The following is a 53,769-nucleotide window of genomic DNA, read 5'->3' on the forward strand; positions in this document are numbered from 1 at the left end:
CATCGTGGAGATCTACCACGGTGAGGTGGTCTTCCACAAGATCGAACTCCAGACCGACGTGGTCGCCCGTACCGAGACCGCCAAGGAGTACAGCGGGGGTCACCGCCTCTACGGCCTGGTCAACGGCAACCTGATGTGGGCCTACGACATGGCCGCCGTGGGGCAGCCGCTGCAGTCCCACATCTCCGCCGAGCTCAAGAAGGTCGCTGACTTCGTCCCGGGTGCCGACTAGTCGTCCTGGCCACGGACGCCGGTGACGGCGACCGCCGGCCTTCGTCGCGTCCGTGACCGTCCGGGCGCCGTACCGGCCTCCTCCCGGGCCGCCGCGCGCACGGTACGGGCGGCGGGGGGATCTCCCGGGTCATGACAGCCCGGGGTGCCGCGCGGCGACGACCACGACGGCGCCGAGGGCGGCCAGCAGCAGGTTGGCGAAGAGCTCGTAACCGGCCAGGAAGTCCAGGCGGTTGACGACCAGGCGGTTGAAGAGGTTGAGGAAGGCGCCCATGAAGGGCTGGACGGCCAGATGGTCGATGGCTCCGCTCACGCCCTGGAGGACCATGAAGATCCCCAGGAGCCGGATTGATTCACGCATGTCCGAACGGTAGGAATCCCGTGCCCCGCCGTGGATCGGTCGTCGGGATCCTCTGTCCCGACCGACGTCGCCTCCGCAGGGCGGGTGAGGCGACGAAGGTGGTGCCGCCGGGCCCGGGGAACGACGAAGGTATCGTCCGGCGCGACTTCGGTATCGTCCCCGTCCCCGGGGCGGCGCGGTCCCGCTCCCGGACCGTAGGCTCCCGTGGGGATGGACGAACACACGCTCGCGCCCGTGTCCCGGCGCGGCCCGCGCGACTGGGCCGTGGACACCTGCCTGTTCCTGCTCGCGGTGGCCATGGGGATCGTCCTGTCCGGCATGCGCCTGCAGACCTACCCCCGGCCGCCGGTATGGCTGTTCAACGTCGACCAGGCCGTCGCCGCGCTGGGTTGCGCCGCGCTGTGGCTGCGCCGCCGCAGGCCGGTCGGGCTGGCCCTGGCGCTGATCGCGCTGTCGACGTTCTCCGAGCTGGTGGCGGGCGCGCTGCTGGTGTCGCTGTTCACGGTCTCGGTGCACCGTCCCCCGCGGATCGCGGTGGGTGTCTTCGGGGCGAGCCTGCTGGCCTCGCTCGTCTACGTCGCGTTACGCCCCGAACCCGACCTTCCCGCCTCCGTGGCGTTGCTGCTGGGAGTCGCGATCCAGGGCGCGGCGGTCGGCTGGGGACTGTTCGTCCACCACCGGCGCCGGCTCGTCGTGGCGTTGCACGAGCGCACCGCCCGCGTCGAGAGCGAGGCCCGGCTCCGTGCCGAGCAGGCCCACCACGAGGCCCGCGAGGCGATCGCCAGGGAGATCCACGATGTGCTCGGCCACCGGCTGTCGCTGCTGAGCGTGCACGCGGGCGCGCTGGAGTACCACCCGGACGCACCCGCCGAGGACGTCGCCCGCGCCGCCAAGGTGATCCGGGAGAGCGCCCACCAGGCGTTGCAGGACCTGCGCGAGGTCATCGGCGTACTGCGGGCCCCGGTGGGCGAGCTGCCCCAGCCCACCTTCGCCGACATCCGGCAGCTGGTCGCCGAGTCGAGCCGGGCCGGAATGCGGGTGGAGCTGCTGGAGGAGTGCGCCGGGGCCGTTCCCGACGGGCCGGGCCGTACCGTCTACCGGGTCGTACAGGAGGCCCTGACCAACGCCCGCAAGCACGCCCCGGGAGCCGGGGTGCGCATACGCGTCGAGGGGACGCCGGGGGAGGGCCTGACCGTCGAGGTGGGCAACGGAGCCGCCGATACGGCGCGCGACGGCGACGGGAGAGCGGCGCGCGACGGCGACGGGAGAGGGGAGGGGGAAGACGGGAGAGGGGAGAGGGAAACGGCGGACGGCGAGATGTCCGGTCCGCCGGGGGACGCGGTGCGGAGCGTGGCGGGCGGTGCCGCGCCGGTGCCCCGCACCCGGTCCGGGCGGGGACTCGTCGGCCTGACCGAACGCGTCGCCCTGGCCGGAGGCCGCCTGGAGTACGGTCCCACCGCCACGGACGGCTGGCGGCTGGCGGTCTGGTTACCCTGGCCGCCATGACCGCATCGAAGCCCGGAACGATCGGGGTGCTCATCGTCGACGACGATCCGCTGGTGCGCGCGGGCCTGAGGATGATGCTGAGCGGCGCCTCCGACCTCACCGTGGTCGCCGACGCCGGTGACGGTGCCCAGGCGCTGGCCCTGGTCGACCGGCACGCCCCCGAGGTGGTGCTGATGGACATCCGCATGCCCACCATGGACGGCCTGACCGCGACCGAGGCCCTCCGCGCCCGCCCCCGCGCTCCCGAGGTCATCGTGCTGACCACCTTCGACGCCGACGAGCACGTCCTGCGCGCCCTGCGGGCCGGGGCGTCGGGCTTCCTCCTCAAGGACACCCCGCCCGACGAGATCGTGACCGCCGTACGCCAGGTGGTCCAGGGGCACCCGGTCCTGTCCCCCGGGGTGACCCGGCGCCTGATCGCCCGGGTCGCCGACTCCGGCCACGACCGGCGCCGGGGCCGGGCCAGGGAACGCCTGGCGCTGCTGAACGACCGCGAGCACGAGGTCGCCGTCGCGATCGGCCAGGGCAGATCCAACGCGCAGATCGGGGCCGCGCTCCACCTCAGCCTCCCGACCGTCAAGACCCACGTGTCGGGCATCCTGGCCAAGCTCGACTTCAACAACCGGGTGCAGATCGCCCTGCTGGTCCACGACGCCGAACTGCTGGACCCGCCGTGAGCCGTGACGCAGTGACGCCGTGAGTCGTGACGCCGTGATTCATGGTGCCGTGATGTCGTGATGCCGTGAGTCGTGGCGCCGGGCCGTACGGCGGCCTCCTCCTTCGGCGAAGGAAGGAGTGGATACCATCGCGGGCATGAGCACTCCTTTCACTCCCGACGTGGTCGAGGCGATCAAGCGCCACATGAACGACGACCACAGCGACGACGCGCTGCTGATCTGCAAGGCCCTCGGCGGCCGGCCCGAGGCGACCAGCGCGGTCACGTCGGGGGTGGACGCCGAGGCGATCGAGTTCCTCGCGGTGGTGGACGGGGAGAACGTCACGGTCCGTGTGCCGTGGAGCACGACGCTGACCGAGCGTGCCCAGGTTCGCACGGAAGTGGTCCGGCTGTACCAGGAGGCGTGCGCCGCTCTGGGCGTCCCGGCACGCGGCGAGCACTGACCCGCACCTACGGCGAGCCCTGATCCGCATCCGCTGCGACCACTGACCGGCGACCGGCCGGTAAAAGAAGAACCCCGGGCCTGCTCCTCCCCTGGAGGGGGAGGGCCAGGGGGACCAAAGGCGGGATCGTGCCCGCCACCCTGGCGGCCCGGGGTTCCGGTGATTGTCGTGGATTCGCCGAACGTCACCAGACGTCCGGACAGAGTCCGGAAGCTGGGGCGTCCTAGCGGACAGCCACCTCGCTAGCCCAACTATGATCAACCATTGTTCGGACCACCTCCTTTCGGCGTGCTTGTACGTTATGAAATCCACTCCGCCAGGGCAAACGAATATTCGCCTCTTGCCGGTCCCGCCCCGCTGACCTCGGTAAAGGATCGATGAGAAGTGAAGTCCTGCCGGTCTTCCCGGCGCTTTTACGCGGCCCGCTATGCCGAGCCGGCACGCAGCGTCGCGGCGACGGTCGCGGCGTGATCGGGGTCGGCCATGACCTGATCCCCGTAGACCAGAAGGAAGTGGACGGTGTAGGCGGCCCCCCTGGCGTCGGGTGAGAGAGCGGGGCGCTCGGCCTGCCCGCTGCTGGTTATCCTGTGGCACGTCGAGCCGGGCACGGCTCCCCACCACGAGCCCACCGGAAGGCGACGACCGTGACAGTCTCCCCGCGCCGGAGCACATGGCCGGCGACGACGGTGGTGGCGCACATGGTCCTGGCTCTCCTGACGGTGATCATCCTGGCGGGTGTCCGGCAGCTCGGCACGGACCTGTGGCAGATCTTCGCCATGGCGGGTGCCGCCGTCCTGCTCCATGTGGGAGCGGTGGTGGCCCATCGACGGCCGTGGCTGGGGTACGCGATCGGCGCGCTGGCAATGCTCGTCCTGGTGACGATGCCCTCCCTGGGCTGGTCACCGAGCATGCTGCCCTCGGCCGTGTGCTTCCCCCTCATGTTGTGGCGGCTGACCAGCCTGGTCTCGGTCAGGTCCTCGGTGGTCGCGCTGGCCGTCGCCGTGCTCGGAGTCGTTCTCACCGAGCTGGTGGAGTGGGTCCGGCAGCCCCCTGACACCCCCGGATGGACCCGCCTGGTCGAGGGCGGGCTGCTGATGCTCGTGGTCGGCGGTGTGTGGCTCGCGGCCCTGCTGCTACGTCGCAGGCACGAGGCCGGCCGGCGAGCCGAGAGCGAACGACTGGCTGCGGCGGTCGCGGAAGAACGGGCCAGCATCCGCCGCGACCTGCACGACGTGATCGCCCACACGGTCACCGTCATGGTCGCGCGGATCGAGGCCGCGGGGGTGACGACGGCGGATCCGGCGACCCGCCGCGAACTCGGCGACATCGCCGAGGCCGGCCGGGACGCCCACCAAGGTCTGCGAGCGATGCTGGCCACCTTGGGCCCGGCCACCGTGGCGCCGCGCGCCGATTCCCGGCCCGGAAAGGTCCCGATCTCGCTCGATGCCCTCCCTGACCTCGTGGCCTCGGCGGCGAGCCCGCTCCATGCGGTGACGTTCGCGGAGGTGGGTGAGCGACGGCCGCTGAGCCTGAGTGCCGAGGTCGCGGCGGTCCGGACCGTGCAGGAGGGCATCACCAACGCGCTGCGCCACCTCGAACCACCGGTCGAGGTGGCCGTTCGCCTGCGCTGGACCCCGGCCGAGGTGGTGGTGGAGGTACGCGACGACGGCGGCAAGGGCGGCAAGGCGCTTCGCGACGTCGGCAGCCAGGGGACCGGCTTGATGGGGATCGAGGAACGTGTGCGTACCGCAGGCGGCACCCTGTCGATCGACGACGGGGACGACGGGTGGGCGCTGCGGGCGCGGCTCCCCACGAAGGAGGGGGCATGACCGGGATCCGTGTCATGCTCGTCGACGATCAGGAGTTGCTGCGGGCCTCGCTCCGTACGGTGCTTTCGGCCGACGAACGCATCGAGGTCACCCACGACGTCGCGAACGGCGGCGACGCGATCGAGGTCGTCCGGCGGCACCGCCTCGACGTGGTGCTGATGGACATCCGCATGCCGCGCATGGACGGGGTCGCCGCCACGGCGGAGATCGTCAGGATCGCACCGGCGACCCGGGTGCTCATGCTGACGACGTTCGACGACGACGAACTGGTCGTGGCCGCCATCCGGGCCGGCGCGAGCGGCTACCTGACCAAGGACGTCCGGCCCGCCGCCCTGGCCCAGGCCGTGTGCGACGTCGCCTCCGGGACGTCGGCGCTGGCCCCGGGGGTGGCCGCGACGATCCTCGATCTCGTACGGCAGGTGCCGATGCGGAGGACGGCGGCCCTGGACGGCCTCACCCCACGCGAGGTCGAGATCTTCGGCCTGCTCGCCCGCGGCAGGTCCAACAGCGAGATCTGCGCGGAACTGGTGCTGAGCGAGAACACGGTGAAGTCGCACGTCCGGGCCATCCTGCAGAAACTGAACCTGCGCGACCGCGTGCACGTGGTGATCCACGCGTACGAGAACGGGCTTGTGGGTCGCAGCGATCTGCCTGACTGAGATTCCATCCTGCCGGGTGGCGCCGTCTCACCCCTTCGGGTGATGTCGGCCGGTGACGCCCTGCCTAGGTTCGACGTCGTGCATTTCCTACGTCTGCGTTTTCCTCGTGTGACCTCCCTCCTCGTCCTCGGCGGTGTGCTCGTCGCCGTGCTGCTCGGCTGGACGGCACCGGCCCATGCCACCGGCGAACGACTGGTCGACGACTACCGCTCCGTCTACGGCACGCCGGGGGTCGCGGCGGCCGTGATCGACGGGTCGTCGGTCGAGACGATCGTCCGCGGCCGGGACGGGGACGGCAACGCGGTGACGGCGCGGACCCGGTTCCGGATCGCGTCGATGAGCAAGTCGATGACGGCCACGGCGATCATGCTGCTGGTCGACCGCGGCCGCGTCTCCCTGGACGACCCGGTCGTCAAGGTCCTGCCCGACTTCAGGATGGCCGATCCGCGCTTCACCGAGATCACCGTGCGCCAGGTCCTCAGTCACACCTCGGGGCTGTCGATCAGCACGAACAACGAGTACGTGTTCCCGCCTCCGCGCGGCGCGCGGGAAATCGTGGCCGGGCTGGCCGACAAGACCCTGGCCGCCGCTCCGGGCACCCGCTCGGAGTACCACAACACCAACTACTCGATCGCGGCGCGGATCGTCGAGGTGCTGTCGGGGAAGTCCTTCGACACCTTCCTCCGCACCGAGCTGTTCACGCCGCTGGGCATGACCGACACCAGTTCGACGCTGGGATGTTCCGATCGTGCCGAGGGCCTGACGTCCGGGTACCAGGTCGTTCTCGGGGTCGCCGTCGCGGCACCGGAGATGCCGGGGTTCTGCGTCGGCAACGGCGGGGTGATCTCGACCCTGGACGACATGGTGCGGTGGCTGCGGTTCAACCAGGGAACCTTCGGGACGGACCTGCTGAGTGCCGGCTCCCTGGCCGAGTTGCACACCGTCCAGCCGAAGGCCGACGGCTACGCCCTCGGCTGGCGGTCCCGCCCCGTCGCGGCAGGCGCCCCGCCGTCGGTGATCGGCCACGGCGGAACACTGGCGACGTGGACCGGGGACATGGTCTTCTCGCCCAAGACCGGTGTGGCCGCCCTCGTCCTCACCAACAGCGGCGGCGATCCCAGCCTGCTCTCGACCAACCTTCTCGCCGAACGGATCGGGGCACCGGCGACGCCGATGAGCAACCCGCTCACCGTCGTGAACGCGGTCCTGCTCGGGCTCACGGTGGGGATGACCGCACTGCTGGTCACCGCGATCGTCCGAGCGCGCCGCTGGGCTTCGCGACGCCGCGCGGCGCGCCGGCCGATGCTGGTTCTGCGGCTCGTGCCCCTCGCCCTGGTGACGGTGCTGAGCGTGGTGCTGCCGACGCCGATCTGGGGGGGCTTCAACTTCCAGTACTGGATCGTCACCGCCTGGCTGATGCCGCCGCTGGCGCTCTTCTGCCTCACCTGCAGCGTGCTCGGGGCGGTCGCACTCGGCCGTCGCCTCTGGTGCTTCCGCCGCGCCGGTCAGGCGACCTCCGCCCCCGTACGGCCGGCCACGGCGGACAGCTGACCCGCCGGTCCCACCTCCGGCTCCGATCCGGGCTCCTGGGCCGGATGCCGGGCTCACGCGGTCTGATCACCCCCGGCCCCGCGGGGCCGGGGTCATCCGCCCTTCGAGACACCGGACAGTCCGGTGTGCGGGTTGTGTCCTCGCACACTCACGAAGCATGATTTTTCTGAATGTCGCCGCTGAAGAAAGTGCCGATGACATGACCGGGCCTGGCGGCACCGGCAACGGAGAGTTGGACCGGATGGGCGAGATGCGTGCTGAGGGACGGATCGAGCGGGCCAGGCTGCTCTACGAGCGCGCGATCTACGCCGGAGACGACGGCGAGTCGTCGGAGGCGGATCGGGAACTGGACGCGGTCGAGGCCGATCTGGCGCTGGCCAGGGGCCGGATCCTCCACCTGCGGTTTTTCGATGAGCGCCGCGAGGACCCGCGCGAGCTGGAGCTGCTCGAGCGCGCGGCGCGGCTGTACCGCGTGCTCGGCGACGTGGCCGGTGAGGGCGAGGCGTTGTTCTGGGTGGGGTGTTTCCACCAGGTCGTGCGAGGTGACGACGCCACCGCCGTTCCCCTTTTCGAGCGCTCCCACGAGCTGGCGGCACAGGCCGGAGACCGGGCCATCCAGGCCGAGGCGCTCCGGCACCTGGGCACCGCCGCGCACTTCGCGGGCCGCTTGGACGCCGCGCGTGAGCGGCTGGAGGCGTCGACACGGCTGCGCAGGGAGATCGGGCTCCTGGCCGGTGTCGCGTCCAACCAGGTGGGGCTGATCTACATCGCCGCCGCGCAGGGCCGCCGCGAGGACGCACTGGCGCTGGCCGAGGAAGCACACGCGACCGCCGAAGCCTGCGGCGCGAAGCGCATCGTGCGCCAGATCGAGGAAGCGCGAGCGCGGATATAGCGGCCGCAGTCCCCGAGTCCGTTCCACGGGCCCGGAGCCCGCTGTTTTTCGCGGGAACGGGTCATACGGCGGGGATATGGGAATCCAGAGGGTTCTGCTTCTTCGGCGCCGGTGCCACGGTGAGAGCAGCCCTGGCCTGCCACGGCTCCTTACCGACAGGGAGTCATCGCGCATGAATCTCAGAACCTCAGTGACCACCTTCCTCACGGTCGCCGCCCTGGGGACGACGATGCTGACGAGCGCTGCGGAGGCGGCGGCCGCCCGGCCCCGGTCCACGCCGGGCGACTGTCTCGGGCCGGCCTACGCAGGGAGGGGGTTCTCCGACGTCCTCACTGTGGATGTCATCCCGCACACGATCACCCAGATCAGTCCTGGCCAGAGCGCGACCTTCGGGGTGTACGTGTGGTTCCCCTCCCAGGGAGGGACCGCCAACCTGTCCCTCACCGGTCTGCCCTCGGGGGTGACCCGCACCTTCGCGCCGTCCTCGGTGGGACACTGCCGGCTCTCCGTGTTGACGATATCCAGCGCGGCCAGCACCGCCCCGGGGACCTATGCTCTCACCGTCCACGCTGAGACCGCCTTCGGCACCGCGAGCAAGACGTTCTTCGTCCTTGTCAACGGCGACGCGGGAGCGTCCGCCGGCCGGTGATGAGCGCGGAGCCCTCGCCCGGACGGGTGGGGGCTTTCGTGTCAGCGCCCGTTCTTGTGTACCCGGTGACCGTCCCCGCGTGCTCCGGGGCCGTTCCCGTGCGCCCAGGTGAGAACGCGCTCCGCGAGGGCCGAGGGGGGCTCGCCGTCGTGGAACACCGTCGGGATGAGCGCGCGGGCCTGTGCCGCGTCGGCCATCGCGTCCTCCACCCAGTCGGACGGCCAGTTCCTGGCCTCCAGCCGGGCGAGCCGTACCGGATCGGGGCAGTCCAGCAGCGCCCAGTGGACGGTCTCGCCCCATCGCGCGTCCGAGGTCAGATCCTCCGGAGCGGGCACCGGGCTCAGCAGGAGCACCGGGTGCCCGGCCCGCCGGACCATGTCCACGATCCGTCGCCACATCCGGTCGTAGGCGGGCCAGACCGGGGCCGCCTCGGGTTCGGCGATGGGCACCCCGACCAGCGCGCCGTCTTCGAGCAGCTCGTCCATGTCCATCACGACCAGGCCGTTCGCCGCCCCGACGAGGTGCGGCAGCAGAGTCGTCTTCCCCGCCCCCGGCGCCCCCACGACGACGTACAACGGCGCCGACACCCACCCTTCGCCCACCGCCGCAGCCTAACCCCGCGCCTGTCGCATACGCGGCTCCTCCGTTGTACGGATATCCCTCCGGCGTCGGACGGCAGGAGGCGGCTCCAGGTCGGTCAGGGGAATTCGGCGGCGATCATCGAGAGTGCCCGTCTGGGGAAGTGAGGAGGCTTTCCGAGGGAAGCGCGATACCGAGGCGGAACTGCAGGGTCAGTGTGCCGAAGAGCCGTTCCACGTCGGCGACAGTGGCGCAGCTGCCCGCCGCGTTGGTGAGGTGGAGGCCGAGGTGGGGATTGCCGTGGGTGAACCACAGGTGTCCTCGGTTGTCGGAGACGATGTCACCCGGACGGATCCGCTCGTTCACGCGTGCTCCTCTATCTCGGTGGGTACGGCGGTCGGACGGTGGGCCAGTTTCAACGGGCCGTACCGGCGGATGGCGTCACCCACGGGGAGTGAGGTTCCGGCCGCGTTGGTGGCGAACAAGCCGCAGACCGGGTTGCCGTAGACGAACCATGGATGACCGGCCTCACTGGAGACGACGTCACCGGGTCGTAGTTCCACGTTGACCTCCTGTGCGTGGTTGATGGTCTTTGCTTTTCGGGAGTACGGCGCGGCGTTTCGACATGTGAGGGAGGGGAGGTGGTGGCCTCGCGCGCCCCTCCAGAAACGCGAGGCCACCCGTTCCCCGAGGTGGGACCCCTCCTTCTCACCCCGGGGAAGTGGACAGCCCGGCCGCCGCCGCACCTTCCGGGACGGCCGGGTGATGGTTCATCGGCGCGGGTGACCGCAGCCGCTGTGGTGTTGGACGATCAGCAGCTGGTGGTTCGGTGCGGCCGGGAACCCCTGTGCCTGTCCGCCGGTCGGGGTCTCCGGGCCGGGGGTTGCCGGGGCGTTGACAGGGCGGATCACGGGTGCGCTCCCTGTCCGTGCAGTTCGGCCCAGTACATGTGTCCGTCGCGCGTTCTGCGGGAGCCGTACCGGTCGGCTCGGGCCGAGGCGATCCGGTGGGCGTCGGGATCGGGATAAGCGCCGGGAACGGAGGTGTTCGGATCGTGCACCTCGAACCGGATCCGGCCGGGATCCGCCATTGTGATCATGCTGATGTTCTCGTTCGGACCGGTACGGGTGAGGGCATCACCCATCAGGGCTCTGACGATCGCTTCGGCGTCGTCGACGCGGGCGGGCTGATGCACGGCGACGATCTTGCGGACATGCGATACCGCCATCTCGATGCTGCCGAGGAGGGGAGGGTAATCCTGCATGAACGTTGCCATCTCACCACCAAAAGGAAGGCGATCCGGCTATCCGGCTCGCTATTCGTATGTACAGCTTGCGAGTCGGATATCCGGCTGTCAAGCTGGTGGCGTGGATCAGCCCCGATATCTTCAACTCGCTGCACACATTCGGCAACAAATCGTCACAGGAGATCTGTCGGCTGGAACTCGCCTTCCCGCACGTCAGGATCTGGCCGCCGAGCACGGTGTGGCTGAGGGAGTCGTACGGGAGGCCATTCGCCTTCTCTCGGCGGAAGGCCACGTCGTCTCCCGTCCGGGCGCCGGGGTCTACGTCCGTGACCGTCCCGTGGTGCGACGGCTGGTCCGCTCGTGGCACCGGGAGCGGAGATCCGGTTCGCCCTTCAGAGCCGACATGTTGACGCAGCAGGGACGCAGCGGCGAATGGCGGTACGAGTCGGCGACCGAGCAGGCGTCGCCGGAAGTGCGCGGCAGACTGGCCCTCGGTGAGCCGGGCGACGATCTGCCTGATGTGATGCACACCCGCTACGTGTTCACCGCTGATGGCGAGCCCTGGATGCTGTCCGACTCCTACGAGCCGCTCGCTCTTACGAAAGGCACCGTCATCGCGTGGCCGGAGGACGGTCCCCTCGCCGGTCAAGGCGTCACCCATCGCATGGCCGAGATCGGTGTCATCGTGGATGACTGGGTTGAGAACGTCGGTGCCCGTGTCGCGGAGCCGCACGAGGCGAAGGCTCTCGGGATCGCGCCGGGGACGATCGTGCTGACGATCGATCGGACCTACCTCGCGGAGGGGCAGCCCGTGGAGGTGGCGGACATCGTGGTACCCGCGGAGACGACCCGGCTCGGCTACTCGGGACCCGTCGCCGAAAGCTGACAGGCCCCGGGCCAAAGGCGCCGGGGCCGATGTCGCCTGAACTCGACGCGAGGCCGGTGATCCGGTGTGAGGGCGGGAGGGGCTATCCGGCGGTCGGGAGAGTGGTGAGTTCGGGGTAGTCCTTGAGGGTGATGTCGGTGGCGAACCTGTCCGTCATCCACAGCAGGGCGCGCAGCAGGAGCCTGTACTTGAACATCCGGTTGCGCATCCTGATCCTGCCCGGGGTGGGCGGGGCGAGGAAGGCGCCCGCGCCGCCCTGCCTGGCGATCTTGGCGTAGCCGCGGAACGCCTCCTCGTACCCCCGGAACGCCACCCGGTGGTCGCCGTCGGCCGCCGCCAGCTCCCCGGCCAGCACGTACGCCCCCACGATGGCCAGCCCGGTGCCGAAGCCGCCCAGGGTGTTGCCGTAGGCGGAGTCGCCGAGCAGCACCACCCTGCCCCTGGCGTAGTGGTCGATCTCGACGCGGCTGATGGAGTCGAGGTACAGCTCGCGTGCCCGCGGCAGCCTGGCCATGAGCTCGGGGACCTTCCAGCCCATGCCCCGGTAGGCGTCGGCCAGGATCCGCTTGTGCTGGTCGGTGTCGTAGCGGTCGTAGTCGAGCTCTTCGGAGGCGAAGACGAAGAACGCGGGCGCCTTGGGACCGCCCAGCGCCGCCATCCGGCCGGGCTCGTTGTACATCCCGCGGTCGTGGTCCACGCCGAGGTCGGCCAGCGCGTAGTAGTACCCCAGGAAGCGCACGTAGTCGGACTCGGGGCCGAAGGCCAGGCGCCGTACGTTGGAGTGGATGCCGTCGGCGCCGACCACGAGGTCGAAGGTGCGCGGCGCGCCGCGTTCGAAGGTGACGTGCACGCCGCCCGCCGTCTCGGTCAGCGAGGTGATGGAGTCGCCGAAGACGTATTCGCAGGCATCCGCCGTCCGCTCGTACAGCAGCGCGGACAGGTCGCCCCGGAGGATCTCGACGTCGCCGCCGGTGAACTCGCCCGGCATGACCGCCAGCCGCCTGCCGTTCGCGTCGACGATCTCCCCGTCGGCTCCGCCGGTCTGGAGCCGCCGTACGTCCTGGAGGATTCCCATGCGCTCCAGCACGGTGCGGTGGGTGGCGCCCTTGAAGTCGACGGCCTGGCCGCCCGCGCGGAGGGCGGGCGCCTTCTCCACGACGGTGACGGTGCAGCCCGAGCGGCTCAGCCAGTAGGCGAGGGCGGGCCCGGCGATGCTCGCGCCGGAGATGAGGACCGTGGTGTTCTTCATGTCCGGAAGCCTCGCGGGAGCCGCTGACAGCTCACCGACCGTCGGCTGACAGCCGCCGATCCTCGTCGCCGAGCGTTGTCAGCGCCTCGTCACGGCACATCGCGGCCCCGAGGGAGAACGCCGACGCGAACGCCTCGGGGCCGATGAGGTCGCGGGCACCGGCGGCGGTCCGGGCGACGTCGCGGTCACCGGCCACGGCCGTCCCGCGCAGTGCCACCGCCACGCCGAGCAGCAGCGCCGCCCGTCTCCCCGAGCCGTCCAGCAGTACGGCCTCCGCCTGGCCCTCGGCCGCGGCGGCGAGGTCGTAGGCGGCCCGCGACCCGTGAGCCGCGGCCAGCGCCTGGTGATGGCGGAGACGTGCCTCGGCGATGTCGCCCTCGGCCGCAGCCAGCCGCCCCAGCGCGACGAGCACCCGGGTGCGCGCTCCCCCGGCTCCGAAGGGACCGGCCTCGCAGGCCCGCAGCGCCGTTTCGAGCCCGCGGCGGGCCTCGGCGAGGTCGCCCTCGAACCGTGCGATCTCCCCCAGACCCAGGCAGGCCAGGGCGGGCACGTCCGGCTGGCCGGTCCGCTGGGCCAGCTTCGCCGCCCGCCGGTAGTCGGCCGCGGCGGCGACCAGATCGCCCCCGCGCGTCAGTCCCGCGGCCCGGCGCACGAGCACGTCCGCGCTCTCCTCCGGGGCGCCGAACTCCTCGAACAGCTCCAACGCCTCCCCCCACAGGTCGCGGGCGCGTGCCCACTCCCCGCGCCAGCTCGCGATCAGCGCCAGCCAGTCGAGTCCCTGGGCCGTTCCCCAGCGCTCTCCCAGAGAACGGAACCCGGCCAGAGCCTCCCGCAGTCCCCGTTCGGCTTCGGCGGGATCGCCCCGGAACATCGTCAGCAGGGCCCTGCCCAGCCATTCCAGGGATCGGAACCACGGATCGGTGCCGGGCAGGGAGTGGATCTCGGACTCCGGCGGCCCGGCGGCCATACCCCACAGCGCCACGGTGAACGGATACCGCGGCGGCCGGTCCATCGCCCGCACGACGGCCTCGGCCCGTTGCCAGTGTTCCGGCAGCGCCCGGGGCACGGCGTGGACCACGCACATGACGTACTCCTCCTCCAGCCCCTCGGGAGGGTCGCCGATCCCCGCGAGCAACTCGGCCGCCGCCTCCCCGGCCTGGCTGCGCCGCCCGCTCAGCCACCAGTACGTCGCCAGCGCGGCCATCATCCGCAGCGCCGTCTCCCGGTCGTTCCGTACGGCCCAGCGCAGCGCCGCCGCCAGGTTGTCCTGCTCGGCGGAGAGCCGGGCCAGCCACTCCAGCTGCTCGGCCCGGCGCAGGTGGGGGTCGGCGCGTCGAGCCAGGTCGAGAAAGTGGCGGGCGTGGCGGCCCCGTACGCGCTCGGCCTCCCCGGACTCCTCGGCCAGCCGTTCCGCGCAGAACAGCCGGATCGTGTCGAACATCCGGTACCGGTCGCCGTCGGTCTCCACCAGCGACTTGTCCACCAGGTCGGCCAGCAGCCCGGCTGTGTCAGCTGTGTCAGCTGTGTCGGCTGCGTCGGCTGTGTCGGCCGTGTCGTTCGTGTCGCAGACCGCCTCGACCGCCTCCAGCGAGGCACCCGCCGCGAACACGGTGAACCGCCGGGCCAGGGCCTGCTCGTCCGGGGTGAGCAGGTCCCAGCTCCACTCGACCACCGCGCGCAGGGTGCGGTGCCGGGCGGCGGCCGTACGGTCGCCCCGGGACAGCAGCCGGAACCGGCCGTGCTCGGCCAGGCGGGTGGCGATCTCCTCGACGGTGAACGACCGCAGCCGCGCCGCCGCCAGCTCGATGGCCAGCGGCAGGCCGTCCAGCTCCGAGCAGATCCGGACGACCGTCTCCACGTTGTCCGGTCCGACCTCGAACGCCTGCCGTACGGCCGCCGCCCGGTCGGCGAACAGCCGTACCGCCGGATAGCCGAGCGCGGCGGACGGCGAGGAGCCCTGCGGCGGGGTGGCCAGCGGCGCCAGCGGTACCAGTGTCTCGCCGGTGATGCCGAGGGGTTCGCGGCTGGTGGCCAGGACGCTCAGCCCGGGGCACTCGCCCAGCAGCCTGCGGACCAGCGCGGCGACGTCGGTGATCACGTGCTCGCAGTTGTCGAGGACGAGCAGCGGTTCCTGCCCGGCGAGCGCGGTGACCAGGCGCGCGGCCGGATCGTGGGCGTAGGGCGACCGCGGCCCGCCCTCGCGCAGCCCGAGCGCGCCGAGCACCGCCCGGGGCACCTGGCTGCCCCCGCCGAGTGAGCCGCCTCCGCCGAGTGAGGAGTCGCCGTCGAGTGAGGGGTCGAGCGGGGACAGGTCGATGAAGCACACCTCGCGTGGCCCGCGTCCGGCCGCCTCGATCGCCAGCCGGGTCTTGCCGGTGCCGCCGGGCCCGACGATCGTCACCAGCCGGGAGTCGCGCAGCTCCTCCAGCCGGGCCAGCTCCGCCTCGCGCCCGACGAAGCTGCTGAGCTGGGCCGTGAGCCCCTGCCGGGGAGGCGGGGCGGGCTCCTCGGCGCGCAGGATCGCCAGGTGGGTCGCGGCCAGCTCGGGGGAGGGGTCGGCGCCGAGCTCCTCGGCGAGCCGGCCTCTGACCTCGTCGAACACCGCCAGCGCCTCGGCCTGCCGCCCGGCGGCGTGCAGGGCGCGCATCAGCTGCCCGCTGAGCCGTTCCCTGAGGGGGTGGGCGGCGACCAGCCGCCGCAGCTCGGCGACCGGACTGCCCTCGGAGAGGACCAGCTCCGCCTCGACGAGATCCTCGGTCGCCGCCAGTCTCAGCTCGTCGAGCCGCGCCACCTGCGCCCGCCCGAAGGGCAGGTCGGCCAGTGCCGGACCCCGCCACAGGCCGAGCGCCTCGCGCAGCGGGACCGCGGCGGCGGCGTGCCGTTCCGCGGCCAGCAGCCGCCGCCCCTCGCGGGCGAGCCGTTCGAACCGGTGGGCGTCGACGTCGTCGGGGTCGGCCGCGAGCCGGTAGCCGGTCCCGTGGAACTCGACCAGCCCCGCGGGCAGCGTACGGCGCAGCCGCGACACCTGGGCCTGGATCGCGTTGACGGCACCGGCCGGGGGGCTGTCGCCGTACTGGCCGTCGACGAGCCGTTCGACGGCGACCACCCGGCCCGTCTCCAGCAGCAGCATCACGAGCAGGGCGCGCGGCCTGGGGCCGCCGACGGGGATCGTCTCACCGGAGGGGGAGTGCACCTCCAGGGGGCCGAGAACGCCGAACCGCATGTGTTGATTGTTCCGCATGAGCGTCGGATGCCGGGTATCCGCTAGTCAGACGGAGGGGGCGACATGTGGTATTTGCCGTTCCATACCTATATGCCGGTTTCGATGCTCCGACGATCTCCATCGCCCTCCTGATGCTCGTAGACTCTGGTCATGACCGAGACGTCGTGGCACGAACAACTGCGGGCACGCGGTTACCGGGTCACCCCCCAACGCCAGCTGGTGCTTGAGGCGGTCAAGGCCCTTGAGCACGCCACCCCGGAGGAGATCTGCGTCCGGGTGCGCGAGACCGCTCGCGGGGTCAACATCTCGACCGTCTACCGGACCCTGGAGCTCCTCGAGGAGCTCGGCATGGTCACCCACAACCATCTCGGGCACGGCGCGCCCACCTACCACCTGGCCGCCGACGCCGACCACGTGCACCTGGTCTGCCACGAGTGCGGGGAGATCGGCGAGGCCCGCCCCGAGCTGGTCGCCGACTTCGCCGCCAAGCTCGACGAGGAGCTCGGGTTCGCCGTCAACGTGCACCATCTCACTGTGTTCGGCCGCTGCCGCAAGTGCCGCTGAGGCCTCGTAGGCTTGAGCCATGCGAAGCCCTCTGCTGGACACTCCCGGCGCGGTCGCGGCCGAGACTCCCGACGCCGACGTCGCCGGACACTACGGCGACCCCTTCGCCGAGCAGCGCGCCTTTCTGACCGGTGAGGCGATGGTCGACCGGAGCAACCGCGAGGTCGTACGGATCTCCGGGCCCGACAGGCTGAGCTGGCTCAACAGCCTGAGCTCGCAGAAACTCGACGATCTCAAACCGGGTCAGGCCACCCAGACGCTGCTGCTGGACGCCCAAGGCAGGGTCGAGCACCACCTCACGCTCGTCGACGACGGCGAGGCCGTGTGGGCGCACGTGGAGCCGGGCACGGCGGCCGAGCTGGTGGCGTTCCTGGACAAGATGCGGTTCATGCTCCGGGTCGAGGTCGCCGACGTGACCTCCGGCTACGCGGTGGTCTCGGTGGTCTCGGTGGTTTCGGGGGACGACGGCGCACGGTTCACCCTCCCCGAGGGGGCGATCCTCGTCGGCGACGACGTGCTGCTCCCGCGTGACCTGCTGGCCGGGCGCCTCGGTGGTCTGCGGCTCGCCGGGCTCTGGGCCTACGAGGCGCTGCGGATCGAGGACCACCGCCCGCGCCTGGGCTTCGAGACCGACCACAAGACCATCCCGCACGAGGTCGGCTGGATCGGCACGGCCCTGCACCTGAGCAAGGGCTGCTACAAGGGCCAGGAGACCGTGGCCCGGGTCCACAACCTCGGCCACCCTCCGCGCCGCCTGGTCTTCCTGCACCTGGACGGCAGCGCCGACACCCTGCCGGGGCACGGCGCCCCGGTCCTGCACGACGGCGTCGAGGTCGGTTTCGTCGGCAGCTCCGCCCGGCACCACGAGCTCGGCCCGATCGCGCTGGCCGTGGTCAAGCGGACGGTTCCGGTGGACGCCACGCTGAGCGCCGGGGAGGTCGCCGCCTCCCAGGAGGTCGTCGTGCCGCCGGACGCGGGGCGCAACGTCCAGATCGATCCCTCGCTGCGCCGCCGCATCCGCTGAGGCGCGGGTCAGCCCTTCGCCCAGATGGCGGTGTAGGAGCCCTCCTCCACGTCCAGCCGGGCGGGGAAGAAGCCCTTGGCCTTCAGCTCGTCGAAGCGCTTCTGGTACCCGCTCGCGCTCATGCCGGTGTACTCGTACCAGGTGGGGCCGCTGTCCTTGACCCAGACGGCCGTGTAGGTGCCGCCGGGGCCGACCGAGACCAGGGCGGTCTTCTCGCCCCGCTTGGTGCGGGCGTCGAACTCCGCCTGGTGCTCGGCGGAGGTCTTGCCGGCGGTGACGGACCAGGGCTGTGAGCTCTGCGACCAGACGGCGACGTAGCGCGGGTCGCTCGCGGTGCCGTAGACGTTGACGGACGTCAGGATGTAGCCCCGCCTGGCCGCGTCGGCGCTGGCGGCGGTGAACTGGGCGGTGCCGATGTTGTGCTTGGCGAAGAACTTGCCGGGCACCTTCTCGAAGATCGCGGCGAAGACGGCGTCGCCTCCGGAACCGCTGGCGCTCACCGTCGTCGGGCGGTAACCCTTGGCGAGATATTCGTCGAAGCGCTTCTGGTAGCCGCTGGACGACATGCCCTGGATCATCGCCCAGGCCGGGCCGGAGTCCTTGACCCAGACCGCGCCGTAGCGAGGCGAGGACGCGTTGTCCACCGCGAAGGTGATCGGCCGGTAGCCCTGGTCCCGCAGCGCGGTGAAGCGTTCGGTCTGCTGCTCCGAGGTGACGCCGTGGTAGGCGCTGACCGCGGGCCAGGCGGCTCGCACGCCGCTCTCGGCCGCGGTCGCGGCCTGTGCGCCGGTCACCGGTCCCGCCGCGGCGACCAGCGCTGTGGCGGCGACGGACGTGGTGACGAACGTGAAGATGCGGGTGCGCATGACCCTCCCCATGGGTAGCGGCTTTCCTGACGACCCGTCGACGGATGACTCATCACGGGCAAGCGGACCCTAGCGGATCACCGTGGGAGAAGCCCGTTTTTCACCGTTTCCAGAACTTTGACGGGTATGGCTCGGCGCCGACCGGGCCTCCGGCCGGTCCGGTGCCGGTCAGGCCTTCGATCGGTCCGGTGTCGGCCGGGCCTTCGGGGGACGGTCCGGGGCCGGTCAGATCTCCAGGATCAACGTGATCGGGCCGTCGTTGGTCAGTCCCACCTTCATGTCCGCGCCGAAGACCCCGGTCTCCACGTGCGCGCCCAGCCGGCGCAACTCGGCGCAGACGGCCTCGACCAGCGGTTCGGCGACCGGGCCCGGCGCCGCGGCCTGCCAGGTGGGGCGGCGGCCCTTGCGGGCGTCGCCGTACAGGGTGAACTGGCTGACCACGAGCAGCGGGGCGCCGACGTCCGAGCAGGACTTCTCGCCGGACAGGATCCGCAGGCCCCAGAGCTTGGCGGCGAGCTTGGCCGCCTCCGCGGGGGTGTCGGTGTGGGTCACCCCGACCAGCACCAGCAGTCCGGGCTCGTCGATCGCCCCGACCGTCTTTCCGTCGACCTTCACCGAGGCGGAGCTCACCCGCTGTACGACCGCACGCATGCACCCCATCATCCCGGCTCTCCCCACCGTCGTGAAAACCTGGATCCCGCCCTTCATGAAAAACCCGCAAAAGGAGACAAAGGTGTCTGCTGAGTCGTTGGTCGTCGAGGTCGTCCGCTCGGGGTTCGTGGAGTCCACGCACCGGGCGCGCATGCTGGCCGTCGACGCGGCCGGTTCCCCGGTGCGGGTGCACGGCGCGGTGGACGCCCTGGCCTCCCCCCGTTCGTCCATGAAGCCGCTGCAGGCGCTCGGCATGATGCGCGCCGGGCTGTCCCTCGACGGGGAACTGCTCGCGCTGGCGTGCGCCAGCCACGCGGGCGAGCCGTTCCACGTGGACGGCGCCAGGAGGATCCTCGCCCAGGCGGGAGTGGACGAGAGCGCGCTGCGCTGCCCGGAGGACCTGCCGGAGAACACCGCCTCCCGCGACGAGGTGCTGCGCTCGGGGGGCGGGCCCGCCCGGATCTACATGAACTGCTCGGGCAAGCACTCGGCGATGCTGGCCACCTGTGTGATCAACGACTGGCCGCTGGAGACCTACCTGGAGCCCTCGCACCCGCTGCAGAGGATCATCCGCGACACGGTCGAGGAGCTGACCCGTGAACGCGTCGCCGCCACGGGCGTCGACGGCTGTGGCGCCCCGCTGTTCTTCGTGTCGATGGTGGGCGTGACCCGGGCGTTCCGCGCCTTCGTCCAGGCGGAGCCCGGCACCTTCGAACGCCGCATCGCCGACGCCTTCCGCGGCAATCCCGAGTGGACGTCCGGTACGGCCCGGCCCGAGGCCCGGCTGATGCGGGCGATCCCCGGCCTGATGCTCAAGGCCGGAGCCGAGGCGTTCGACGCCTTCGCCCACGCCGACGGCCGCGCCGGAACCGTCAAGATCGAGGACGGCGGTTACCGGGCCCGGACCCCGGTCACCGTCGCCGCCCTTCGCAGCCTCGGCTTCGAGGCGGTGGAACTGGAGGAACTCGCGGCCGGCGTCCTGCTCGGCGGAGGCCGTCCGGTCGGCGAGATCCGTCTGCGCTGAGCGGATTCGTTCGCACTGAGCGGGTCCGCCCACACTGAGCGGGTCCGCCTGTTCTGAGCGGATTCGTTCGCTCTGCGTGGGTTCGTCTGTGCTGAGCGGGTCCGCCCGTGCTGGATGGGGTTCGTCCGCGCCGAACGCGGGCGAGGAGCCGAGTCCCAACGCGGGTGGAGGCCTTTTCCCAACGCGGGCCCCGTCTGGTGCGGATCAGGATCGGGAGCAGGAACAGGAGATCTCTTCGAGCACGAGGCCCGTGCCGATGCCCAGCAGCCAGACGTCCTTGGCGAGGCTGAGTCCCTCCTGGGTCGGGCGCAGGCTCCCCTCTCGCCGCATGCCGGGCGTCCTCAGGTAGAGGCCGACCAGGCCCCCGGCGAGGGCGGTGAGGGCGGCGCCCGCCAGCAGCGACGGCACCACCGGGATCAGCAGGGACGCGCCGACGGCGATCTGTGCCCTCGCCAGCCACCGCGCGAAGTCCTCAGAGTCGAGGTCCTTCAGGAACGGGTACGCCTTGGCGGCCATTCCATGGATGCCGGCGGCGTTTTCCGCGCCCGCGGAGGCCATGGTGAGCCCGGCGTTCAGGATGAACGCACCTGCGGCGAGCCGGGCCGGAAACTGGTGCGGACGAACCATGATCCTCATGAGCGCTCACAATGGTCGATGGAGCCGGAATCATGCTTCTTCCCGCCGTTTGCGCAGTTCATCCGCATAGCGGCTGTTTCTTGAACGTCGGGGAGTCTGCTGGCGGGCTGTCCTTATCTCCCTGTTTGCCCGGGTGGTCTTCCCCGCCCGCCGGGGCGCCCCCGTGCACTGGGGCACCCGTTCGCCGGGGCGGCCTTGTCCGCCGGGCGGCCCCGTTCGCCGGGCGGCTCCGTCCGTCGGGCGGCCGGTCCGGCGTGTCAGACGGTCTCTCCGGACACCTGCTGACCGTCGAGCCAGATCGGACGCCAGTCGTCCAGCTCGTGGAAGCGGCGCAGCTCGGCCAGGCCGCTGAGCCACCCCAGCCAGGCACTGTACGGCGGACGCCCCGTGTCGAATCCGCTCTGCACGAAGGTGAGCCGCGTCCTGCCGTTCGACTCCTCCAGCTCCCAGGTGGAGATGCCGCCTTCCGCCCAGTCGACGGACATCCTGCGCCCGGGCTCCAGGTCGATGATCTTCGCGGCATGGCCGCTGTCAAAGCCGCCCATCGCGAAACGGCCGCCGACGTGCGGCTCGATCCCGACGGGGTAGCCGAACCACCTGCTGACCTTCTCCGAGTCGATGAGGGAGTCGTAAACCTCCTCGGGGGAGGCGCCGATGAACGTCTCCGCCTCCAGGCGCGGGGAGGTGAAGTCGCACGTGCCGGTGAGCTCGCGCCCTTCCAGGTGGTCGACCAGGTTCGCCATCGCGAGCGCCCAGAACGTCTGCAGCACACCGCGGATGCTGGCGCCCGTCACCACGTCCTGGAAGTCGAAGTGGCTCTGCGACAGCGTCATGAGGGTCGCGTCGGGCCCCTCCTCCTCCAGGGTGAACTCGGTCGTGGTCTCCACACCGTCGAGCAGCCAGGAGAAGCGCAGCGTACGGTCGTCGACGTGCAGCGGGCGCTGCTGGGGCGACTCGCCCTCGGGGGTGTTGCGGCCCCAGAAACCGTATCGGTGCGGCAGGTCGACCTCGGCGTGCTCGGCCAGCCAGACGCGCAGCTCCCCGGCGTCGGTCAGGGCGTGGTGGACCCTCTTGAGGGGTGCCTGGACGCGGGCGTGCAGCTTCAACGGTTCAGTCACGGTCTTCTCCCTGGGGGTAACAGGCGACGGCGAGCTTGAAGGCGTCGCCCTCCGCGCCGCCGTAGCGGGTGAACAGGTCCTGCAGCGTGCTCTGAAGGTCGTCCATGAACTGCGCGCGACGCTCCGGGGGCACCCGGATCACTCCGGAGACACCGACCGACGGCAGTTCCGGCGCGGTCCGGTCGAGGGCGGCTATGTCCGCCTGGACCTCTTCCATGAGGTCCAGCAGGTAGCCCAGGCTCAGCTCGTCCTGCGCCTTGCGCAGGCCGATCCGGCCGACCAGGCGGGGCGAGAGCCAGTAGGAGTGGGCTCTGGCCTGGTAGATCCCCTCGTGGATGCCGCGCACCTTGCGCTCGGAGACCTGGTCGACCAGTCCGGCGTCGACCAGGCGTTTGACGTGGTAGTAGACCCGCTGTGGGGTCTGGTCGAGCCGTGCCGCGATCTCGGTGCAGGTGCGTGGCTCGGCGAGTTGCCGCAGCACTTCGATGCGCTGCGGCTTGAGCAGTGCCTCGGCCTGCTCGATCTGCTCCAGATACAGGACGTCTCTCATTGCAAAAACGAGTTTGTATGTAAAAATAGTCTTTGTCAATGGCGTCCCCGGCATGATCCACGACGGGGACGGGCGTCCCGGGGAGGGTGGATCCGCCGCCGAACGGCGCGACCCGCTCACGCATGCCCACCAGCCCGAGCCCCGAGCCGGTGACGGGCAGGTGGGTCCGGGCCCGCGGGCCGTTGCCGACCACCACCCGGGGCGAGGGAGCCGGGTGACACGCCCCCTCGCCGACGGGTCGTACGGAACCTCGCGGAAAGGTCACACGGGACCTTCCGGAGGGTCACGCGAGGTGTTCGAACAGGATCGGCCACCGGTCCGGGTGGACGTACGCGACGACCGTGTCCGGGGCGACGCCGGCGGCGGTGAAGGCCGCGTCGACCCGGGTGGCGGGGTAACGCGACCGCATGGTCGCGTGCAGGGAACCGCCCAGGCCGGTGAAGCCGTAATCGACGAAATCCCGGTATCCGGGCAGGTCGGGCGTCTGGGCCCGGCGTTCGATCCGCAGGATGGCCGAGTCGACCGCGGGAATCGGCCGGAAGACCGCACGGTCGAGCCGGTCGAGCAGTTCCCAGCTGTACCACGGCCAGGTCCCCACGGTCAGCATGCTCCACCTGCCGAAGTCGCCGGTCCGTTTGCGGGCGTACTCCAGCTGGACGGTCAGGGTGGCCGAGGTGAGCGTGGGCGCCCGCAGGCACCAGTCGACGATCTTCGAGGTGACCGAGTAGGGGATGTTCCCGACGACCGCGAACGGCTCGCGCGGCGCGTGGGCGGCGAGGAAGTCCCCCCGGACGATCCGGATCCGGGAGTCGTCCCGGGTACGGGCGGCCAGCTTCCCGGCCAGCAGCGGATCGACCTCGTAGCCGACCACCCGGCCGCAGGTCTCGGCCAGTGCCCTGGTCAGGACTCCCTCTCCCGCGCCGGGCTCCAGGACCAGGTCGTGCGGGCCCGCGGCCTCGACGACCCGGGCGACGGCGTCCGGATCGACCATGAAGTTCTGCGACAGAGTACGCCTGGCCTGGTCACGGCCGGTTCTGCCACCACTGTTCTTGATCTTGTTCTGGGTGTGTGAATGATTTCCGTGAGCGAACGAGCGCGCCACAGTGTTGCCCCTTCGGGTCCGAGATGAAGTGGTCTCGGAAGGCCCGGGGCACGCGCAGAGAAAAGCGGGTTTCCCTCTCCGTCTCTACCGGCCCTGGACCGGGCCACGGCGGGGACGGAAGACGAGCTGCGGTGTGTGACAGACGAGCGACATGCTGCTCATGCTAGGAAAAGGGATGCGGGGGGAACAAACGATTTTCCGCCGACCTGCGGGACGGTGTGGCCGGGCCGGTTGCTTCGGGTACGGACGTCCACGGGCGTCCACCGACCTCCACGGGCGTCCACTGACCTCCACGGGGTGCGCACAGCTCACCGGCGCCGGTCGGGGCCGCGCCACCGCTCGCCGTACCGGCGCCATGGGATGCCTCGCATACGCCCCGGGGATGGCGGTGCGGCGCCGGGAGTGGTGCGGCCCCGGGGTGGTGAGGTGCTGGGGACGGTGGTGCGGCTCGGGGGTGGTGCGGCGTCGGGGTGGTGAGGTGCTGGGGGTGTTGCGGGGGCCGGGGCGAGTGGGTGAGCTGTGGGGGTGCCGGACGGCTGGTGGGGGAGGCGCCCCGGCGGGTGAGCTCCGGGGAGAGTCTCAGAGCGAGCGGAACTGGCGGGTCGAGGAGATCGCGCCCGAGGTCGTCATGGTGAACGTCCGCATCGAGTCGCCGAACTTCGACAGGTCCCACTCCGCCGGGCCGTGGTACCAGTACAGGTTGTCGGCCTGCGTGCCGTTGCCGGTGACCGAGGAGACCACGCGGGCCCAGCGGTCCACGCTGTCGAAGATCACGGCATAGGGCAGGTACCGGGAGAACAGCTCGACCCGCTGGGCGGGCGGGATGTCGCCGCCGATGTCGCCGGAGGCGAGATACTCCCGGAAGCCCAGCGTGTGGGCGAGGGCGCCGGCGCCCTTCGCGGTTTTGGCCGGCATGTACTGCCCGCCGACGGCCAGGGCGGCTCCGGCGATGATCACGGCCAGGCCGAGCAGGCCGTACGTGGTGAACCAGGCCAGGGCGACGGTGCCGAGGACCCCGGCCACGGTGAGCAGCACGCCGAGGGTCGTCCAGCGGGTGCGGACGGTGTCGGGGCGGCGGGCGAACCAGCCCTGCGTGACCACGTCACGGTAGAGCGCGTCGCGGACCTTGCCGAGCTTGGCGCCGAACGCCCCCTGCAGCTGGGACAGCAGGACCGAGTCGCGGCCGTCGAAGATGGCGTCGTAGAGGGCGCGCTCGTAGGGGAGCAGCGCGTCGGCCGGGAGGCCGGCCAGCCGCACCAGCGTCCAGTCGGGGGCGTCGTAGGCCTGCCGGGGCTGCTCGTCGATCCTGATGTAGCCCCGCACCGCCAGGTCCACGATCGTGGCGGTCACGTCGATCACGTCGGCCTGCTCGTCCATGAGCGTGCCGATCTGGCCGGGTCGTACGCCGTCCGGCGGGGCGAAGTGGCCGTTCTCGACCCCGCTGAGCGACCCCGACTCGTGGCCGACCACGCGGGCGTCGCGGCCCCGCGTCCAGTACAGCAGGCCGAGGCCGCCGAGCATCAGGACCAGCAGGCCGGCCAGGGCGCCCCCGGTCACGGTGTTCAGGGTGAAGGCGTTGGCCAGCTCGAAGCGGCGCTCCAGGACGGGGGCGCCCTTGGTCGCGTTCGCCGGATACCCGATGATCACCGTGAGGACCTCGTCCGGGCCCAGCTCCTGCTGCTCGAACTCCGCCTCGACCCCCGTGTGGTCCGGTGAGGCGGTGGTGCAGCCGATCGCCGAGGCCAGCACCCCGGCGAAGCAGGACAGGTTCTGGAGCTGGGCGGGACCCGTCACCTTGACCTTGGCCAGGGTGACGGGGACCGACCAGCCGCCCGCGGCGTACCACCGCAGCTCCTGGATGTCGCCCAGTGGGGTCACCGCGCCCTTGACGTCGTACTCCAGCTTGGCGGTGTCCGTGCCGGTCAGCGTGATCGAGTCGCCGGTCAACGTGCCGTCGCCCTTGAAGTTGACGACCTGGTAGAGCCGGTCGTTGCCGTCGTCGTAGCGCGTCCGGTCGACCAGCTTCCGGGTGGGCGGGTCGCCCTCGAACGTGACGGTCTCCTTGACGTGCAGCACGCCGTCCTGCCGCAGCTCGAGTTCGAGCGTGTCGTTCGTGATCTTGCCTGCCGCGGCCGACGAGGTGCTCGCCGTACCGGCCGCGAGGGCCGGAGAGGCGCTCAGGGCCAGCGCGAAGGTGGCGGCCGCGGCCACGCTTCCGGCCGTTCGCCGCAGGCCTTCGGCCGCTCGGTGCAATAGGGATCCCGCCATGGCCCGGGAGCCTACCGATAACCACCGGCGTGTGATGGCCACCCCCCTTCCGTATTTTTCGGTCGATAAACGACTATGTGTCGATATCCGCTAGATTGCCGCCCGGAGATCCACTGTTTGGAGAGGCGGTCGCATGCGCCCACGCGGATCCAGTCCCCTGGCCTTCGGTGTCTTCGGTGTTCTCGCCATGACGTTCACGGCGGTCGTGGTGATCGCCGGCTTGGTGGGCGGCGACGAGGGCGAGGTTCCGGCTACTCCAGAAAGTGGCCCGGTGGCGACCGAGAACACCCAACCGGCCCCCGTGGAGGGCACCCAGGTCTCCCCGCCCAGCTTCAGGCCGCCGTCGAAACTCCAGCTCGGCCCGACGGGCGACTCCAGGACGGCGCCGGTCTCCCGCCGCGGTGGGACGGCCCGCCGCGGTGAGACGACCCGGAGTACGGAGACGGCACGCGGTACCGAGACGGCCCGGGGTGCGGAGACGGCCCGGGGCGGCGTGACGGCTCGCGGTGGCAAGGCCGTTCGCGAGGGTGAGGTGGGCGTTGAGGAGGCCCGTGCCGGTGAGGCGGGCGGTGAAACGGTCCGGGCGGGCGCGCGGGCCCGCCAGAGCACGGGCGTCGACCTGCGCTACATGCAGCGCTCCGACACCACCGCCAGGTTGAAGCGCAACCCGCTGTACGGCACCGGCCTCATGCGCCCGACCGTCTGCCGCGCCCCTCAGCCCTCGACCCAGCCGGGAGACATGCTCGGCTACCTCAACGCCGTGACCGGGTGCCTCGACCGGGCCTGGGCGGGGAAGTTCTCCCAGGCGGGAGCGGTCTTCCTGGCGCCGCGCCGGGTCTACTGGACCCGTCCGGGGCGGGGCCCCTGCGGGACCTACCCGGCCTCGGGCGCCGCGGCCTACTACTGCCCGTCCAACCGGGGCATGTACATCGGCCTGAACCACCTCGTCCAGCAGACCGGCCGGATCGACCCCGCGGAGAACCACGTGCCCTACCTGTCCGTGCTCTCCCACGAGTACGGTCACCACGTGCAGGCCATGGCCGGCATCGGTTCCGCCTGGTGGTGGGAGGTCTCGGACAAGTCCAAGGCCGCCCAGGACGCCCACTCCCGCCGCTCCGAGCTACAGGCACAGTGCCTGGCCGGGGTCTTCGTCCGTACCGTCCGGATCCCGCTCGGCGTCACCTCCGCGCGCTGGCAGGCCGTACTGGAGATGGAGTACAGCCGGGGCGACGACCAGAACGGCCTGGGCAGGAAGGACCACGGCAACGGCGACCACTACGCGGGCTGGCTGCAGCAGGGCTGGAAGTACGCCAGGGTCGGCTACTGCAACACCTGGAGCGTTCCCGCCTCCTACGTGAGCTGACCCCCGTCTCCTACGTGAGCTGACCCCCGCCTCCGATCCGCTCGCCGGGACACTTTCAGATTCGTCGAATCGGGGACCGGTGGGGGCCGGGCAGGTCCAAGCTGGTCGAGTCGGGGGTCGACGAGGGTTCACCGGCGTTCGGGAGAAAGACGTGCATGGCGCTTTCGCTCCACCGAATGGGGCGCGTGACCGGTCATGGCCTGGGGGAGGCTCCGCCGTCACGCCATCCGTCCCCGTCGTCGCCGAGGCGGCCGCGGAGCCGGCACAGGCTCCGCGCGCCGTCGCCGGCTCCGCGTTCCCCGGCCCACGCCTCCGGGTTTCGAGGGCCGTGACCCCGGTTCTCGGTCCGCGCCTCCGGGTTTCCAGGGCCGTGACCCCGCTTCCCGGACCGTGTCTCCCGGTTTCCGGACCGTGTCTCCCGGTTTCCGGGGCGCGTTTCCGGTGCCGGGGCCGTGTTCGCCGGTCTTCCGGCCGTCAGCTCCCCACCTCGATGCGGAGCCGGCGGAAGCCCCTGCCCTTGCTCTCGATCTTGGCCACCCGGATGCGCCCGATCTGCTTGGTCGAGGCGACGTGGGTGCCGCCGTCCGCCTGGCAGTCGAGGCCGACGATGTCGATGATTCGGACCTCCTCGACGGTCTCGGGGACCAGGTTCGTGGCGGTCCTGATGATGTCGGGGATGGCGAAGGCCTCGGCGCGGGGGAGCACCCGGACGTCGATCCTGCGGTCGGCGGTGACCTCTGCGTTGCAGGCGGCCTCGACGGACTCCTTGAAGCCGGGCGGTATCTCGGGCAGGTTGAAGTCCATGCGCGCGGTCAGCTCCTCCATGTTCCCGCCCGTGACGAGGGCGCCGAAGTCACGGAAGACCACTCCGCACAGCACGTGCAGCGCCGAGTGGGTCCGCATCAGCGCCGAGCGCCGCTCGTCGGCGACCGCGGCCCGCACGGTCGTTCCCGGCGGGGGAACCGGATCGCCCTCCGCAGGGATCAGGTAGAGCTCGTCGCCTTTGCGCGCCCCGGCGATGCGGGTCTCGACCCCCTGCCAGATGAGAACTCCGTGATCTGCGGGCTGGCCGCCGCCACCCGGATAGAATGCCGACCTGCTCAAGACGATCCCCTCGGGTGACGAGGCCAGGACCAGCGCGTCGAAGGAGCGCAGGTTCTGGTCGGCGAGTTCGAGGCGCTGCGTGCGCCCATGGAGATCGGTGCTCATATCGGCAGCTTAGAACCTCCCCGAGGTGGCATGCGCGGGCCTGTACGTCGACGACCCCGGGCATCCGTGGTCGCCGCCCTTATGGCGATTTCCTGTCTTATTTCGGGATGTAGCAGTGGGGCGGTGGTCGGTTCGGGCCCGATCCCCGTGCCCGTCCTGGACCCACCGGCCACCCCCGAGACCCGACCGATCCGGGCTCCGCTGGTCATGATCGTCGGAGACAGCTTCACCGTCGGTTCCGGCCCGGTGCGGCAGTGGGAGAGCTACGCCGCGCAGGCCGCGCGCGAGCTGGGCTGGCAGCTCGTCACCGCGGGCGCGCGGGGGACGGGCTTCGTCAATCCCGGCAGGGTGCGCAGGACGTTCCAGACCTCGTTCACCGACGAGCTCTCCTGGCGTCCCGTCCCCGACCTGCTGATCGTCTCCGGCGGCCACAACGACCGCACCGCACCCGGCAAGGTGCACCAGGCCGCCAAACGCCTTCTGGGGGTGGTGCGGTCCCGGTGGCCGCAGACGCGGGTCGTGGTGGTCGGCCCCATCTGGATGGGACGGGCGCCCCGCTGGGCCTACGGCGTCAGGGACGCCATCGCGGTCGCCGCGGGCGAGGAGGGGGCGATCTTCCTGGATCCGCTCGGCCGTGCCTGGGGGCGCGGGGCGATCCTGGGCGACGGCGTCCACCCCACCTTCCAGGGCCACGCACGGCTGGCCCGCTGGCTGGTCACGGCACTGCGCGAGCACGGCGCCGAGTCTGAGGGGTGAGGGCCGCCTCCGTTCCCGGCGCCTCCGCCGACAGCGTCGCCAGTGTCGCCAGTGTCGCCAGTGTCGCGGCCACCCCCTCCCGGAAGGACGGGTAGCGCAGCTCGAAGCCCGTCTCCATCAGCGCCGAGGGGTCGGCGGCGGTGTCCAGCGTGAGGGTCTGCACGGCGATCTCACCCGCGAACGGCCCGGCCAGCCACCGGGGCAGTCTGATGGGCGCGGGCACGCCGAGCAGCCTGGCGGTCTCGTCGAACAGCTCGCCCAGCGTCGTGGCCGTGCCGTCGGTGGCCACGAAGCTCCGCCCGGTGACCCCGGGCAGTCCCGCCACGTGGACCAGCGCCCGTGCGGCGTCCTCCACGTGGATGATCGGCAGCCTGTTGGTCCCGGTGCCCGGCACCGGCATCCGCCGTCTGGCCAGCCCCGGCACGATCAGGTCGCCGAACCCCTTGCCGGGGCCGTAGACCATGTTCCCCAGATAGACGTGTACGGCGGGCACCCCCGCCTCCTCGATCATCCGCCGCACCGGCAGCCCGATGTGGGCGAATCCCACGGGTACGGCACGTCGTGCGGAGGTGTGCGAGACCGTACGGCCGGCGCCCGGGTCGAGGTCGTCGAGCCCGCTGACCGAGACCAGCAGGGGGCGTTCGGCGGCGGGCAGGGAGCGCAGCGCCCGCAGTACCCCGGCGGTGGTCTCCTGCCGGGTGGCGCTGATCCGCTGGATGGCCCGCCGGGTCACCCGGCCGGGCAGGCCCGGCTGGATGAGGTCGATGACCGCGTGCGCTCCCCGGGCGGCCTCGGCCCAGGTGGCCGGGTCGGTGACGGAGAAGCGGTGCGGGGTCCCTCCGGCCTCCTCGACCCGCAGGGCGGCCTCGTCGGACCTGACCAGGCCGACGACCTGCCAGCCGGCGGCGGCCGCCTCGCGGATCGCGGTGCGCCCGATGAAGCCTCCGGCACCGAGGACGAGTAGTTTCATGACTTCCTCCAAGGGATGGTTAGCATTTGCTAACTCGACGGGCGGAAAAACACCCCGGCGGGGGCGCCGGAGAACGGTCTCGGGTTGACGGGGGCGGGCGGGACGCCGGGTGATCAGGGTGAGATCATGCGGATGAACAGGGGTTCCAGGACGGAGCTCGCCGTCCCCGGGGGCAGCTCGCCGAACTGCCGCATCCGGGCGTACTGCGCGACCGTGCCGGAGAGCGCGGCCACCAGCAGGTCGATCGAGATCGTCGTGGTGACCTCCCCCGACGCGACCCCGTCCCGGAGCAGGCCGCGCAGCACCTCGATCAGTGCCGTCCCCCGCTCGGCCTCGGTGAGCCGGGGCCAGTAGACGCGGAGGTTGTCCTGCACGTAGAGCAGCACCTGCGGCTGCTCCTCCAGGATCTGGCCGAAGGTCCGCATCAGCGAGCCGAGCCGCTCGCCGAACGGCCGTCCGGGGGCGCAGGCCAGCGAGGCCCGCTCGCCCAGGTGGGTGTAGCACCTGCCGAACAGGTGCAGGGCCAGTTCCTCCTTTGAGGCGAAGAACTTGAACAGGGCGGGATTGCTGTAGCCGCTAGCCCGGGAGATGTCGCGCACGGTCGTGCCGTCGACGCCCTGCTCGACGAACAGGCGCAGCGCCTCGACCAGGATGCGCCGTTTCGACGGCGGATCCCGGTCGTCCGCCAGGAACGACTCGGCTTTGGAGAGGGTTTCGGCCACGGATCGAAGTTAGCATTTGCTAACCGCCCCGCCAAGGGACGAACGTCACCTTCCGCCGTACGTTCCACTTGCCCGGAGCCCCGAAGCCCCGAAGCCCCGAAGCCCCGAAGCCCGGAGAACGTGGGCCGGGTGCCGGGGTCGGGGGTGGGCGTTGGGTTTTCGTGGTGGTGCGGTGGGGCGCCGGGAGTTGGGGTCAGTTTCCTGTGGCGGCCCAGTCGGAGGCCAGGATCGCCATCACGATCGCGTCGTGCCAGCGGCCGTCCCAGCGCAGCGCGTCGCGGCGCACGCCCTCCTCGACGAAGCCGACCTTGCGGTACACGTGGGCGGCCCGGTCGTTGAAGGCGAAGACCTCCAGGCCGATCCGGTGCAGGTCCGTGGTGGTGAAGACGTGGTCGAGCACGAGCCGGATCGCCTCGGTGCCGTAGCCCCTGCCGAACACCCGGGGGCCGACCAGGGCGATGCGCAGGTTGCAGGAGAGGTTGTGCGCGTCGAGCTCGTTCAGTACCACCTCGCCGACGTATTCGTCGTCGTCGGAGGTGCAGATCGCCAGGTCGAGGCGGTTGTCGTGGTCGCCGCGCGAGCCGTACCAGATATCCGCCGCGGTACGGTCGAACTCTCCGTGCGATCCCGTGAGGCGGGCGGTCTCCGGGTCGTTGACGAGCTCCCAGAGGCCGTCGGCGTGCTCGGGGCCTACGGGCCTGAGTGTCACCCGCTTGCCGTACAGGGTGGGTTTGTCGGCGAACATCACCCGTGTCTATCGGCTGACGCCCGGCGGGGCAACCCGATTACCAGGGGCCGTAGGGGCCGTGGTTGCCGCCCTTGCCGACCTCGCTCACCGCGGGCTTCACGTCGGCCAGGTAGATCCCGGCGGCGACGACCGCGGCGATGGTCAGGAAGTTGAGCTGGCCGAGACCGCCCCCGAAGTAACCCACGGCCGAGGCGAACGAGAACAGCGTCGCGAGCGACAGGATGATCAGCCAGAGCTTCTTGGTCTGCTTGCCGGTGACCGCGAAGGCGCGCGCGGGTGTGCGCGCCGAGTGGATCAGCGCCCAGGCGGACATGCCGAAGGCGATGACGCTGAGAACCCAGAAAATGAGGTTCAGCCCCATGAAGATCATCGTCGCTCCACCATGCTCGTCCTGCAGACAGCGTCCACCCTAATGCCGAAAGTCCCCTGCGTTGCGGGTTCGTGTCCGTTCATCTCCGGATCCGCCCGGGGGGAATCCGGAGGAGCCGTCCCGGGGTGGGGCGGGACGGCTCTTGTCGCCGGATCCTCGAAAGGCCCAGCCCTCGAAGGGTCCGGCCCTCGAAAGGTCCGGTCCTCGAAGGCTCGGACCCGCGAAGGGCCCGGATCCCGAAAGGGGTGGCCCCTCGGACCCGGATCAGGCCTTCGTGCCGGGGCCGCTCTTCGGAGAACGAGAGTTCTTCCTGGTGGTCTGGGTCGCGACCGCGGGCTCGGCGGTCGCGGAGACCTCCTCGAGTTCCAGCGCGGCCTCGCCGCTCGCCTTGGAGACGACCTTGCGGCCCCGGCTGGCGAACTGCTCGTACAGCTCGCCGGCCCTGACGGTGAACTGGTCGGCGTAGCCGCGGGCCTTGCCGGGGAAGTCCCTGGCGTAGTCCTCGGCCTTGCCCGCGAACCTCTTGGCCCTCCCCGGCAGCTCCCGGGCGGCCTCGCGGATCTCCTCACGGCGCCCCTGCAGCCTGTGGATCTGCTCGGGCAGCTCGCGGAGCTTCTCGACCGCGAGGTCGCCCGCGCCCGCCACGGCGTAGAACGGCTTGGAGTCGGCCAGCTTCTTTACTTCGGTGGTGAGAGTCATGGGTTAACCTTCCTTGGATTCCGGTGTGACGCTTCCGCTTTCCGAGGGAGCCGCGTATGGCTTCAACGCGGCGAGATACGCCTCGGGCAGCGGTGCCTCTTCGCGTGGAGAGGAGCCCGCGTCGCCCCCGCGGGGCTCCGGTGTGGAATGCGCGTTCTGGGAGGTTTGCGCGTCCGCATCCGGGGCCTCGGCCCGGTTCTCCTTGCGAAATGACTCATAGATGTCGATCAGCACCTGGCGCTGACGCTCGGTGATGAGGTGGTCGGCCCTGATCGCGGCCAGCACATCGCTGTGCTGCTCGCGCTCCTCGATGAGACCCGCCTGGATGTAGAGCGCCTGCGAGGAGATGTGCAGCCCCTTGGCGATCTGGTTCAGGATCTCCGCGCTGGGCTTACGCAGCCCACGCTCGATCTGGCTGAGGTAGGGGTTGGAGACCCCCGCGGCCGCGGCGAGCTGACGCAGCGAGATCTTCGCGTGCGTGCGCTGCTCGCGGATGTACTCACCGATCGAGCCGACCTTCGGTAGTGCCATGCCCTCAGTCTACCCGCGATGCTTGCAGTTGCAAACGCAATGGATGGCAGTTGCAAGCACAGTGGCGAGGGGAGGCCGGCTGAGCGGCGCGGGGGCGCGAAAGGGGACGACCGCGTCGGGGAGGACGCGGATAAGGGGAGGGGCCGGCCGGGCGTGGGGAGCGGTCGATCTAGTGCGGGATGAGCCAGAGCATCGGGGCCGAGGCCGTCAGGGTGACGGAGAAGGCCACGATGGCGTAGCGGACCCGGCGGGGAAGCTCGGGCCCCGGGCTGACGAGCCGCTCGACCCGGGCCATGACCGCCGAGCAGGAGTCGGAGACGCCCAGGGTGCCCTGTGGGGTGGGGGCGGCGCCCGCCGTGCCGAAGCGGAGCAGGGCGGTGGCCAGGCGCCGGGGAGAGCAGTAGCGGCGGGCGACGTCGTCGGCGGCCATCTCGACCAGCAGGCCGACCTCGTTCTGCACCCTGCCGACGATCCGCGACCAGGGCAGCGCCCTGTACAGCGCCGCGAACGGCAGCAGCACCAGGTCGTGGCGCTCGCGCACGTGCGCCGACTCGTGGGCGAGCACCGCGCTCAGCTCGGCGGGGGAGAGCAGCTTCAGCGTCCCGGCGCTGACCACCACCTGCGAGCGCAGGCCGGGGACGCAGTAGGCGGCCGGGCCCGGGTGGTCGACCACCCGCACGCCGGGGACCTCGGGATCCTCCCTGGCGATGAGCGCCAGCAGCGTGCGGTGGCGGCGCCGGGCGCGGAACGTCTGCGCGCCCGCGGTCACCAGCACCCCGATCAGGATGGTGAGGGCGGTCAGCCCGGCGATGAGGGCCAGGATCCGCGGCAGGGTGTAGGACTCGGCGGGGCCGTAACCGCCGTTGAACGCGGAGACGACGAAGGCGCGGAGCCCCTGCAGCACGCCCTGTCCGTAGGGCTCCAGGGCGTAGGCGAGAAGCGCGCCGGTTCCGGCCAGTCCCCAGGTGACCCCCAGGGCCTGCCACAGGACGATGGCCACGTGCGGGGCGCGGTATGTCCACCGTGCCCGCGTGAGCCGCCAGGCTCCGACCGCGCAGACCAGGGCGAGGGTCGCCAGGACTGCTGCGGTGATCACTCGTCCTCCAGCTCCGTCAGGGCTTTCAGCAGGATCTCGGCCTCACTGCCTGAGACGGCCTGGGCGAACCGGGTAAGGGCGGCCGACCGGTCTCCGGTCAGGTCGAGTGCCTCAAGCATAAGCTCCGCGACGTATGCGTCGCGGCTTTCGGCCGGCTCATAACGCCACGCGCGCCCGTCACGGGTGCGCAGCAGGAAGCCCTTGCGGGTCAGCCGGTCGAGCACGGTCATCACGGTGGTCGGCGCGAGATCCCGGTCGGCGATCAGACGCCCTACCTCGCGCGCCGTCACAGGGGATGACTGCGCCCAGATGATGTCCATGATGCTGCGTTCAAGCTCGCCCAGACCCTTCACGCGAATAAGCCTAACTCCTGCACCACGAGGGGTAGTACTACGGGTTGTCGAGTGATTTCGCTCACAGTTGCCGGGCCATGTAGATCTCGTCGCGGTCGTCGCCGGGGGCGAGACGGATGGCACGGGGCACGCGACCGGTCTCCACGTAGCCCAGACGCGCGTAGAACCGCTCGGTCCCGGTGCCGCCCCGCACGGTCAGGTGCAGCGCCTCGACGCCCAGCTCGCGGGCGGCGGTCTCGGCGGCGCGCATGAGCAGGGTGCCGTATCCCCTGCCCTGGTGCCTCGGGTGGACCATCACGCGCAGCACCCAGCGCCAGTGGGCCCGCAGCCAGGATCCGGCGTCGCCCAGGATCAGCCAGCACGCCACCCGCCCCTCGGTGTCGAGGCCGACGAGCAGGTGGTCGAGGTCGCCGCAGCGGGCGAAGGAGGGGCCCGCGACCTCTCCGACCTCGGCGGCGGTGACCGGGGGCACGAAGCCGACCGCCCCGCCGGCGTTGCTCACCGCGGTCCAGCACTCGACGAGATCGTCGACGAGGACCGGGGTGAGCTCGGGATCCGTCACGAAGCGCAGTTCGGCCATGGTGCCGACCCTAACGGCCGTGACCGACATGATCGGGGGCCAGGGCGGCCCAGTCGAGCGTGAGCTCGCCCAGCCGCCAGCGCGGCACGCCGCCGAGCGGAGGACGCTCGGCGACCGGCCAGGTCCCGGCGAGCGTCCGCGCGGTGGCGATCCACCGCTGGCGGTGGCCGTACGCGCCGAGGGGGGCGTTGACCGCCCACGCGTGGTCGAAGTCACGCAGGAAGGCGTGGATCGGCTCGCCGGGGACGTTGCGGTGGATCAGCGTCTTCGGCAGCCGCTCGGCCAGGTCGGAGGGGCGCTCGAAGCCGCCGAAGCGGGCCGAGAAGGTCAGCGTCCGCGGGCCCGTCGTGTCGAGCCCGGCCCACACCGCGCGGTGACCCACCTCGGAACAGGTGCCCTCGACGATCGCCCCGCCGGGGGCGAGCCTCGCGCGCAGCATCGTCCAGTAGTCCCACGCCTCGGCCTCGCCGTACTGCCTGAGCACGTTGAACGCCCGGATCAGCAGGGGCGGCCCGCTCACCGGCAGCTCGAACCCGCCGAGCACGAAGGACAGGCCCTCCCGCTCGTACGGCCTGGCCGCGGCGACCCTGGCCGGGTCGATCTCGACGCCGACGACCTCGACGGACGGGCAGACCCTCCGCAGCCGCAGGAACAGCTCCAGCGTCGTGGTGTGCGAGGCCCCGTAGCCGAGGTCGACCACCAGGGGACGGTCCGCCGAGCGCAGCAGCCGGCCGTGGACGGCGGCGACCCAGCGGTCGGCCCGCCGCAGCCGGTTGTGGCCCGTCGTCCCCCTGGTGATCTCTCCTATCCGCTTCGGCACGCTCGCGCTCCGCCCCGGCCGGTCAGATCCGGTGGACCTTGTGCTGGGCGGCCTGGGCGCGGGGGCGGATGACCAGGCGGTCGACGTTGACGTGCGCGGGACGGGTGACGCACCAGGCGATGGCGTCGGCCACGTCGTCGGCCGTCAGCGGCCCCGGAACGCCCTGGTAGACCCGGGCGGCGGCGGTGTCGTCGCCGCGGAAGCGGTTCAGGGCGAACTCCTCGGTGTGGACCATGCCGGGGGCGACCTCGATGATCCGGACGGGCTCGCCGCACAGCTCCAGCCGGAGCACCTCGGTCATCGAGGTCTGCGCGTGCTTGGCCGCGTTGTAGCCGCCGCCGCCCTCGTAGGAGACCAGCCCGGCGACCGAGGTCAGCATGACCAGCACGCCGTCGCCCGACCGGATCAGGCCGGGCAGCAGCGCCTTGGTGACCCGCAGCGAGCCCAGCACGTTCGTGTCGTACATCCGCTGCCAGTCGGCCACGTCCGCGCCCGCCACCGGCTCCAGGCCGATCGCGCCGCCGGCGTTGTTGACCAACACGTCACAGCGGTCCAGCGAGGCGGCGAACTCGTCGACCGACTCCTGGGAGGTCACATCCAGCGTCGCCGCGCGGATTCCGGGCACCTCGGCGGCCAGCTTGTCCAGCCGGTCCCGGCGTCGCGCCGCGGCGACCACGTCGAAGCCCTCGGCGGCCAGACGGCGGGCCGTGGCCTCGCCGATCCCACTGCTGGCGCCCGTCACCACTGCTGTCCTGTTCATGGCCCCCAATACTGCCAGGGCGCGTCCGGGTGGTGGGAATGTTGCGGACTAATGGGTGGTTATATCCCTCTCGGAGGTGGTGCCGGTGAGGCGGCGGGTGAGACGGCGGGTCAACCGGGTCGCGACGATCAGCATGCACACGTCCCCCTTGGATCAGCCGGGGACCGGAGACGCGGGCGGCATGAACGTCTACATCGTCGAGGCGGCCAAACGCCTGGCCCACCTCGGGGTCGAGGTCGAGATCTTCACCCGGCAGACCGCGCGCGACCTGCCCCCGGTCGCCGAGATCGTTCCCGGGGTCTTGGTGCGGCACATCACCGCGGGGCCGTACGAGGAGCTCGACAAGGGCGACCTGCCGGGCCAGCTCTGCGGGTTCCTGTCGGGCGTGCTGCGCACCGAGGCGATCTACGACCCGGGCCGCTACGACGTGATCCACTCCCACTACTGGCTGTCCGGCCAGGTGGGCTGGCTGGCCAAGGAACGCTGGGGCGTGCCCCTGGTGCACACCATGCACACCATGGCCAAGGTGAAGAACCTCCTGCTCGCCGACGACGACAGGCCCGAGCCGCCCGCCAGGGTGATGGGCGAGCAGCAGGTCGTCGACGTCGCCGACCGCCTGGTGGCCAACACCCCCACCGAGGCGCAGGAACTCGTCGACCTGTACGGCGCCGCCCCCGGCCGCGTCGAGGTGATCAACCCGGGGGTCAACCTCACCGTCTTCCAGCCCGCGTCCATGGGCGCAGCCCGGCGTCGTCTCGGGCTGCCGCAGGACGCCCACGTGCTGCTGTTCGTCGGCCGGGTGCAGCCGCTCAAGGCCCCCGACGTACTGCTGCGCGCCGCGGCCAGGATGCTCATCGACGATCCCTCGCTCAGGTCGCGCCTCGTCGTCGCCTGCGTCGGCGGACCCAGCGGCAACGGCCTGGCCAGGCCCTCCTACCTGACCGAGCTGGCCGTCTCGCTGGGCATCCCGGACGTGGTCAGGATCGTTCCCCCGGCGCCCCAGCACGAGCTGGCCGACTGGTACCGCGCGGCCGACGTGACCGTCGTCCCCTCGCACAACGAGTCCTTCGGGCTGGTCGCCCTGGAGTCCCAGGCATGCGGCACGCCGGTCGCGGCGGCGTCGGTGGGCGGACTGCGCACGGCCGTACGCGACGGCGTCTCGGGCGTGCTCGTGGAGGGGCACGACCCGCACGACTGGGCGCGGGTGCTCGGCAGGTTCGTCAACCAGCCGGCCTGGCGCGACACGCTGTCGGCGGGCGCGGTCACCCAGGCGGCCGCCTTCGGCTGGTCGGCGACCGCGGCCCGGCTCGCCGACGTCTACGCCGAGGTGATGGCGCACCTGCACCGTGCCCCCGTCGCGATCAGCTCGTAGGGTGGGCGCATGCGTGAAGTGATCGAGGCGGCGCTCGGGAACATGGAGGCGTCCTTCGAGGAGCCCAGGCCCGGCGCCTTCCTGGTGACGCTCCCCGGCCAGCACAAGCTCGCGACCATGACGTGGCTCATCGTCGGCGACCGGGTCCTGCACGTGGAGGCGTTCTTCTGCCGCCAGCCCGACGAGAACCACGCCGAGTTCTACCGCTGGCTGCTGACCAAGAACGGCTCGACCTACGGCGTGCACTTCGCCCTCGACCCGGTCGGCGACGTCTATCTCGTCGGCCGGATCCCGCTGGGCGCGGTCTGCGAGGAGGAGATCGACAGGCTGCTCGGCTGCGTGCTCACCTACTCGGACGAGGGTTTCGACCGGGCGCTCGAACTCGGCTTCGCCTCCTCGATCCGCAGGGAGTGGGAGTGGCGGGCCAAGCGCGGCGAGTCGCTCGCCAACCTCCAGGCGTTCGCCCGCTTCGCCGATCCCGACCGCTGACGGGCCACCGTCTCCGGGCCACCGTCTCCGGGCCACCGTCTCCGGGCCGTCGCCTCCGGGTGGTCCCCGAGCCAGTTCTCGGGCGGTCTTTCCCGGGGCGCCGGCGACGGCGCCGTCGCGTCACCGTGCCGGGCCGTCGTCCCCCGGTCACCGCCCCCGGGTGCCGGAGGGGCGCCCACTAAGCTTGGGCGCATGGCGACTTTGGTGCTGCTTCGGCACGGTGAAAGCGAGTGGAACGCTAAGGGGTTGTTCACCGGATGGGTGGACGCCGGACTCTCCGCCACGGGTGAGGAGGAGGCACGGCGCGGCGGGCGGCTGCTGCTCGAGGCGGGCGTGCGGCCGGACGTGGTGCACACCTCGCTGCTGACCCGGGCGATCCAGACGGCCAACCTCGCGCTGGGCGCCGCCGACATGCTCTGGCTGCCGGTCGCCCGGTCCTGGCGGCTCAACGAGCGGCACTACGGCGCGCTGCAGGGCAAGGACAAGGCGCAGACCCGCGCCGAGTTCGGAGACGAGCAGTTCATGCTCTGGCGCCGCTCCTACGACACCCCGCCGCCCCCGCTCGCGGACGACGACGAGTTCTCCCAGGTCGGTGACGCGCGTTACGCGCTGCTGCCGACCGAGCTGCTGCCGAGGACCGAGTGCCTCAAGGACGTCGTCGAGCGCATGCTGCCCTACTGGTACGACGCGATCGTGCCGGACCTGTCGGCGGGCCGTACGGTCCTGGTCGTGGCGCACGGCAACTCGCTCAGGGCGCTGGTCAAGCACCTCGACGGGATCGGCGACGACGAGATCGCCGGGCTGAACATCCCCACCGGCATCCCGCTCCTGTACGAGCTGGACGAGGACTTCCGGCCGGTCGCCAAGGGCGGCCGCTACCTCGACCCCGACGCGGCCGAGGCCGCGATCGAGGCCGTGGCCAACCAGGGCAAGTAGGGACGGGAAACGCGGAAGGGGCCCGTCCGTCCGACGGGCCCCTTCTGTGTCTCCGTGTCTCTGTGTTCCGTGGTCTCGCTTCCCTACGGCGTGCCCGGCGACTTCCGCGCGGGCGCCGTGGGTCTCACACGATGCCGATCTCCGGCTCCGGTGTCCGGGAACCGGTCACCAGGTACACCACGTCACGGGCGACGCGCACCGCGTGGTCGGCGTAGCGCTCGTAGTAGCGGCCGATCAGCGTCACGTCGATGGCGGGCTCGACGCCGTACTTCCAGTCGGGGGCCATCAGCACCTTGAACAGCCTGCGGTGCAGCCTGTCCATCGCGTCGTCGTCGTCCTCCAGCTCCAGGGCCACGTCCACGTCGCGCGAGGCGATGCAGCTGCCGGCCTTGGTGACCAGGCGCTCGGCGATCTGGCCCATCTCCACGATCGTGGAGCGGATCTCCGGCGGGATCGCCGAGTCGGGGTGGCGCAGCCTGGCCACCTTGGCCACGTGCTCGGCCAGGTCGCCCATCCGCTCCAGGTCGGTGCCCATCCGCAGCGCCGCGATGACCATCCGGAGATCGACGGCCACCGGCTGCTGCGTGGCCATCAGGTCGAAGATCCTCGTCTCGATCTCGGAGAAGATCCGGTCGACCTCTTCGTCGTGGGAGATGACACTCTCCGCGAGCTGGAGGTCGGAGTCCAGGAGTGCGGTGGTGGCCCGGGAGATCGCCGACCTCACCAGTCGGGTCATCTCCACCAGCCGGCCCGTGAGGGCGTCGAGCTCTTCGTGGTAGGCGTCGCGCATGGGCTTCACCGTACGTGCGCGACAGTGAACGAACCTCGACCATAAAGTGAACTTTGCGGGAAAGGCCTTGGTCGTACCCGCTTGAGCTGCCCCAATGGGGGAAACGCCCGCCTACCATCGAGGTCGTGAAGCCGACAGGAGGAGCACGTGAGTGAGCTGATGGCGAGTCTGGCCGCGCTGGCCGGGTTCGTCGTGGGAGCGCTGGCCGTCATGGTCGTCCGCCAGAACGTGGGGCAGCGCGACGTCGCCGCCTCGGCGGACGAGAACGAGCCCGCCCCGCTGCCGCAGGGCGTCGCCTCGGTGCTGGCGGTCCTGCCGTCGTCGGCCGTCGTGCTCGACAAGGAGGACCGCGTACTGCGCGCCAGTTCGGCCGCGCGGGCGTTCGGCCTGGTCAGGGGTGAGAACCTGATGGCGGCCGAGCTGCTGGCGCTGGCCAGGCAGGTGCGCAGGGACGGGGAGATCCGCGAGAGCGAGATCGAGGTGGCCGGGCACAAGTTCGGCCAGGAGTCGACCAGCTTCGCGGTACGGGTCGCCCCGCTGGGGTCCCACGGCCAGGTGCTGGTGCTGGCGGAGGACCAGACCGAGCACCGGCGGGTCGAGGCGGTGCGCCGCGACTTCGTCGCCAACGTGAGCCACGAGCTCAAGACGCCGGTCGGCGCGCTGTCCCTGCTGGCCGAGACCATCCAGGACGCGGCCGACGACCCCGAGGCCGTCACCCGCTTCGCCGGGCGCATGCAGCACGAGGCCGCCCGCCTGAACTATCTCGTCCAGGACCTCATCACGCTCTCCCGCATCCAGGGGGCCGAGCCCATCCCCACGCCGGGACCCGTGCCCATCGACGAGGCCGTGCACGAGGCCATCGACCGCTGCAACACCACGGCGGCGGCCAAGGACATCACCCTCGTCGCCGGGGGCGCGGAGGGACTGCGGATCTGGGGCGACGACGAGCTCCTCGTCACCGCGCTGCGCAACCTCATCGACAACGCGGTCGCCTACAGCCCCGAGCACACCCGCGTCGTGGTCAGCGCGCGCGCCACCGGCCCCCACAGCGAGTCGGTCGAGATCAGCGTGAGCGACCAGGGCATCGGCATCCCGGAGAGCGCCCAGGAGCGCATCTTCGAGCGCTTCTTCCGCGTGGACGCCGCCCGCTCACGGGCCACCGGTGGCACGGGCCTCGGCCTGGCCATCGTCAAACACGTCGCCGCGGCCCACAACGGCGCGGTCACGGTGTGGAGCAAGGAAGGTTCCGGCTCCACCTTCACCCTCCGCCTGCCCGCCTTCGGCGGCACGGCGGTGGCTGTACCCGGTACCACCACCACCCCCATGGAGGCCGCGCAGTGACTCGCGTGCTTGTTGTCGAGGACGAGGAGTCGTTTTCCGACGCCCTGTCGTACATGCTGCGCAAGGAGGGGTTCGAGGTCGCGGTGGCGGCCACGGGGCCCGAGGCGCTGGACACCTTCGACCGTAACGGTGCGGATCTGGTGCTGCTCGACCTCATGCTCCCGGGCCTGCCCGGCACCGAGGTCTGCCGCTCCCTCCGCCAGCGCTCCAACGTTCCCGTGATCATGCTCACCGCCAAGGACAGCGAGATCGACAAGGTCGTCGGGCTGGAGCTGGGCGCCGACGACTACGTCACCAAGCCGTTCTCCTCGCGGGAGCTGGTGGCCCGCATCCGCGCGGTACTGCGCCGCCAAGGCGACGTGGAGGAGCTGGAGTCGGCGGTCCTGTCCGCCGGGCCGGTCAGGATGGACGTCGACCGTCACATCGTCGCGGTCCGCGGGGACCAGGTGCAGCTCCCGCTGAAGGAGTTCGAGCTGCTGGAGGTCCTGCTCCGCAACGCGGGACGGGTGCTCACCCGGGGCCAGCTCATCGACCGTGTCTGGGGTGCCGACTACGTGGGCGACACCAAGACGCTGGACGTGCACGTCAAGCGGCTGCGCGCCAAGGTCGAGGCCGATCCCTCGAATCCCCGCTGCATCCTCACCGTCCGCGGCCTCGGCTACAAGTTCGACCCGGCCGAAGACTGAGCTTCGGCCCGGCCGCGGACCGGGGCCCGAGCGCCCCGGAGCCTCCCGGGGCGTCAGGCGCCCTCAGAGGGCCGATCCGGCATTCGGAGGCCCTTGAGACCCTAAAGGGGGTGTACGGCTCACACCGAGCCGTACACCCCCTTTATTGGGTCTTTGCGGGCTTTGTCTAATGCCCCTCTTCGCCGTGGCCGCCCTCGGCGTTCTCCGCGGAGGCGGAGGGGGAGGCGCTGGAGGAGGGGGCCGGTTCGGCCGTCGAGCCCGGCTCGGCGGTCGAGGACGGCTCCGGGGTGGCGCTGGAGGCGGCGTCCGGGGCCGAGGCCGGGGCCTGCGGGAGCTCGCCGAACTCGCGGCTGCGGGTGATGACCGGGACGCTCATGGAGACGAGACCGGCGTTGGCGAACTGCAGCTGCACCGAGATGCTCTCGCCGCCCCTGAGCGGCTTCTTCAGGCCCTCGATCGTGAGCGTGGGCGTGGGCTGCCCGATGCCGACCCGCTGCTGGCTGGGGAGGTCGACCTGGGTGGCGACCTTGGCGACGCCGAGGGCCGGGTCGACGCCGAGGCCGACGAGCTTGTCGGCGTCCTTGTTGGTGTTCACCACCGACAGGTAGAGCGAGGTCGCCCCTCCGGCGGCCAGCTCCGAGCCGGAGTCGGGACCCAGGAAGAACGCCTGGGAGATGGCGATCCCCTTCGCCTTGAGGGTCTGCGCCTCGGTCGGGGAGTAGGGCTTGTTGGTGATCGCGTCGGATCCGGCACCACAGCCGGCCAGGACGGGGGCGGCTGCGAGGAACGCGGCGGCGGCGATCGCCCAGTGACGGCGGTTGCGGATCACGGTGCGAGTTCTCCTTGTCACACAAGATGCAGGGCAGGGCCAACCCTATCCGTGGACATAGGCAGGTTTTCCGGCGCCCCGCCTGATCGCGGAAGGGGCGGGGAACGCAGGTCATGAGGGCTTTTCACACCCTTGATTCATAGAGTTGAACGCTTGTCAAGCCTTAATATGCGGCTTTGACCTGCAGTTATGGTGATTTCACTGTTCCGGGAGGCTGTGGATACGTGGTACTCTTGAGTACAGCGGAAGGGGTACTTGTCACATGACTTTCCAGGTCGGCGACACTGTCGTCTACCCCCACCACGGGGCTGCTCGGATCGAGGCCATCACGACCCGAACCATCAAAGGTGAGGAAAGGACCTACCTGGTTCTCAAGGTCGACAAGGGCGACCTTACCGTCCAGGTGCCGGCTGACAACGCCGAACTCGTCGGTGTTCGCGATGTCGTCGGTCAAGAGGGCCTTGAGCGCGTCTTCGACGTGCTTCGCATGCCTCACACCGAAGAGCCCACGAACTGGTCCCGCCGCTACAAGGCCAACCTGGAGAAGTTGGCGTCCGGTGACGTCAACAAGGTGGCCGAGGTCGTTCGCGACCTGTGGCGACGCGACAAGGAGCGCGGGCTCTCCGCAGGAGAGAAGCGCATGCTTGCCAAGGCACGGCAGATCCTGGTCAGCGAGCTCGCGCTCGCCGAGAAGACCAACGAGGACAAGGCCGAAGCACTGCTCGACGAGGTTCTCAACTCCTGAACACAACATTTCCACGGGTGGGCGTCGGGGTTGACGTCCACCCGTTCGCATCCGGCCGCGAGCTTCACCTCGCGGGACTGCACTGGCCCGGCGAGACAGGTCTCGCCGGGCACTCCGACGGCGACGCCGCCGCCCACGCCGCCTGCGACGCGCTGCTGTCCGCCGCGGGGCTCGGTGATCTCGGCGGCCTTTTCGGGACCTCCGACCCGCGCTGGGCGGGGGCGTCGGGCGTCGCCCTGCTCGAAGAGACCGCCAGGAAGGTTCGCGCCGCCGGTTTCGAGATCGGCAACGTGGCCGTCCAGGTGATCGGGAACCGCCCCAAGATGGCGCCCCGCCGTACCGAGGCCGAGAAGGCGCTCAGCGCCGCCGTGGGCGCGCCGGTGAGCGTCAGCGCCACCACGACCGACGGCCTGGGGCTCACCGGGCGCGGTGAGGGTGTGGCGGCGATCGCGACCGCGATCGTGGTGAACCTTAATCGGGGGGCGGGCGTCTCCTAATACGGAACGCGAAAGCGCTCCGGCGGGCGGCGCGGATGCCCGTCGCCATTCGAGGTGGTGGCCCGTTTACTGGCGCGGTACGGGCCACCCCTTTTTTCTGAATGGCTTATGAATGTCCTGGGTAGCCCCCTATTAACCATGTCTCGTCATCGGGGGGATCCGGACATGATTGGTGCGATTGTCGGCGCGATCATCATCGGCGCCATCATCGGCGCGTTGGCGCGCCTCGTCATTCCAGGGCGGCAGGACCTCTCGATAGGGCTGACGCTCATCGTGGGTATCGTCGCCGCGCTCATCGGCTCGGCGATCGCCGCGGCGCTGGGACTCACCAACACCAGCGGGATCAACTGGTGGGAACACCTCATCCAACTCGCGCTGGCGGTGATCGGGGTGCTGCTGGTGGTCCAGATGCGGGCGAAAAGGACGCACTGAGCCGGGACTTTGCCGTTCTCAGGAATATCCGTGACGAAGGGGGTAGCCCTCCCCCCAGTGAGAGTGAAGGTCACCTCACCGGGAGGTTCACGATATGACCATCGCATCCATTCTCGGGGCCATCGTCATCGGTGCCGTCATCGGCGCCATCGGTCGTCTCCTGCTTCCCGGCAGGCAGGCGATCGGCTGGGTCCTGACCGTCGTCGTGGGCATCGTCGCCGCGCTCATCGGCACCGCCATCGCCCAGGTTCTCGGCGTCGCGACCACCGACGGCATCGACTGGATCGAACTCGCCATGCAGATCGTCCTCGCCGTCATCGGAGTCGGCCTGGTCGCCGGTATGAAGCGCTCCAGCGTCTGACGGAGCGCCTGACGGCGGGACCCCGGGCCCGGGGTGAGACCCGGGCCCCGACCGCGGGGCCTCGACCATCGGGGCCCGACCGTGGAGACCCGGGCCCCGGCCACAGGGGCCCGGCCGCGGGGAGCCGGGCCCGGCCCGCCGGGGCCGGGCACCAGGTTCCGGGAACCCTCAGCCCTCCGGCGGCGTGGGCGTGCTGCGTACGCGGCCCGAGGGCGGGGCGGCGCTCTCCCCGTCTTCCCCGTTCTTCTCGCCGTCCGCGCCGGCCTGGACGGCCGCTTCGCGTTCGACCTTCTCCCCGTCCTCCTTCTCGCCGTCCGCGGCCGCGGCGTCGTGCGCCGGATCCGGCGTCCGGGTCCGTGCCGGGGCGGTCGCGGAGACGGCGCGGGACGGTTCGTCGGTCACGACCTGGAACGGCTGGGTGTCGGCGTCGCGGTCGCCCACCTCGGGCCGCTCGTCCCGCTCGGTCTCCTGCCCCTCGTGCTCGTCGTGCCCCTCGTGCTCGTCGTGCCCCTCGTGCTTGTCGTGCTCGTCGTCGTGCGGGGCGGGGTGGGGGCCGGTACTCGCGTCCCAGGTCTCCACGCGCTCGCTGACCCGGCCCTCCGGCTTCCGTACGGCGGCGCGCGGCGGATGGACGAGCAGATCGCCCTGATGCGGCCGGACCAGATCTCCCCAGCGCAGGGGCTTTTCCCGGCCACCCCCACCCTGCTCGGGTCCGTCCTGTTCGGGCCTGTTCTGTTCTGGCCTGTCCTGTTCGGCGGCGACGGGAACGGCGGGGGTCTCGGCGGGCTCGGCGGGACCGGTGATCTCGGGTGTCTCGGGTGCCGCGGTCGGGCCGACCACCGGTACGGCGGGCGGAAGGGCGTGGTGCGGTGCCGTCTCCAGGGGCGGGGCCGCCTGCGGATCGAGCACCACCTCCGACGGCTGGTGATGCACCGGATGGGCCTGGTGCTCCGCGGGGTCCGGCGGGCTGGGATGGGGGACGTGCGCCTGCCGCCGGGGGTGGTCCCGATGCGCGGGGGGAGCGGCGTGGCCGTACTGGAGGGGGTACTCCGCGGTCGGCAGGTCGGCGTCGGGGAAGGGCACGATGTCGTGGTCGACGCGTGCCGCGGCGGCGTCGGCGGCGCCCCGTCTGGCGGCGGCGTGGTTGATCAGCAGCAGCCACAGCCACAGGGCCAGGAGCAGCGTCACCCAGGGGGTGACGGCGACCACCACGGCCGCCCGCCGTACGTCGATGGTGGCCCGTGTGGCGGTGGCGACCTCGGCGGCGCCCGCCGCGGCGAACAGCAGGACCAGGACCACGCCCGCCTGTAGCCGCACCGGCCAGCGCCCGCCCCGCAACAGGAGCACGGCGATCAGCGTGATGGCGAGCAGCGCGTCGAAGGCCGCCGGATAGAGGTAGGCGAGGCCCGCGGGGGCCTCACCGACGACGGCGAGGGCGCGCAGGTCGTCGAAGGAGAGCACGCACGCGGCCGCGGTGAGCGCGGCCACGCCGACTCCGACGAGGGCGATCCCGGCACGGCGCAGGGCGACGACCACCCGGCTCGGCTGGGCGGGCGGGGTCGAGGACGGGCGGGAGAGCTTGTCTGCCGCCGCGGGGGATTTCACGTCCATGGCCCTTCGAGCCTACAGAATCGGCACCTGGCATGATCGGTGGACCGAAACGGGATGAGGAGGAGAGTTGACCGAACTGTCCAGCGATGTCCGTGCGCTGTTCGACGCGACGAACTTCGCCACGATGACCAGCCTGAACGCCGACGGCAGCCCGCAGGCCAGCGTGGTGTGGACGAGGACCGACGGCGACGACATCGTGTTCTCCACGGTCAGAGGGCGGCGTAAGGACCGGAACCTCGCCCGGGACCCCCGGACGACCGTCGTGGTGATCGATCACGCCAACCCCTACCGCTACGCGGAGGTGCGCGGGACCGTCACGGTGACCGAGGACCCGACCGGCGCGCTGATCGAGGAACTGTCGCAGAAGTACACCGGCAAGTCCTGGGTGGAGGCGAACCCGGAGGCGCAGCGGTTGATCGTCCGGGTGATCCCGGAACGGGTCTACCTGCACGGCTGATCCTGAATGAGCAAGGCGGTATTCGCGCTCGTTGTTATAAAAAGTGCTACTGGGCAGCCTCAACGTCTCGTAACACGGCTTGTGGGGTGAGGTAAGGCGTTAGCCTTGCCTTCGTGAGCCTGCGCCTATACGACACCAGCGTACGTACAGTCCGTGAATTCGTTCCGGTCGAGTCCGGCCGGGCGTCGATCTACCTGTGTGGTGCAACCGTGCAGGCTCCCCCGCATATCGGGCACATCCGATCCGGCGTCAACTTCGACGTGCTGCGCCGGTGGATGACCCGGTCGGGATACGAGGTGACCTTCTGCCGTAACGTCACCGACATCGACGACAAGATCATCAGGGTGGCGGCCGCCGAGGGCGTGCCGTGGTTCGTGGTCGCCGAGCGCAACCAGCGCGCCTTCACCTGGGCCTACCAGGTGCTCGGCTGCCTGCCGCCGACCGTCGAGCCCAGGGCCACCGGCCACGTGCCCGAGATGATCGAGTTGATGGAGCGTCTCATCGCGGGGGGGCACGCCTACGCCGCCGACGGCGACGTCTACTTCGACGTCATGTCCTACGCCGACCGGTACGGCTCGCTGTCCAACCAGAAGCTCGAGAACCTCAGGGCCGCGGGCGACACCGACAACGACTCGGCCAAGCGCGACTCGCGTGACTTCGCGCTGTGGAAGGGCGAGAAGCCCGGCGAACCGACCTGGCCGACCCCGTGGGGCCGCGGCCGTCCCGGCTGGCACCTGGAGTGCTCCGCCATGGCCACCAAGTATCTCGGGCCGACCTTCGACATCCACGGCGGCGGCGTCGACCTGATCTTCCCGCACCACGAGAACGAGCTGACCCAGTCGCAGGCGGCCGGTGACGGCTTCGCGCGGTACTGGATGCACAACGGCATGCTCAAGATCGGCGCGGAGAAGATGAGCAAGTCGCTCGGCAACTCCCTGCTGATCCCCGAGGTGACCAAGAAGGTCCGTCCCGTCGAGCTCCGCTACTACCTGGCGGCCCCGCACTACCGCTCCGCGATCGAATACTCCGAGGAGGCCCTGTTCGAGGCCGCCACGGCCTACCAGCGTATCGAGGGCTTCGTCACCCGGGCGGCGGAGGTGATCCACGACGTGGACGCGCACGCGCCGCTGCCCCAGGCCTTCGTGGACGCGCTCGACGACGACCTGGGCACCCCGCAGGCGCTGGCCGTCGTGCACGAGGTGGTCCGCGAGGGCAACGTCGCGCTGGCGCAGGGGAACAAGGAGCAGGTCGCCAGGTTGCTGGCCGAGACGCAGAACATGCTCGACGTGCTCGGCCTGGACCCGCGCTCGGAGCAGTGGCGGACCTCGGGTGGCGAGTCGGGGCTGCGTTCGACCGTGGACACGCTGGTCAGGGTGGCCCTGGAGCAGCGCCAGGCGGCCCGGGCCCGCAAGGACTTCGCGGCGGCCGACGGCATCCGCGACCAGCTCGCCGAGGCGGGCATTCTCGTCGAGGACACCCCCCAGGGGCCCCGCTGGGAACTTTCCCGGTAGAAGCAGGCCGTACCCTATACAGCATGGCCGGTGGGGGTAGAGGGTCCGGGCGACCCGCGAAGAAGAAGAGTCCGTCCAAGGGCACGGGCGGCAACGTCCGCCGTGGCCTGGAGGGCAAGGGAGCGACCCCGCCTGCGCACATGCGGCACTGGCACAAGGACAAGGCCAGGACCGAACGGATCGAGCGGGAGGAGCGGACCGGCAGGCCCTCCTCCCCGCGGACCCCGGTCCGCGCCAGGCGGAGCGAGGACGCCCCCGAGTACATCGGCGGCCGCAACCCCGTCCTTGAGGCGCTGCGCGCCGGTGTGCCGGCGAACGCGCTGTACGTCGCCCTGCGCATCGACAACGACGACCGGGTCAAGGAGACCGTCCGGATCGCCGCCGACCACGGCATCGCGATCCTGGAGGTCGGCAGGGAGAAGCTGGACCGCCTCACCGAGGGGGCGATCCACCAGGGCGTGGCCCTGCAGATCCCGCCGTACGACTACGCCCACCCCGACGACCTGGTCCGCATCGCCCGGGACGCCGCGGAGGTGCCGCTGATCGTCGCGCTCGACGGCGTCACCGACCCCCGCAACCTGGGGGCCATCGCCCGCTCCGCCACCGCCTTCGGCGCCCACGGCCTGCTCGTCCCCTCCCGCCGCTCGGCCGGGGTGACGGGAGGGGCGTGGAAGACCTCGGCGGGCACGCTGGCCACCCTGACCGTCGCCCGCGCGGCCAACCTGACCACCGCCCTGCGCGAGTACCGCGAGGCCGGTCTGTTCGTCATCGGCCTGGACGGCGAGGGAAAGATCGACATCGGCGACGCCCACCTCCTGGAGGACCCGCTGGTCATCGTCGTGGGCTCGGAGGGCAAGGGCCTGTCCCGCCTGGTCCGCGAGTCCTGCGACCTGGTCGCCCGCATCCCGATGAACGCCGCCGCCGAGTCGCTCAACGCGGGCGTCGCCGCCGGCATCGCCCTGTACGAGGTGGCCCGCAACCGCCGCCGCTGAAGCCGGGACCGCGCTCCGCGGATCCAGCCGTGGCGGGGCGCCGTCCGGGCGGTCGTGACGGGTGGTCGTGAGGGGCGGAAGCTCCAGCGGGCTGGGATCCGGGGTTTCACACTCCCATCGGTGACGCCCGAGGGGTAAGCCGACTACACTCATCAGACGACCGTGCCGACGTAGCTCAATCGGCAGAGCAACAGTCTTGTAAACTGTAGGTCAGGGGTTCGATTCCCCTCGTCGGCTCTTAGTGCGAAGGCCCAGGTCAGGGGCATGATCCCCGAACCTGGGCCTTTGTCGTTCCCGGCCCTTCCGTCGGCCGCGTGCCACCTACGTGCCACTAGCGCTCTCGATCTTCGTTTCCCGTGCCACCTGGAACGCGCTCCCGAGCGCCTGGGCGATGGCCCGGTCCCGGTCCTGACCGGCGTGCTGGTAGATCAGCGCCGCCCGTGTGGAGGAGTGCCCCATGCGGGACATCAGCTCCTTGAGGCTCGCCCCCGTGGAGGCGGCCAGGGTGTTGCCGACGTGGCGAAGGTCGTGGAAGTGGAGGTCGGGGAGGCCGACCGCCGCACGGGGCCGCACCGCCGCGGGCTATAGACCGAAAGCACCCCCCTCGATGAGGATGAGCAGTCCAATCCCGGTCAGGACCAGCGGCAGAAGGACATGCCCCCATCGGCTAAGAACCTGTGCGACGACCGGGCGAGTGGCGAAGAACCGTCCTACAGCGCACCAGACCGCGACCAGGACCAAGAAGACCAGCACGTAGATGCTCATCCCACCGAGGCCAGTATTAGCGAAGACCGGCACATAGACGCCGATGTTGTCACCGCCATTGGCGAAGGTGACCGCAGCCACCGCCAGCATCTCCGGTGCGTTTGAGCGTTCTTCGGCCGGGTCGTCACCGCCACCGCGGTGGTTCTTCCACGCCTGCCAGGCAGCCTTGACACCCAGAGCAAGCGGTAGCAACCCGAGGTAGGGAATAACAGGCTCAGGCAGGAAGGTGGCACCGAACCCAGCCGCCACGGCCACCAGCAAGATCCCCAGAAAGCCGAGGTATTGGCCGGCCACGATCCGGCTTGTCGCACCAGGATGCCCGGCACCTTGGGCAAAGAAGAGCGCCAGGATCAAGATGTCATCCACGTTGGTAACAGCGAACAGCCCAGCCGCCTGCCCTATGATGCCCGGGTCCACGCAAGATGCCCCTTCTGTCCTTGGGATGTCCAGGGCGACAGTACTGGTGCAGGTGACCACTTATCTTGTCCCGTTGCCTGATTGTGCGCGGCACACGAGAACCATCGAGGTCCGCACGGGAGATCGTTTCTGAGGAGGGAAACCTCTTCCGTAGTGGGACCGGACCGGTGGTGAAAAGCCGGACCTATACCGCCCTGACGGTCGCCTTGCGGTGCTTGGGCACCGTACGGGGCTGGGGGCCGATCGACGGTCTGGGACTTCGTTCCTGATGACGGTGTGGGCGCGTTCCCGGTTACGGTCGCGGGGCCGGATGCCTTCTTCGTTCCAGGATCTTCGAGACCTCTTGGCTGAGGCTGGCGTCGATGCTCCGAACAGGCCGGACGAGGGACGCGGCTCGCGCGGGCGGTACATGAGCCGGACCTCGGCGGTGATCCTGCGGTGTGGCGGTACCGGAGCAACATCGAGTTCGGTTCGGGCGGCGGCGATGCGCTGCTGGATGCCGGACTTGTCGGCTTCGGCCGCCCATTGGCCTGAACATGCGAACGTCCCGCGGTCCTCCACTCGGAGGACCGCGGGGCACTTGGTGTTCAGGTCAGCAGCAGTAGATGTCGGACGACTGTGCGGCCGACGCCGGCGAGGTCCCACCCCGCGCGTGCCGGGCGTGCGGGGTGGGTGGCGTCGAGCCGAGTCACGGCTTCCTGAAAGCTTTCTCCGTACGGTGCCGGTCGGTGCTGCCTACTATTTCTCCGTGATTGAGTGGATCTTGGCGATTCTCGGGGCGTTCGCGCTCGTCCCCGTAGTGTTCGCGGCGCAGTCGGCTCCGCAAGGCCGTCATGGCCGTGTGCGTGTTCATCACCTGATCGTGGGATCGACCCTGTCGGTGGTCGGCGTCGGGGTGATGGCGTTCATCGCCTGGTCCACCCGCGAGGACAAGCACTATGACGACTTCGGATCGGCCGTGATCACCCTGGCTGCCCTGCTGGCCGGGGGAGTGTTCGTCCTCGGTCTGGGCCCGCTCGCCTCGTGGCTGCTGGGAGTCCTCGGGCGGCGTGCCGTACGGCTGCCGCCGCCGGTTCGCCTGGCGGTCCACGACGTGGCCGGTAATCGTGTCCGGACGGCTACCATGATCACGATAATGATGAGCGCGACGACCCTCGCGGTCGCGGTGGCGATCATCGCGATCGCCGTGACCGCGCAGAACAGAGCGGGATACTTTCCTCAGGGCCGGTCTGACGCCCTGGTGGTGCGGGACTTCTCCACGGAGGACGTGGCCGCCGTACGGGCGGCCGTTCAGCGGGAGTTGCCCGGAGTGCCCATCGCGCAGATCGATCGTCAGCTCGGAGAGGGACACTTCAGGGTAGACATCGAGAACGTGGATCTACCGGATCTGGAGAGCGTCGCTCCGCCCGGCCTCATCGGTGACCAGGGAGTGCTCCGCTATCTCACGGGAGACCCGGCGATGCCCTACGACGAGAACACGGCCGTGGTGGTCACGGTCGCAGACGTGGAAGTCGACAGGGTGACGATCGACTACGACCTCTCCGGGATCGACGGCCCGTTGTCGACCAAGACCATTCCCGCGATCGTCGTCAGGCCCGCCGACCCTCGCCTGGAGGAGCTCTTCCTTCCGGCGAAGGTCATCCGGGATCTCGGCTATCAGCTGGAGCCGGAGAAACTGATCGTCGACCCCTCCCTCCACCGGACTACGGCGGCCGAGCAGGAGCGGCTGGAGCGCCGAGTGGGGGAGAACGCGATCGTCTACGTCGAACGCGGGTTCCAGGCTTCGTCCGACTGGCAGATCTTCGTCGCGGCGGCGCTTCTCGCCACTCTCGGAGCGGCGCTGGCCGCGTCCGGTACGGGGGCCACCGGCTCCCGGCAGGAACGCGTACTGCTGCGGATCAGCGGCGGCTCGGCCGTGCCCCCGCGGTTGTTCGTCGCGTGCCGCGCGGGACTCAGCGCGGCCTGCGGTACGGCGATGGGCGTGGCCGCCGGGTGCGTCGTCGGCCTGCTCCTGGTGTGGCCGATAACGACTTCGATCGAATGGGAGCCGATGCCGCGGGTGGCCTTCGAGACCCCGTGGCTGTCGATGGCCGCCCTGGTCGTCGGGCTGCCCGTGCTCGCCGCGGCTGTCGCGGCTCTCTTCCCGCCCGGTAAGACCGCCCGGCGTGACCGCCCGGCCGGTGCCCCGGGGTGATCCTGGGAGAACGGCGCGTGCCGAGCGGGGGCAGTCATGTGACCCGCGTGGCTGTGGGGGAGACCGCCGGGTCGGCGCCGGCGGCGATCCCCTCCCGTAGGGCCGTCCGTAAGCCGCTTACCAGCCGATTGCAAGTCACGCCGCTGATCATGGGAATCCAGTACCTGTCTTTCGGAGGCCACATGACTGCGACAACCCGACTCGGAAAGCGTCTCGCTCTGGCAGCCCTGGCGGGGCTCATCCTGCTCGGCGCCGGGTTCGCCAACACGGACACCGCCGACGGCGACGCGCTCGCCGGGGCCGGGATACCCGTCAGGATCACGGTCATCGGCTCCGCGGGGACGCCCGGCGCGGCAAGCTCGTAGAGCGCCCCGGAAATGCGAAGAAGCCCGTCACTCCGGAGAGCGGCGGGTTTTTTCATCCGGTGGTCGGAGCAGGTGACGGAAGCCCCCTGAGAGGCTCCCGGCCTGTGGACGGCGGGTGATCGGATCGCTTGGTCACATGACCGTGGACAGGCCCTGAGCCGCTGCGCCGATCACCACGTGTCCCATCCTGACCACCTGTACCAGGGGCCGACAAGCGGG

General features: G+C 70.8%; 62 protein-coding genes, 1 tRNA gene and 1 pseudogene (2 of these 64 running past the window's edge). 31 read left to right on the forward strand and 33 right to left on the reverse strand.

Annotation, left to right across the window (positions count from 1 at the left end):
* Positions 1-232: the 3' portion of an FABP family protein gene (locus tag AB0N02_RS02175; RefSeq protein ID WP_363941588.1), read on the forward strand. Its footprint begins 278 nt before the window's first position; the window shows 232 of its 510 coding nt (coding positions 279-510); its start codon lies beyond the left edge, outside the window; it ends in the stop codon at positions 230-232.
* 129 nt (positions 233-361) lie between these two features.
* On the opposite strand, the gene AB0N02_RS02180 is transcribed toward AB0N02_RS02175, so the two are convergent.
* Positions 362-592: a hypothetical protein gene (locus tag AB0N02_RS02180; RefSeq protein ID WP_363941591.1), complete on the reverse strand. Its 231-nt coding sequence runs from the start codon at positions 590-592 to the stop codon at positions 362-364.
* Positions 593-802: 210 nt separating this feature from the next.
* Between AB0N02_RS02180 and AB0N02_RS02185 the strand changes: the two genes are divergently transcribed.
* The 3 genes from AB0N02_RS02185 (at position 803) to AB0N02_RS02195 (ending at position 3,217) form a co-directional block, all read left to right on the forward strand.
* Positions 803-2,098 carry a histidine kinase gene (locus tag AB0N02_RS02185; RefSeq protein ID WP_363941594.1) on the forward strand — a complete coding sequence of 432 codons (1,296 nt, stop codon included), beginning with the start codon at positions 803-805 and terminating at the stop codon, positions 2,096-2,098.
* A complete protein-coding gene (locus AB0N02_RS02190; RefSeq protein ID WP_363941597.1) occupies positions 2,095-2,775 on the forward strand; it encodes a response regulator transcription factor in 681 nt (226 codons plus the stop codon). Before AB0N02_RS02185 ends, AB0N02_RS02190 begins: the two co-directional genes overlap by 4 nt.
* A gap of 136 nt (positions 2,776-2,911) precedes the next feature.
* The gene (locus AB0N02_RS02195; protein WP_363941599.1) at positions 2,912-3,217 is read left to right on the forward strand and encodes a DUF2470 domain-containing protein; all 306 of its coding nucleotides are present in this window, start codon (positions 2,912-2,914) and stop codon (positions 3,215-3,217) included.
* A gap of 425 nt (positions 3,218-3,642) precedes the next feature.
* Here AB0N02_RS02195 and AB0N02_RS02200 read toward each other — a convergent pair whose 3' ends face one another.
* A complete protein-coding gene (locus tag AB0N02_RS02200; RefSeq protein WP_363941602.1) occupies positions 3,643-3,825 on the reverse strand; it encodes a hypothetical protein in 183 nt (60 codons plus the stop codon).
* 36 nt (positions 3,826-3,861) lie between these two features.
* Here AB0N02_RS02200 and AB0N02_RS02205 point away from each other — a divergent pair, with 36 nt between their 5' ends.
* The 5 genes from AB0N02_RS02205 (at position 3,862) to AB0N02_RS02225 (ending at position 8,797) form a co-directional block, all read left to right on the forward strand.
* Positions 3,862-5,046, forward strand: coding sequence for a histidine kinase (locus tag AB0N02_RS02205; protein WP_363941604.1), 1,185 nt, complete (start codon positions 3,862-3,864; stop codon positions 5,044-5,046).
* Complete coding sequence (locus AB0N02_RS02210) at positions 5,043-5,705, forward strand: response regulator transcription factor (RefSeq protein ID WP_363941606.1); 663 nt, start codon at positions 5,043-5,045, stop codon at positions 5,703-5,705. The genes AB0N02_RS02205 and AB0N02_RS02210 overlap by 4 nt, the downstream gene beginning before the upstream one ends.
* A gap of 78 nt (positions 5,706-5,783) precedes the next feature.
* On the forward strand, positions 5,784-7,256 hold the full coding sequence (locus AB0N02_RS02215; RefSeq protein WP_363941609.1) for a serine hydrolase domain-containing protein: 1,473 nt from the start codon (positions 5,784-5,786) through the stop codon (positions 7,254-7,256).
* A 199-nt stretch (positions 7,257-7,455) separates the two neighbouring features.
* Entirely contained in the window at positions 7,456-8,148 is a 693-nt protein-coding gene (locus AB0N02_RS02220) for a tetratricopeptide repeat protein (protein ID WP_363941612.1), read from the forward strand.
* A gap of 172 nt (positions 8,149-8,320) precedes the next feature.
* Positions 8,321-8,797, forward strand: a complete 477-nt coding sequence (locus AB0N02_RS02225) for a hypothetical protein (RefSeq protein ID WP_363941615.1) — start codon at positions 8,321-8,323, stop codon at positions 8,795-8,797.
* A 41-nt stretch (positions 8,798-8,838) separates the two neighbouring features.
* Here AB0N02_RS02225 and AB0N02_RS02230 read toward each other — a convergent pair whose 3' ends face one another.
* From AB0N02_RS02230 to AB0N02_RS02245, 4 genes are all read right to left on the reverse strand, one after another.
* Positions 8,839-9,399: a hypothetical protein gene (locus tag AB0N02_RS02230; protein ID WP_363941618.1), complete on the reverse strand. Its 561-nt coding sequence runs from the start codon at positions 9,397-9,399 to the stop codon at positions 8,839-8,841.
* 115 nt (positions 9,400-9,514) lie between these two features.
* Positions 9,515-9,742 carry a hypothetical protein gene (locus AB0N02_RS02235; RefSeq protein WP_363941621.1) on the reverse strand — a complete coding sequence of 76 codons (228 nt, stop codon included), beginning with the start codon at positions 9,740-9,742 and terminating at the stop codon, positions 9,515-9,517.
* Entirely contained in the window at positions 9,739-9,939 is a 201-nt protein-coding gene (locus tag AB0N02_RS02240) for a hypothetical protein (RefSeq protein ID WP_363941622.1), read from the reverse strand. The genes AB0N02_RS02235 and AB0N02_RS02240 overlap by 4 nt, the downstream gene beginning before the upstream one ends.
* A 344-nt stretch (positions 9,940-10,283) precedes the next feature.
* Positions 10,284-10,652: a hypothetical protein gene (locus tag AB0N02_RS02245; RefSeq protein ID WP_363942526.1), complete on the reverse strand. Its 369-nt coding sequence runs from the start codon at positions 10,650-10,652 to the stop codon at positions 10,284-10,286.
* Between AB0N02_RS02245 and AB0N02_RS02250 the strand changes: the two are divergent.
* Both AB0N02_RS02250 and AB0N02_RS02255 read left to right on the forward strand, forming a co-directional pair.
* A pseudogene (locus tag AB0N02_RS02250) lies at positions 10,639-10,935 on the forward strand (winged helix-turn-helix domain-containing protein); the annotation flags it as partial. The gene AB0N02_RS02245 and the pseudogene AB0N02_RS02250 overlap by 14 nt on opposite strands.
* A 90-nt stretch (positions 10,936-11,025) precedes the next feature.
* The gene (locus tag AB0N02_RS02255) at positions 11,026-11,508 is read left to right on the forward strand and encodes a UTRA domain-containing protein (protein WP_363942494.1); all 483 of its coding nucleotides are present in this window, start codon (positions 11,026-11,028) and stop codon (positions 11,506-11,508) included.
* 82 nt (positions 11,509-11,590) lie between these two features.
* Here AB0N02_RS02255 and AB0N02_RS02260 read toward each other — a convergent pair whose 3' ends face one another.
* Together AB0N02_RS02260 and AB0N02_RS02265 are read right to left on the reverse strand one after the other, a co-directional pair.
* Entirely contained in the window at positions 11,591-12,757 is a 1,167-nt protein-coding gene (locus AB0N02_RS02260) for an FAD-dependent monooxygenase (RefSeq protein WP_363941625.1), read from the reverse strand.
* Positions 12,758-12,788: 31 nt separating this feature from the next.
* Positions 12,789-15,980: a BTAD domain-containing putative transcriptional regulator gene (locus AB0N02_RS02265; protein WP_363941627.1), complete on the reverse strand. Its 3,192-nt coding sequence runs from the start codon at positions 15,978-15,980 to the stop codon at positions 12,789-12,791.
* 150 nt (positions 15,981-16,130) lie between these two features.
* On the opposite strand from AB0N02_RS02265, the gene AB0N02_RS02270 reads away from it, so the two are divergent.
* Together AB0N02_RS02270 and AB0N02_RS02275 are read left to right on the forward strand one after the other, a co-directional pair.
* Positions 16,131-16,544, forward strand: coding sequence for a Fur family transcriptional regulator (locus AB0N02_RS02270; protein ID WP_363941628.1), 414 nt, complete (start codon positions 16,131-16,133; stop codon positions 16,542-16,544).
* Positions 16,545-16,563: 19 nt separating this feature from the next.
* On the forward strand, positions 16,564-17,568 hold the full coding sequence (locus AB0N02_RS02275) for a glycine cleavage T C-terminal barrel domain-containing protein (RefSeq protein ID WP_363941631.1): 1,005 nt from the start codon (positions 16,564-16,566) through the stop codon (positions 17,566-17,568).
* A gap of 8 nt (positions 17,569-17,576) precedes the next feature.
* Here the strand turns inward: AB0N02_RS02275 and AB0N02_RS02280 are convergent, their stop codons facing one another.
* Positions 17,577-18,434: a hypothetical protein gene (locus tag AB0N02_RS02280; protein WP_363941633.1), complete on the reverse strand. Its 858-nt coding sequence runs from the start codon at positions 18,432-18,434 to the stop codon at positions 17,577-17,579.
* A gap of 225 nt (positions 18,435-18,659) precedes the next feature.
* Positions 18,660-19,085, reverse strand: coding sequence for a D-aminoacyl-tRNA deacylase (gene dtd, locus AB0N02_RS02285; protein ID WP_363941635.1), 426 nt, complete (start codon positions 19,083-19,085; stop codon positions 18,660-18,662).
* An 82-nt stretch (positions 19,086-19,167) separates the two neighbouring features.
* On the opposite strand from dtd, the gene AB0N02_RS02290 reads away from it, so the two are divergent.
* Positions 19,168-20,109, forward strand: coding sequence for an asparaginase (locus tag AB0N02_RS02290; protein ID WP_363941637.1), 942 nt, complete (start codon positions 19,168-19,170; stop codon positions 20,107-20,109).
* A gap of 204 nt (positions 20,110-20,313) precedes the next feature.
* Here AB0N02_RS02290 and AB0N02_RS02295 read toward each other — a convergent pair whose 3' ends face one another.
* From AB0N02_RS02295 to AB0N02_RS02315, 5 genes are all read right to left on the reverse strand, one after another.
* Positions 20,314-20,745 (reverse strand): hypothetical protein, encoded by a 432-nt coding sequence (locus AB0N02_RS02295; protein WP_363941639.1) that lies wholly within the window; start codon positions 20,743-20,745, stop codon positions 20,314-20,316.
* A gap of 257 nt (positions 20,746-21,002) precedes the next feature.
* Positions 21,003-21,863, reverse strand: coding sequence for an SRPBCC domain-containing protein (locus tag AB0N02_RS02300; RefSeq protein WP_363941642.1), 861 nt, complete (start codon positions 21,861-21,863; stop codon positions 21,003-21,005).
* Complete coding sequence (locus AB0N02_RS02305) at positions 21,856-22,413, reverse strand: helix-turn-helix domain-containing protein (RefSeq protein WP_363941644.1); 558 nt, start codon at positions 22,411-22,413, stop codon at positions 21,856-21,858. The genes AB0N02_RS02300 and AB0N02_RS02305 overlap by 8 nt, the downstream gene beginning before the upstream one ends.
* Positions 22,414-22,696: 283 nt before the next feature.
* The gene (gene erm / locus AB0N02_RS02310; protein WP_363941647.1) at positions 22,697-23,515 is read right to left on the reverse strand and encodes an ErmE/ErmH/ErmO/ErmR family 23S rRNA (adenine(2058)-N(6))-methyltransferase; all 819 of its coding nucleotides are present in this window, start codon (positions 23,513-23,515) and stop codon (positions 22,697-22,699) included.
* 579 nt (positions 23,516-24,094) lie between these two features.
* Complete coding sequence (locus AB0N02_RS02315) at positions 24,095-25,783, reverse strand: DUF2207 domain-containing protein (protein WP_363941649.1); 1,689 nt, start codon at positions 25,781-25,783, stop codon at positions 24,095-24,097.
* Positions 25,784-25,916: 133 nt separating this feature from the next.
* On the opposite strand from AB0N02_RS02315, the gene AB0N02_RS02320 reads away from it, so the two are divergent.
* Complete coding sequence (locus AB0N02_RS02320; RefSeq protein WP_363941652.1) at positions 25,917-27,146, forward strand: neutral zinc metallopeptidase; 1,230 nt, start codon at positions 25,917-25,919, stop codon at positions 27,144-27,146.
* 474 nt (positions 27,147-27,620) lie between these two features.
* On the opposite strand, the gene AB0N02_RS02325 is transcribed toward AB0N02_RS02320, so the two are convergent.
* Complete coding sequence (locus AB0N02_RS02325; protein ID WP_363941654.1) at positions 27,621-28,355, reverse strand: alanyl-tRNA editing protein; 735 nt, start codon at positions 28,353-28,355, stop codon at positions 27,621-27,623.
* Between the two features lie 123 nt (positions 28,356-28,478).
* On the opposite strand from AB0N02_RS02325, the gene AB0N02_RS02330 reads away from it, so the two are divergent.
* Positions 28,479-29,111, forward strand: a complete 633-nt coding sequence (locus AB0N02_RS02330) for an SGNH/GDSL hydrolase family protein (protein WP_363941656.1) — start codon at positions 28,479-28,481, stop codon at positions 29,109-29,111.
* Here the strand turns inward: AB0N02_RS02330 and AB0N02_RS02335 are convergent.
* From AB0N02_RS02335 to AB0N02_RS02385, 11 genes are all read right to left on the reverse strand, one after another.
* Positions 29,071-30,081 (reverse strand): NAD-dependent epimerase/dehydratase family protein, encoded by a 1,011-nt coding sequence (locus AB0N02_RS02335; protein WP_363941658.1) that lies wholly within the window; start codon positions 30,079-30,081, stop codon positions 29,071-29,073. The genes AB0N02_RS02330 and AB0N02_RS02335 overlap by 41 nt on opposite strands.
* A 113-nt stretch (positions 30,082-30,194) precedes the next feature.
* The gene (locus AB0N02_RS02340) at positions 30,195-30,803 is read right to left on the reverse strand and encodes a TetR/AcrR family transcriptional regulator (RefSeq protein ID WP_363941660.1); all 609 of its coding nucleotides are present in this window, start codon (positions 30,801-30,803) and stop codon (positions 30,195-30,197) included.
* Between the two features lie 193 nt (positions 30,804-30,996).
* Positions 30,997-31,548 (reverse strand): GNAT family protein, encoded by a 552-nt coding sequence (locus AB0N02_RS02345; protein ID WP_363941663.1) that lies wholly within the window; start codon positions 31,546-31,548, stop codon positions 30,997-30,999.
* Between the two features lie 40 nt (positions 31,549-31,588).
* Entirely contained in the window at positions 31,589-31,912 is a 324-nt protein-coding gene (locus AB0N02_RS02350) for a DUF2516 family protein (protein WP_363941665.1), read from the reverse strand.
* A gap of 273 nt (positions 31,913-32,185) precedes the next feature.
* Positions 32,186-32,620: a hypothetical protein gene (locus AB0N02_RS02355; RefSeq protein ID WP_363941667.1), complete on the reverse strand. Its 435-nt coding sequence runs from the start codon at positions 32,618-32,620 to the stop codon at positions 32,186-32,188.
* A 3-nt stretch (positions 32,621-32,623) separates the two neighbouring features.
* Positions 32,624-33,151 carry a helix-turn-helix transcriptional regulator gene (locus AB0N02_RS02360; RefSeq protein WP_363941670.1) on the reverse strand — a complete coding sequence of 176 codons (528 nt, stop codon included), beginning with the start codon at positions 33,149-33,151 and terminating at the stop codon, positions 32,624-32,626.
* Between the two features lie 169 nt (positions 33,152-33,320).
* Entirely contained in the window at positions 33,321-34,247 is a 927-nt protein-coding gene (locus AB0N02_RS02365) for a M56 family metallopeptidase (protein ID WP_363941673.1), read from the reverse strand.
* On the reverse strand, positions 34,244-34,600 hold the full coding sequence (locus AB0N02_RS02370) for a BlaI/MecI/CopY family transcriptional regulator (protein ID WP_363941676.1): 357 nt from the start codon (positions 34,598-34,600) through the stop codon (positions 34,244-34,246). The genes AB0N02_RS02365 and AB0N02_RS02370 overlap by 4 nt, the downstream gene beginning before the upstream one ends.
* Positions 34,601-34,661: 61 nt before the next feature.
* Positions 34,662-35,180 (reverse strand): GNAT family N-acetyltransferase, encoded by a 519-nt coding sequence (locus AB0N02_RS02375; protein WP_363941678.1) that lies wholly within the window; start codon positions 35,178-35,180, stop codon positions 34,662-34,664.
* A 10-nt stretch (positions 35,181-35,190) separates the two neighbouring features.
* Positions 35,191-36,000, reverse strand: coding sequence for a class I SAM-dependent methyltransferase (locus AB0N02_RS02380; protein WP_363941681.1), 810 nt, complete (start codon positions 35,998-36,000; stop codon positions 35,191-35,193).
* Between the two features lie 22 nt (positions 36,001-36,022).
* Entirely contained in the window at positions 36,023-36,760 is a 738-nt protein-coding gene (locus tag AB0N02_RS02385) for an SDR family oxidoreductase (protein ID WP_363941684.1), read from the reverse strand.
* A 55-nt stretch (positions 36,761-36,815) separates the two neighbouring features.
* Between AB0N02_RS02385 and mshA the strand changes: the two genes are divergently transcribed.
* The 3 genes from mshA to AB0N02_RS02400 all read left to right on the forward strand — a co-directional run bounded on the left by mshA (position 36,816) and on the right by AB0N02_RS02400 (position 39,557).
* Complete coding sequence (gene mshA, locus AB0N02_RS02390; RefSeq protein ID WP_363941687.1) at positions 36,816-38,132, forward strand: D-inositol-3-phosphate glycosyltransferase; 1,317 nt, start codon at positions 36,816-36,818, stop codon at positions 38,130-38,132.
* A gap of 9 nt (positions 38,133-38,141) precedes the next feature.
* Complete coding sequence (locus AB0N02_RS02395) at positions 38,142-38,621, forward strand: YbjN domain-containing protein (RefSeq protein WP_363941690.1); 480 nt, start codon at positions 38,142-38,144, stop codon at positions 38,619-38,621.
* Positions 38,622-38,813: 192 nt separating this feature from the next.
* Positions 38,814-39,557 (forward strand): phosphoglyceromutase, encoded by a 744-nt coding sequence (locus AB0N02_RS02400; protein WP_363941692.1) that lies wholly within the window; start codon positions 38,814-38,816, stop codon positions 39,555-39,557.
* Positions 39,558-39,681: 124 nt separating this feature from the next.
* On the opposite strand, the gene phoU is transcribed toward AB0N02_RS02400, so the two are convergent.
* Positions 39,682-40,347, reverse strand: a complete 666-nt coding sequence (phoU, locus tag AB0N02_RS02405) for a phosphate signaling complex protein PhoU (protein WP_363941694.1) — start codon at positions 40,345-40,347, stop codon at positions 39,682-39,684.
* A gap of 159 nt (positions 40,348-40,506) precedes the next feature.
* Here phoU and AB0N02_RS02410 point away from each other — a divergent pair, with 159 nt between their 5' ends.
* Together AB0N02_RS02410 and AB0N02_RS02415 are read left to right on the forward strand one after the other, a co-directional pair.
* A complete protein-coding gene (locus AB0N02_RS02410; protein ID WP_363942497.1) occupies positions 40,507-41,688 on the forward strand; it encodes an ATP-binding protein in 1,182 nt (393 codons plus the stop codon).
* A complete protein-coding gene (locus AB0N02_RS02415; protein ID WP_352014671.1) occupies positions 41,685-42,374 on the forward strand; it encodes a response regulator transcription factor in 690 nt (229 codons plus the stop codon). Before AB0N02_RS02410 ends, AB0N02_RS02415 begins: the two co-directional genes overlap by 4 nt.
* Before the next feature lie 166 nt (positions 42,375-42,540).
* Here AB0N02_RS02415 and AB0N02_RS02420 read toward each other — a convergent pair whose 3' ends face one another.
* Positions 42,541-43,203 (reverse strand): copper chaperone PCu(A)C, encoded by a 663-nt coding sequence (locus AB0N02_RS02420; protein ID WP_363941698.1) that lies wholly within the window; start codon positions 43,201-43,203, stop codon positions 42,541-42,543.
* Positions 43,204-43,465: 262 nt separating this feature from the next.
* On the opposite strand from AB0N02_RS02420, the gene AB0N02_RS02425 reads away from it, so the two are divergent.
* The 4 genes from AB0N02_RS02425 (at position 43,466) to AB0N02_RS02440 (ending at position 45,238) form a co-directional block, all read left to right on the forward strand.
* Positions 43,466-43,948 (forward strand): CarD family transcriptional regulator, encoded by a 483-nt coding sequence (locus tag AB0N02_RS02425; RefSeq protein WP_012887713.1) that lies wholly within the window; start codon positions 43,466-43,468, stop codon positions 43,946-43,948.
* A 17-nt stretch (positions 43,949-43,965) separates the two neighbouring features.
* Positions 43,966-44,445: a 2-C-methyl-D-erythritol 2,4-cyclodiphosphate synthase gene (gene ispF, locus AB0N02_RS02430; RefSeq protein WP_363941701.1), complete on the forward strand. Its 480-nt coding sequence runs from the start codon at positions 43,966-43,968 to the stop codon at positions 44,443-44,445.
* A gap of 165 nt (positions 44,446-44,610) precedes the next feature.
* On the forward strand, positions 44,611-44,877 hold the full coding sequence (locus AB0N02_RS02435; protein WP_363941704.1) for a GlsB/YeaQ/YmgE family stress response membrane protein: 267 nt from the start codon (positions 44,611-44,613) through the stop codon (positions 44,875-44,877).
* A 94-nt stretch (positions 44,878-44,971) separates the two neighbouring features.
* On the forward strand, positions 44,972-45,238 hold the full coding sequence (locus AB0N02_RS02440; protein ID WP_363941706.1) for a GlsB/YeaQ/YmgE family stress response membrane protein: 267 nt from the start codon (positions 44,972-44,974) through the stop codon (positions 45,236-45,238).
* A gap of 168 nt (positions 45,239-45,406) precedes the next feature.
* Here AB0N02_RS02440 and AB0N02_RS02445 read toward each other — a convergent pair whose 3' ends face one another.
* Positions 45,407-46,849: a hypothetical protein gene (locus AB0N02_RS02445; RefSeq protein ID WP_363941708.1), complete on the reverse strand. Its 1,443-nt coding sequence runs from the start codon at positions 46,847-46,849 to the stop codon at positions 45,407-45,409.
* 67 nt (positions 46,850-46,916) lie between these two features.
* On the opposite strand from AB0N02_RS02445, the gene AB0N02_RS02450 reads away from it, so the two are divergent.
* The 4 genes from AB0N02_RS02450 to AB0N02_RS02465 all read left to right on the forward strand — a co-directional run bounded on the left by AB0N02_RS02450 (position 46,917) and on the right by AB0N02_RS02465 (position 50,046).
* Positions 46,917-47,306 carry a PPOX class F420-dependent oxidoreductase gene (locus AB0N02_RS02450; protein WP_363941711.1) on the forward strand — a complete coding sequence of 130 codons (390 nt, stop codon included), beginning with the start codon at positions 46,917-46,919 and terminating at the stop codon, positions 47,304-47,306.
* Between the two features lie 113 nt (positions 47,307-47,419).
* Positions 47,420-48,817, forward strand: a complete 1,398-nt coding sequence (gene cysS, locus AB0N02_RS02455) for a cysteine--tRNA ligase (RefSeq protein ID WP_363941714.1) — start codon at positions 47,420-47,422, stop codon at positions 48,815-48,817.
* 23 nt (positions 48,818-48,840) lie between these two features.
* A complete protein-coding gene (gene rlmB, locus AB0N02_RS02460) occupies positions 48,841-49,809 on the forward strand; it encodes a 23S rRNA (guanosine(2251)-2'-O)-methyltransferase RlmB (RefSeq protein ID WP_363941716.1) in 969 nt (322 codons plus the stop codon).
* 164 nt (positions 49,810-49,973) lie between these two features.
* Positions 49,974-50,046, forward strand: a tRNA-Thr gene (locus AB0N02_RS02465).
* Positions 50,047-50,130: 84 nt separating this feature from the next.
* Here AB0N02_RS02465 and AB0N02_RS02470 read toward each other — a convergent pair.
* Together AB0N02_RS02470 and AB0N02_RS02475 are read right to left on the reverse strand one after the other, a co-directional pair.
* A complete protein-coding gene (locus tag AB0N02_RS02470; RefSeq protein WP_363941719.1) occupies positions 50,131-50,382 on the reverse strand; it encodes a hypothetical protein in 252 nt (83 codons plus the stop codon).
* Between the two features lie 9 nt (positions 50,383-50,391).
* On the reverse strand, positions 50,392-50,991 hold the full coding sequence (locus AB0N02_RS02475; protein WP_363941720.1) for a cadmium resistance transporter: 600 nt from the start codon (positions 50,989-50,991) through the stop codon (positions 50,392-50,394).
* 841 nt (positions 50,992-51,832) lie between these two features.
* Between AB0N02_RS02475 and AB0N02_RS02480 the strand changes: the two genes are divergently transcribed.
* Both AB0N02_RS02480 and AB0N02_RS02485 read left to right on the forward strand, forming a co-directional pair.
* Positions 51,833-53,185: a hypothetical protein gene (locus AB0N02_RS02480; protein WP_363941721.1), complete on the forward strand. Its 1,353-nt coding sequence runs from the start codon at positions 51,833-51,835 to the stop codon at positions 53,183-53,185.
* 182 nt (positions 53,186-53,367) lie between these two features.
* On the forward strand, positions 53,368-53,550 hold the full coding sequence (locus AB0N02_RS02485; protein WP_363941723.1) for a hypothetical protein: 183 nt from the start codon (positions 53,368-53,370) through the stop codon (positions 53,548-53,550).
* 170 nt (positions 53,551-53,720) lie between these two features.
* Here the strand turns inward: AB0N02_RS02485 and AB0N02_RS02490 are convergent, their stop codons facing one another.
* Positions 53,721-53,769, reverse strand: partial view of a hypothetical protein gene (locus AB0N02_RS02490; RefSeq protein ID WP_363941725.1) — the end only. 509 nt of this gene lie beyond the right edge of the window; the window shows 49 of its 558 coding nt (coding positions 510-558); the start codon falls outside the window, past its right edge; it ends in the stop codon at positions 53,721-53,723.

It is taken from the genome of Streptosporangium sp. NPDC051022 (assembly GCF_040683035.1).
Classification (GTDB): Bacteria; Actinomycetota; Actinomycetes; order Streptosporangiales; family Streptosporangiaceae; genus Streptosporangium.

Bases quoted from the DNA above. Each gene is read 5' to 3' on its own strand.
- AB0N02_RS02180 (WP_363941591.1), bottom strand. From the start codon at position 592: ATGCGTGAATCAATCCGGCTCCTGGGGATCTTCATGGTCCTCCAGGGC.
- AB0N02_RS02185 (WP_363941594.1), top strand. From the start codon at position 803: ATGGACGAACACACGCTCGCGCCCGTGTCCCGGCGCGGCCCGCGCGAC.
- AB0N02_RS02190 (WP_363941597.1), top strand. From the start codon at position 2,095: ATGACCGCATCGAAGCCCGGAACGATCGGGGTGCTCATCGTCGACGAC.
- AB0N02_RS02195 (WP_363941599.1), top strand. From the start codon at position 2,912: ATGAGCACTCCTTTCACTCCCGACGTGGTCGAGGCGATCAAGCGCCAC.
- AB0N02_RS02210 (WP_363941606.1), top strand. From the start codon at position 5,043: ATGACCGGGATCCGTGTCATGCTCGTCGACGATCAGGAGTTGCTGCGG.
- AB0N02_RS02220 (WP_363941612.1), top strand. From the start codon at position 7,456: ATGACCGGGCCTGGCGGCACCGGCAACGGAGAGTTGGACCGGATGGGC.
- AB0N02_RS02225 (WP_363941615.1), top strand. From the start codon at position 8,321: ATGAATCTCAGAACCTCAGTGACCACCTTCCTCACGGTCGCCGCCCTG.
- AB0N02_RS02245 (WP_363942526.1), bottom strand. From the start codon at position 10,652: ATGGCAACGTTCATGCAGGATTACCCTCCCCTCCTCGGCAGCATCGAG.
- AB0N02_RS02255 (WP_363942494.1), top strand. From the start codon at position 11,026: ATGTTGACGCAGCAGGGACGCAGCGGCGAATGGCGGTACGAGTCGGCG.
- AB0N02_RS02260 (WP_363941625.1), bottom strand. From the start codon at position 12,757: ATGAAGAACACCACGGTCCTCATCTCCGGCGCGAGCATCGCCGGGCCC.
- AB0N02_RS02265 (WP_363941627.1), bottom strand. From the start codon at position 15,980: ATGCGGTTCGGCGTTCTCGGCCCCCTGGAGGTGCACTCCCCCTCCGGT.
- AB0N02_RS02270 (WP_363941628.1), top strand. From the start codon at position 16,131: ATGACCGAGACGTCGTGGCACGAACAACTGCGGGCACGCGGTTACCGG.
- AB0N02_RS02275 (WP_363941631.1), top strand. From the start codon at position 16,564: ATGCGAAGCCCTCTGCTGGACACTCCCGGCGCGGTCGCGGCCGAGACT.
- AB0N02_RS02280 (WP_363941633.1), bottom strand. From the start codon at position 18,434: ATGCGCACCCGCATCTTCACGTTCGTCACCACGTCCGTCGCCGCCACA.
- dtd (WP_363941635.1), bottom strand. From the start codon at position 19,085: ATGCGTGCGGTCGTACAGCGGGTGAGCTCCGCCTCGGTGAAGGTCGAC.
- AB0N02_RS02295 (WP_363941639.1), bottom strand. From the start codon at position 20,745: ATGAGGATCATGGTTCGTCCGCACCAGTTTCCGGCCCGGCTCGCCGCA.
- AB0N02_RS02305 (WP_363941644.1), bottom strand. From the start codon at position 22,413: ATGAGAGACGTCCTGTATCTGGAGCAGATCGAGCAGGCCGAGGCACTG.
- AB0N02_RS02315 (WP_363941649.1), bottom strand. From the start codon at position 25,783: ATGGCGGGATCCCTATTGCACCGAGCGGCCGAAGGCCTGCGGCGAACG.
- AB0N02_RS02320 (WP_363941652.1), top strand. From the start codon at position 25,917: ATGCGCCCACGCGGATCCAGTCCCCTGGCCTTCGGTGTCTTCGGTGTT.
- AB0N02_RS02325 (WP_363941654.1), bottom strand. From the start codon at position 28,355: ATGAGCACCGATCTCCATGGGCGCACGCAGCGCCTCGAACTCGCCGAC.
- AB0N02_RS02335 (WP_363941658.1), bottom strand. From the start codon at position 30,081: ATGAAACTACTCGTCCTCGGTGCCGGAGGCTTCATCGGGCGCACCGCG.
- AB0N02_RS02345 (WP_363941663.1), bottom strand. From the start codon at position 31,548: ATGTTCGCCGACAAACCCACCCTGTACGGCAAGCGGGTGACACTCAGG.
- AB0N02_RS02350 (WP_363941665.1), bottom strand. From the start codon at position 31,912: ATGGGGCTGAACCTCATTTTCTGGGTTCTCAGCGTCATCGCCTTCGGC.
- AB0N02_RS02355 (WP_363941667.1), bottom strand. From the start codon at position 32,620: ATGACTCTCACCACCGAAGTAAAGAAGCTGGCCGACTCCAAGCCGTTC.
- AB0N02_RS02360 (WP_363941670.1), bottom strand. From the start codon at position 33,151: ATGGCACTACCGAAGGTCGGCTCGATCGGTGAGTACATCCGCGAGCAG.
- AB0N02_RS02375 (WP_363941678.1), bottom strand. From the start codon at position 35,180: ATGGCCGAACTGCGCTTCGTGACGGATCCCGAGCTCACCCCGGTCCTC.
- AB0N02_RS02385 (WP_363941684.1), bottom strand. From the start codon at position 36,760: ATGAACAGGACAGCAGTGGTGACGGGCGCCAGCAGTGGGATCGGCGAG.
- AB0N02_RS02395 (WP_363941690.1), top strand. From the start codon at position 38,142: ATGCGTGAAGTGATCGAGGCGGCGCTCGGGAACATGGAGGCGTCCTTC.
- AB0N02_RS02400 (WP_363941692.1), top strand. From the start codon at position 38,814: ATGGCGACTTTGGTGCTGCTTCGGCACGGTGAAAGCGAGTGGAACGCT.
- phoU (WP_363941694.1), bottom strand. From the start codon at position 40,347: ATGCGCGACGCCTACCACGAAGAGCTCGACGCCCTCACGGGCCGGCTG.
- AB0N02_RS02410 (WP_363942497.1), top strand. From the start codon at position 40,507: ATGGCGAGTCTGGCCGCGCTGGCCGGGTTCGTCGTGGGAGCGCTGGCC.
- AB0N02_RS02425 (WP_012887713.1), top strand. From the start codon at position 43,466: ATGACTTTCCAGGTCGGCGACACTGTCGTCTACCCCCACCACGGGGCT.
- AB0N02_RS02435 (WP_363941704.1), top strand. From the start codon at position 44,611: ATGATTGGTGCGATTGTCGGCGCGATCATCATCGGCGCCATCATCGGC.
- AB0N02_RS02440 (WP_363941706.1), top strand. From the start codon at position 44,972: ATGACCATCGCATCCATTCTCGGGGCCATCGTCATCGGTGCCGTCATC.
- AB0N02_RS02445 (WP_363941708.1), bottom strand. From the start codon at position 46,849: ATGGACGTGAAATCCCCCGCGGCGGCAGACAAGCTCTCCCGCCCGTCC.
- rlmB (WP_363941716.1), top strand. From the start codon at position 48,841: ATGGCCGGTGGGGGTAGAGGGTCCGGGCGACCCGCGAAGAAGAAGAGT.
- AB0N02_RS02485 (WP_363941723.1), top strand. From the start codon at position 53,368: ATGACTGCGACAACCCGACTCGGAAAGCGTCTCGCTCTGGCAGCCCTG.